General features: G+C 70.8%; 57 protein-coding genes and 1 tRNA gene (2 of these 58 running past the window's edge). 41 read left to right on the top strand and 17 right to left on the bottom strand.

Features of this window, described 5'->3' with window-relative positions:
• Together LHJ74_RS15495 and LHJ74_RS15490 are read left to right on the top strand one after the other, a co-directional pair.
• A protein-coding gene (locus LHJ74_RS15495; protein WP_260218604.1) for an NAD-dependent malic enzyme crosses the window boundary here: on the top strand, window positions 1–556 show its end. The gene continues 896 nt to the left of window position 1, outside the view; only the last 556 of its 1,452 coding nucleotides appear in the window; the start codon falls outside the window, past its left edge; it ends in the stop codon at window positions 554–556.
• Between the two features lie 360 nt (window positions 557–916).
• Window positions 917–1,198, top strand: coding sequence for an HU family DNA-binding protein (locus LHJ74_RS15490; RefSeq protein WP_045866949.1), 282 nt, complete (start codon window positions 917–919; stop codon window positions 1,196–1,198).
• 135 nt (window positions 1,199–1,333) lie between these two features.
• Here LHJ74_RS15490 and murA read toward each other — a convergent pair whose 3' ends face one another.
• Entirely contained in the window at window positions 1,334–2,659 is a 1,326-nt protein-coding gene (murA, locus tag LHJ74_RS15485; protein WP_260218603.1) for a UDP-N-acetylglucosamine 1-carboxyvinyltransferase, read from the bottom strand.
• Window positions 2,660–2,913: 254 nt separating this feature from the next.
• Here murA and LHJ74_RS15480 point away from each other — a divergent pair, with 254 nt between their 5' ends.
• From LHJ74_RS15480 to LHJ74_RS15435, 9 genes are all read left to right on the top strand, one after another.
• Window positions 2,914–3,489 carry a YqgE/AlgH family protein gene (locus tag LHJ74_RS15480; RefSeq protein ID WP_260218602.1) on the top strand — a complete coding sequence of 192 codons (576 nt, stop codon included), beginning with the start codon at window positions 2,914–2,916 and terminating at the stop codon, window positions 3,487–3,489.
• Window positions 3,490–3,522: 33 nt separating this feature from the next.
• Window positions 3,523–3,828 (top strand): DUF3039 domain-containing protein, encoded by a 306-nt coding sequence (locus LHJ74_RS15475; RefSeq protein WP_260218601.1) that lies wholly within the window; start codon window positions 3,523–3,525, stop codon window positions 3,826–3,828.
• Window positions 3,829–4,218: 390 nt separating this feature from the next.
• Window positions 4,219–5,517: an extracellular solute-binding protein gene (locus tag LHJ74_RS15470; RefSeq protein WP_260218600.1), complete on the top strand. Its 1,299-nt coding sequence runs from the start codon at window positions 4,219–4,221 to the stop codon at window positions 5,515–5,517.
• The gene (locus LHJ74_RS15465) at window positions 5,514–6,416 is read left to right on the top strand and encodes a carbohydrate ABC transporter permease (RefSeq protein ID WP_260218599.1); all 903 of its coding nucleotides are present in this window, start codon (window positions 5,514–5,516) and stop codon (window positions 6,414–6,416) included. Before LHJ74_RS15470 ends, LHJ74_RS15465 begins: the two co-directional genes overlap by 4 nt.
• Window positions 6,416–7,249 (top strand): carbohydrate ABC transporter permease, encoded by an 834-nt coding sequence (locus tag LHJ74_RS15460; RefSeq protein WP_260218598.1) that lies wholly within the window; start codon window positions 6,416–6,418, stop codon window positions 7,247–7,249. The genes LHJ74_RS15465 and LHJ74_RS15460 overlap by 1 nt, the downstream gene beginning before the upstream one ends.
• A gap of 119 nt (window positions 7,250–7,368) precedes the next feature.
• Window positions 7,369–9,099 carry a beta-N-acetylhexosaminidase gene (locus LHJ74_RS15455; protein ID WP_260218597.1) on the top strand — a complete coding sequence of 577 codons (1,731 nt, stop codon included), beginning with the start codon at window positions 7,369–7,371 and terminating at the stop codon, window positions 9,097–9,099.
• Between the two features lie 271 nt (window positions 9,100–9,370).
• Entirely contained in the window at window positions 9,371–10,288 is a 918-nt protein-coding gene (locus tag LHJ74_RS15450; RefSeq protein ID WP_260218596.1) for an FAD binding domain-containing protein, read from the top strand.
• Entirely contained in the window at window positions 10,285–12,810 is a 2,526-nt protein-coding gene (locus LHJ74_RS34205; RefSeq protein WP_311203300.1) for a 2Fe-2S iron-sulfur cluster-binding protein, read from the top strand. Before LHJ74_RS15450 ends, LHJ74_RS34205 begins: the two co-directional genes overlap by 4 nt.
• 67 nt (window positions 12,811–12,877) lie before the next feature.
• Window positions 12,878–15,232: a xanthine dehydrogenase family protein molybdopterin-binding subunit gene (locus LHJ74_RS15435; RefSeq protein WP_260218595.1), complete on the top strand. Its 2,355-nt coding sequence runs from the start codon at window positions 12,878–12,880 to the stop codon at window positions 15,230–15,232.
• A 4-nt stretch (window positions 15,233–15,236) separates the two neighbouring features.
• Here LHJ74_RS15435 and LHJ74_RS15430 read toward each other — a convergent pair whose 3' ends face one another.
• Together LHJ74_RS15430 and LHJ74_RS15425 are read right to left on the bottom strand one after the other, a co-directional pair.
• Window positions 15,237–15,383 carry a hypothetical protein gene (locus tag LHJ74_RS15430; protein ID WP_260218594.1) on the bottom strand — a complete coding sequence of 49 codons (147 nt, stop codon included), beginning with the start codon at window positions 15,381–15,383 and terminating at the stop codon, window positions 15,237–15,239.
• Window positions 15,380–15,736, bottom strand: coding sequence for a Uma2 family endonuclease (locus LHJ74_RS15425; RefSeq protein WP_260218593.1), 357 nt, complete (start codon window positions 15,734–15,736; stop codon window positions 15,380–15,382). The genes LHJ74_RS15430 and LHJ74_RS15425 overlap by 4 nt, the downstream gene beginning before the upstream one ends.
• 401 nt (window positions 15,737–16,137) lie before the next feature.
• Here LHJ74_RS15425 and LHJ74_RS15420 point away from each other — a divergent pair, with 401 nt between their 5' ends.
• From LHJ74_RS15420 to LHJ74_RS15410, 3 genes are all read left to right on the top strand, one after another.
• Entirely contained in the window at window positions 16,138–16,677 is a 540-nt protein-coding gene (locus LHJ74_RS15420; RefSeq protein ID WP_260218592.1) for a DUF2563 family protein, read from the top strand.
• A gap of 61 nt (window positions 16,678–16,738) precedes the next feature.
• A complete protein-coding gene (locus LHJ74_RS15415; RefSeq protein ID WP_260218591.1) occupies window positions 16,739–16,981 on the top strand; it encodes a hypothetical protein in 243 nt (80 codons plus the stop codon).
• 12 nt (window positions 16,982–16,993) lie between these two features.
• A complete protein-coding gene (locus LHJ74_RS15410) occupies window positions 16,994–17,182 on the top strand; it encodes a DUF397 domain-containing protein (protein ID WP_260218590.1) in 189 nt (62 codons plus the stop codon).
• Between the two features lie 97 nt (window positions 17,183–17,279).
• On the opposite strand, the gene LHJ74_RS15405 is transcribed toward LHJ74_RS15410, so the two are convergent.
• The 3 genes from LHJ74_RS15405 to LHJ74_RS15395 all read right to left on the bottom strand — a co-directional run bounded on the left by LHJ74_RS15405 (window position 17,280) and on the right by LHJ74_RS15395 (window position 19,304).
• The gene (locus LHJ74_RS15405) at window positions 17,280–17,600 is read right to left on the bottom strand and encodes a hypothetical protein (RefSeq protein WP_260218589.1); all 321 of its coding nucleotides are present in this window, start codon (window positions 17,598–17,600) and stop codon (window positions 17,280–17,282) included.
• A gap of 4 nt (window positions 17,601–17,604) precedes the next feature.
• Window positions 17,605–17,898, bottom strand: coding sequence for a hypothetical protein (locus LHJ74_RS15400; RefSeq protein WP_260218588.1), 294 nt, complete (start codon window positions 17,896–17,898; stop codon window positions 17,605–17,607).
• 110 nt (window positions 17,899–18,008) lie between these two features.
• Window positions 18,009–19,304, bottom strand: coding sequence for a PspA/IM30 family protein (locus LHJ74_RS15395; protein WP_260218587.1), 1,296 nt, complete (start codon window positions 19,302–19,304; stop codon window positions 18,009–18,011).
• 202 nt (window positions 19,305–19,506) lie between these two features.
• Here LHJ74_RS15395 and LHJ74_RS15390 point away from each other — a divergent pair, with 202 nt between their 5' ends.
• From LHJ74_RS15390 to LHJ74_RS15345, 10 genes are all read left to right on the top strand, one after another.
• Window positions 19,507–21,000, top strand: a complete 1,494-nt coding sequence (locus LHJ74_RS15390) for an MFS transporter (RefSeq protein ID WP_260218586.1) — start codon at window positions 19,507–19,509, stop codon at window positions 20,998–21,000.
• Window positions 21,001–21,043: 43 nt separating this feature from the next.
• Window positions 21,044–21,247, top strand: a complete 204-nt coding sequence (locus LHJ74_RS15385; protein WP_260218585.1) for an Arc family DNA-binding protein — start codon at window positions 21,044–21,046, stop codon at window positions 21,245–21,247.
• 5 nt (window positions 21,248–21,252) lie between these two features.
• Complete coding sequence (locus LHJ74_RS15380) at window positions 21,253–21,633, top strand: type II toxin-antitoxin system death-on-curing family toxin (RefSeq protein WP_260218584.1); 381 nt, start codon at window positions 21,253–21,255, stop codon at window positions 21,631–21,633.
• Between the two features lie 63 nt (window positions 21,634–21,696).
• The gene (locus LHJ74_RS15375) at window positions 21,697–22,602 is read left to right on the top strand and encodes a LysR family transcriptional regulator (RefSeq protein WP_260218583.1); all 906 of its coding nucleotides are present in this window, start codon (window positions 21,697–21,699) and stop codon (window positions 22,600–22,602) included.
• Window positions 22,603–22,712: 110 nt separating this feature from the next.
• Window positions 22,713–23,312, top strand: a complete 600-nt coding sequence (locus tag LHJ74_RS15370) for a cysteine dioxygenase family protein (RefSeq protein ID WP_260218582.1) — start codon at window positions 22,713–22,715, stop codon at window positions 23,310–23,312.
• Window positions 23,312–24,481 (top strand): YeiH family protein, encoded by a 1,170-nt coding sequence (locus LHJ74_RS15365; protein WP_260218581.1) that lies wholly within the window; start codon window positions 23,312–23,314, stop codon window positions 24,479–24,481. The genes LHJ74_RS15370 and LHJ74_RS15365 overlap by 1 nt, the downstream gene beginning before the upstream one ends.
• 97 nt (window positions 24,482–24,578) lie before the next feature.
• Window positions 24,579–25,496: an aminoglycoside phosphotransferase family protein gene (locus LHJ74_RS15360; protein ID WP_260218580.1), complete on the top strand. Its 918-nt coding sequence runs from the start codon at window positions 24,579–24,581 to the stop codon at window positions 25,494–25,496.
• Window positions 25,497–25,793: 297 nt separating this feature from the next.
• A complete protein-coding gene (locus LHJ74_RS15355; RefSeq protein ID WP_260218579.1) occupies window positions 25,794–27,575 on the top strand; it encodes a DEAD/DEAH box helicase in 1,782 nt (593 codons plus the stop codon).
• 345 nt (window positions 27,576–27,920) lie between these two features.
• Window positions 27,921–28,565: an IclR family transcriptional regulator gene (locus tag LHJ74_RS15350; RefSeq protein WP_260218578.1), complete on the top strand. Its 645-nt coding sequence runs from the start codon at window positions 27,921–27,923 to the stop codon at window positions 28,563–28,565.
• A 23-nt stretch (window positions 28,566–28,588) separates the two neighbouring features.
• On the top strand, window positions 28,589–29,419 hold the full coding sequence (locus LHJ74_RS15345; RefSeq protein WP_260218577.1) for a S16 family serine protease: 831 nt from the start codon (window positions 28,589–28,591) through the stop codon (window positions 29,417–29,419).
• 36 nt (window positions 29,420–29,455) lie between these two features.
• Here LHJ74_RS15345 and LHJ74_RS15340 read toward each other — a convergent pair whose 3' ends face one another.
• The 3 genes from LHJ74_RS15340 to hppD all read right to left on the bottom strand — a co-directional run bounded on the left by LHJ74_RS15340 (window position 29,456) and on the right by hppD (window position 32,821).
• Window positions 29,456–30,823: an FAD-binding oxidoreductase gene (locus LHJ74_RS15340; protein ID WP_260218576.1), complete on the bottom strand. Its 1,368-nt coding sequence runs from the start codon at window positions 30,821–30,823 to the stop codon at window positions 29,456–29,458.
• Between the two features lie 75 nt (window positions 30,824–30,898).
• A complete protein-coding gene (locus tag LHJ74_RS15335; RefSeq protein WP_260218575.1) occupies window positions 30,899–31,093 on the bottom strand; it encodes a TetR/AcrR family transcriptional regulator C-terminal domain-containing protein in 195 nt (64 codons plus the stop codon).
• A 582-nt stretch (window positions 31,094–31,675) separates the two neighbouring features.
• Window positions 31,676–32,821, bottom strand: a complete 1,146-nt coding sequence (gene hppD / locus LHJ74_RS15330) for a 4-hydroxyphenylpyruvate dioxygenase (protein ID WP_260218574.1) — start codon at window positions 32,819–32,821, stop codon at window positions 31,676–31,678.
• Window positions 32,822–32,954: 133 nt separating this feature from the next.
• On the opposite strand from hppD, the gene LHJ74_RS15325 reads away from it, so the two are divergent.
• Window positions 32,955–33,428 carry an Lrp/AsnC family transcriptional regulator gene (locus LHJ74_RS15325; protein WP_260218573.1) on the top strand — a complete coding sequence of 158 codons (474 nt, stop codon included), beginning with the start codon at window positions 32,955–32,957 and terminating at the stop codon, window positions 33,426–33,428.
• 61 nt (window positions 33,429–33,489) lie between these two features.
• On the opposite strand, the gene LHJ74_RS15320 is transcribed toward LHJ74_RS15325, so the two are convergent.
• Window positions 33,490–33,963 carry an SsgA family sporulation/cell division regulator gene (locus tag LHJ74_RS15320; RefSeq protein WP_260218572.1) on the bottom strand — a complete coding sequence of 158 codons (474 nt, stop codon included), beginning with the start codon at window positions 33,961–33,963 and terminating at the stop codon, window positions 33,490–33,492.
• A 543-nt stretch (window positions 33,964–34,506) separates the two neighbouring features.
• Between LHJ74_RS15320 and LHJ74_RS15315 the strand changes: the two genes are divergently transcribed.
• Together LHJ74_RS15315 and LHJ74_RS15310 are read left to right on the top strand one after the other, a co-directional pair.
• Window positions 34,507–36,186: an RDD family protein gene (locus LHJ74_RS15315; protein WP_446033485.1), complete on the top strand. Its 1,680-nt coding sequence runs from the start codon at window positions 34,507–34,509 to the stop codon at window positions 36,184–36,186.
• Between the two features lie 103 nt (window positions 36,187–36,289).
• On the top strand, window positions 36,290–36,955 hold the full coding sequence (locus LHJ74_RS15310) for an RDD family protein (RefSeq protein WP_260218570.1): 666 nt from the start codon (window positions 36,290–36,292) through the stop codon (window positions 36,953–36,955).
• 37 nt (window positions 36,956–36,992) lie between these two features.
• Here the strand turns inward: LHJ74_RS15310 and LHJ74_RS15305 are convergent, their stop codons facing one another.
• On the bottom strand, window positions 36,993–37,334 hold the full coding sequence (locus tag LHJ74_RS15305) for a hypothetical protein (RefSeq protein ID WP_260218569.1): 342 nt from the start codon (window positions 37,332–37,334) through the stop codon (window positions 36,993–36,995).
• 302 nt (window positions 37,335–37,636) lie between these two features.
• On the opposite strand from LHJ74_RS15305, the gene LHJ74_RS15300 reads away from it, so the two are divergent.
• Entirely contained in the window at window positions 37,637–40,006 is a 2,370-nt protein-coding gene (locus LHJ74_RS15300; RefSeq protein ID WP_260218568.1) for an immune inhibitor A domain-containing protein, read from the top strand.
• 449 nt (window positions 40,007–40,455) lie between these two features.
• Window positions 40,456–40,779 carry a hypothetical protein gene (locus LHJ74_RS15295; RefSeq protein WP_260218661.1) on the top strand — a complete coding sequence of 108 codons (324 nt, stop codon included), beginning with the start codon at window positions 40,456–40,458 and terminating at the stop codon, window positions 40,777–40,779.
• Between the two features lie 52 nt (window positions 40,780–40,831).
• Here LHJ74_RS15295 and LHJ74_RS15290 read toward each other — a convergent pair whose 3' ends face one another.
• Both LHJ74_RS15290 and LHJ74_RS15285 read right to left on the bottom strand, forming a co-directional pair.
• Window positions 40,832–41,428: an isochorismatase family protein gene (locus LHJ74_RS15290; protein ID WP_260218567.1), complete on the bottom strand. Its 597-nt coding sequence runs from the start codon at window positions 41,426–41,428 to the stop codon at window positions 40,832–40,834.
• Between the two features lie 138 nt (window positions 41,429–41,566).
• A complete protein-coding gene (locus LHJ74_RS15285; protein WP_260218566.1) occupies window positions 41,567–42,913 on the bottom strand; it encodes a nicotinate phosphoribosyltransferase in 1,347 nt (448 codons plus the stop codon).
• A 156-nt stretch (window positions 42,914–43,069) separates the two neighbouring features.
• On the opposite strand from LHJ74_RS15285, the gene clpS reads away from it, so the two are divergent.
• The 7 genes from clpS to LHJ74_RS15255 all read left to right on the top strand — a co-directional run bounded on the left by clpS (window position 43,070) and on the right by LHJ74_RS15255 (window position 48,152).
• On the top strand, window positions 43,070–43,372 hold the full coding sequence (clpS, locus tag LHJ74_RS15280) for an ATP-dependent Clp protease adapter ClpS (protein ID WP_260218565.1): 303 nt from the start codon (window positions 43,070–43,072) through the stop codon (window positions 43,370–43,372).
• Window positions 43,372–43,989 carry a DUF2017 domain-containing protein gene (locus tag LHJ74_RS15275; RefSeq protein WP_260218564.1) on the top strand — a complete coding sequence of 206 codons (618 nt, stop codon included), beginning with the start codon at window positions 43,372–43,374 and terminating at the stop codon, window positions 43,987–43,989. The genes clpS and LHJ74_RS15275 overlap by 1 nt, the downstream gene beginning before the upstream one ends.
• 446 nt (window positions 43,990–44,435) lie before the next feature.
• On the top strand, window positions 44,436–46,061 hold the full coding sequence (locus tag LHJ74_RS15270) for an alanine/glycine:cation symporter family protein (RefSeq protein ID WP_260218563.1): 1,626 nt from the start codon (window positions 44,436–44,438) through the stop codon (window positions 46,059–46,061).
• A gap of 139 nt (window positions 46,062–46,200) precedes the next feature.
• Window positions 46,201–46,632 carry a M67 family metallopeptidase gene (locus LHJ74_RS15265; protein ID WP_260218562.1) on the top strand — a complete coding sequence of 144 codons (432 nt, stop codon included), beginning with the start codon at window positions 46,201–46,203 and terminating at the stop codon, window positions 46,630–46,632.
• Window positions 46,633–46,698: 66 nt separating this feature from the next.
• Window positions 46,699–46,797 (top strand): putative leader peptide, encoded by a 99-nt coding sequence (locus tag LHJ74_RS34200; RefSeq protein ID WP_311203298.1) that lies wholly within the window; start codon window positions 46,699–46,701, stop codon window positions 46,795–46,797.
• A gap of 111 nt (window positions 46,798–46,908) precedes the next feature.
• On the top strand, window positions 46,909–47,202 hold the full coding sequence (locus LHJ74_RS15260) for a MoaD/ThiS family protein (protein WP_260218561.1): 294 nt from the start codon (window positions 46,909–46,911) through the stop codon (window positions 47,200–47,202).
• Window positions 47,202–48,152: a PLP-dependent cysteine synthase family protein gene (locus LHJ74_RS15255; RefSeq protein WP_260218560.1), complete on the top strand. Its 951-nt coding sequence runs from the start codon at window positions 47,202–47,204 to the stop codon at window positions 48,150–48,152. The genes LHJ74_RS15260 and LHJ74_RS15255 overlap by 1 nt, the downstream gene beginning before the upstream one ends.
• Window positions 48,153–48,605: 453 nt before the next feature.
• Here LHJ74_RS15255 and LHJ74_RS15250 read toward each other — a convergent pair whose 3' ends face one another.
• Window positions 48,606–49,091 carry a type II toxin-antitoxin system PemK/MazF family toxin gene (locus tag LHJ74_RS15250; protein ID WP_260218559.1) on the bottom strand — a complete coding sequence of 162 codons (486 nt, stop codon included), beginning with the start codon at window positions 49,089–49,091 and terminating at the stop codon, window positions 48,606–48,608.
• Between the two features lie 199 nt (window positions 49,092–49,290).
• Between LHJ74_RS15250 and LHJ74_RS15245 the strand changes: the two genes are divergently transcribed.
• Window positions 49,291–50,052: an MBL fold metallo-hydrolase gene (locus LHJ74_RS15245; protein ID WP_260218558.1), complete on the top strand. Its 762-nt coding sequence runs from the start codon at window positions 49,291–49,293 to the stop codon at window positions 50,050–50,052.
• Between the two features lie 114 nt (window positions 50,053–50,166).
• Here the strand turns inward: LHJ74_RS15245 and LHJ74_RS15240 are convergent, their stop codons facing one another.
• On the bottom strand, window positions 50,167–51,438 hold the full coding sequence (locus LHJ74_RS15240; RefSeq protein ID WP_260218557.1) for a PTS transporter subunit EIIC: 1,272 nt from the start codon (window positions 51,436–51,438) through the stop codon (window positions 50,167–50,169).
• 287 nt (window positions 51,439–51,725) lie between these two features.
• Here LHJ74_RS15240 and LHJ74_RS15235 point away from each other — a divergent pair, with 287 nt between their 5' ends.
• From LHJ74_RS15235 to rdgB, 4 genes are all read left to right on the top strand, one after another.
• The gene (locus tag LHJ74_RS15235) at window positions 51,726–51,959 is read left to right on the top strand and encodes a PTS sugar transporter subunit IIB (RefSeq protein WP_260218556.1); all 234 of its coding nucleotides are present in this window, start codon (window positions 51,726–51,728) and stop codon (window positions 51,957–51,959) included.
• A 78-nt stretch (window positions 51,960–52,037) separates the two neighbouring features.
• Window positions 52,038–52,781, top strand: a complete 744-nt coding sequence (gene rph, locus LHJ74_RS15230; protein WP_260218555.1) for a ribonuclease PH — start codon at window positions 52,038–52,040, stop codon at window positions 52,779–52,781.
• A 204-nt stretch (window positions 52,782–52,985) separates the two neighbouring features.
• Window positions 52,986–53,372, top strand: coding sequence for a hypothetical protein (locus tag LHJ74_RS15225; RefSeq protein ID WP_260218554.1), 387 nt, complete (start codon window positions 52,986–52,988; stop codon window positions 53,370–53,372).
• Window positions 53,373–53,447: 75 nt separating this feature from the next.
• A complete protein-coding gene (rdgB, locus tag LHJ74_RS15220; protein WP_260218553.1) occupies window positions 53,448–54,065 on the top strand; it encodes an RdgB/HAM1 family non-canonical purine NTP pyrophosphatase in 618 nt (205 codons plus the stop codon).
• 2 nt (window positions 54,066–54,067) lie between these two features.
• Here the strand turns inward: rdgB and LHJ74_RS15215 are convergent.
• Both LHJ74_RS15215 and LHJ74_RS15210 read right to left on the bottom strand, forming a co-directional pair.
• Window positions 54,068–54,152: transfer RNA gene (locus tag LHJ74_RS15215), tRNA-Leu, on the bottom strand.
• Window positions 54,143–55,042 carry the 3' portion of an HNH endonuclease signature motif containing protein gene (locus LHJ74_RS15210; protein WP_260218552.1) on the bottom strand. 177 nt of this gene lie beyond the right edge of the window, so only the last 900 of its 1,077 coding nucleotides appear in the window; its start codon lies off the right edge, out of view — the gene reads right to left on this strand; it ends in the stop codon at window positions 54,143–54,145. Before LHJ74_RS15210 ends, LHJ74_RS15215 begins: the two co-directional genes overlap by 10 nt.

Here is a 55,042-nt window from a genome sequence, read left to right as displayed (position 1 = left end):
CGCGGGCCGCGAGGACCTGGTCAGCGCCGAGGTGGACTCGCCACTGCGCTGGATCGCCACGAACACCAACCCCGAAGGGGTCACCGGCACTCTCAAGGACGCCGTGGCGGACTCGGACGTGTTCATCGGCGTCTCCGCGCCCAACGTGCTCGGGGCGGCGGACGTGGCGACGATGGCCGAGGGCGCCATCGTGTTCGCGCTCGCCAATCCCGACCCGGAGGTAGACCCCGCGGAGGCCCGTCGTACGGCCACCGTGGTCGCCACCGGGCGCTCCGACTTCCCCAACCAGATCAACAACGTGCTGGTCTTCCCCGGCGTCTTCCGCGGCCTGCTGGACGCCCAGTCGCGCACGGTCGACGACGAGATGATGCTGGCCGCCGCCCGCGCCCTCGCGGACGTCGTGCACGAGGACGAGCTGAACGCGAACTACATCATCCCCAGCGTCTTCAACGAGAAGGTCGCCGGCGCCGTCGCCGGGGCGGTGCGCGACGCGGCCAAGCCGCCGCGCAGCACCGAGCCGGGGTCGCTGGGCGAGCCCACCGAGCTGACGGACTGACCCCCGCGCGAGGTGGCGGCGACGGGCCCGTCCGGTGAGAGCTCGGTCACGAAGGGCCCGAGCCCGCCCCCGCCCGGCGCGTCGCGGGATGCAGCACCCGTACGGCCCCCTTAGGGTTGCGGAAGCCGCACCGGACAGAGCCTTGAGGCGTCAGCCGCGAGCCACTGGCACTTTTCGGGTGACGCAGCCGGGTACCGGTTTGCGAGCCGGATTGGATTTCCCGCCGCAGGTGGGGGCAGGATGCGTCACTGGGCGCGGGGGTCTGAACGAGACCCGGGTCCGGGGAGTGTCCGAGGCCCCTGGCAGCATCGGCTTCGAACTCACGCCTCATCGGCAAGAAGAACACGGGAGTAACAGACTATGAACCGCAGTGAGCTGGTGGCCGCTCTGTCCGAGCGCGCCGAGGTGACCCGTAAGGACGCCGACGCCGTTCTGGCCGCGCTCGCCGAGACCGTTGGCGAGGTTGTCTCCAAGGGAGACGAGAAGGTCACCATCCCCGGCTTTCTCACCTTCGAGCGTACGCACCGTGCCGCTCGTACGGCGCGTAACCCGCAGACCGGTGACCCGATCGAGATCCCGGCCGGATACAGCGTCAAGGTTTCGGCGGGCTCCAAGCTGAAGGAAGCCGCCAAGGGCAAGTGATCCGCTGACAGCTGGCGGGCAAGGAGAGGGGCGGGCCCCCCAGCGGGGGGGGGCCCCCCCACGGGGCGGGGGGGGGGTCCGGGGGGGGGGCGCCCCCCGGGGGGGGGGCCCGCCCCTCTCGGCGTCTGGCGGTGCTTACGGGCGTTCGACCTTCGCACCCAGTGCCGACAGCTTGTCCATGAAGTTCTCGTAGCCACGGTTGATCAGGTCGATGCCGTGCACCCGAGAGGTGCCCTGCGCGGCCAGCGCGGCGATCAGGTACGAGAACCCGCCCCGCAGGTCGGGGATGACCAGATCCGCGCCCTGGAGCTTGGTGGGCCCCGAAACGACGGCCGAGTGCAGGAAGTTCCGCTGCCCGAAGCGGCACGGGGTGCCGCCCAGGCACTCCCGGTAGACCTGGATGTGCGCGCCCATCTGGTTGAGCGCGGAGGTGAAGCCGAGCCGCGACTCGTACACCGTCTCGTGCACGATGGACAGGCCGGACGCCTGCGTCAGCGCCACCACCAGCGGCTGCTGCCAGTCGGTCTGGAAACCGGGGTGCACGTCCGTCTCCAGCGCGATGGCGTTCAGCGGGCCGCCGGGGTGCCAGAAGCGGATGCCCTCGTCGCCGACCTCGAACGCGCCGCCGACCCGGCGGAAGGTGTTGAGGAAGGTCATCATCTCCCGCTGCCGGGCGCCGTGCACGTACACGCTGCCCCCGGTCGCGAGCGCCGCGCTCGCCCAGGAGGCCGCCTCCAGGCGGTCCGGCAGGGCACGGTGCGTGTAGCCGCCGAGGCGGTCCACGCCGGTGATGCGGATGGTGCGGTCCGTGTCCATCGAGATGATCGCGCCCATCTTCTGCAGCACGCAGATGAGGTCCTCGATCTCCGGTTCGACGGCGGCGTTGGAGAGTTCGGTCACACCCTCCGCCAGCACGGCGGTGAGCAGCACCTGCTCGGTGGAGCCCACCGAGGGGTACGGCAGCTGGATCTTGCAGCCGCGCAGGCGCTGCGGCGCCTCCAGATACTGGCCGTCGGCCCGCTTCTCGATCGTCGCGCCGAACCGGCGGAGCACGTCGAAGTGGAAGTCGACGGGCCGTCCGCCGATGTCGCAGCCGCCCAGCCCGGGAATGAAGGCGTGGCCCAGACGGTGCAGCAGCGGGCCGCAGAAGAGGATCGGGATGCGCGAGGACCCCGCGTGCGCGTCGATGTCGGCGACGTTCGCGCTCTCCACGTGCGAGGGGTCGAGCACCAGCTCACCCGGCTCGTCACCGGCGCGCACGGTCACACCGTGCAGTTGCAGCAGGCCGCGTACGACCCGGACGTCGCGGATGTCGGGCACATTGCGCAGTCGGCTCGGCTCACTGCCGAGCAGCGCGGTCACCATGGCCTTGGGCACCAGGTTCTTCGCGCCACGGACTCGGATCTCCCCCTCGAGGGGGGTGCCGCCGTGGACTAGCAGGACATCATCGGTGCCGGTCATGGATCTCCGCGTTCCTGGAGATGGGCTGGGACAGTCAGCAAGCGTAATCGCCAAGCTGCCGGATTATGCACGGGTGTGCCAGTGCCCGGCCCGCACCGGCTCTCGGCGACCGGATGCCGTCCGTACGGACGGTCAGCGTGTGGCAGCCCAGGGTCACGGGCCGGCCCCGCCGAACGGGCGGCGCGCGGCCGGCGGGCGGCGCCGGATCGGGCGTTGACCTCCCGCGAACGCCGCCGGTGCGGGATCATTGCGGCATGACCGAGGTGTCTTCGCTCACCGGGCGGCTGCTGGTCGCGTCCCCGGTGCTGTCCGACCCGAACTTCGACCGCGCCGTCGTCCTCGTCCTCGACCACGACGACGAGGGTGCGCTGGGCGTGGTGCTGAACCGTCCGACACCCGTCGGAGTGGGCGACATCCTGGAGCCCTGGGCGGAGCTGGCGGGTGAGCCCGGTGTCGTCTTCCAGGGCGGCCCGGTCTCGCTGGACGCGGCGCTGGGCGTGGCCGTGGTGCCGTCCGCCCGCGGTCATTCCGGCAGCGGCCCGGCGGGCTGGCGCCGGGTGCACGGGGCGATCGGTCTGGTGGATCTGGAGGAGCCGCCCGAGCTGCTGGCCGGGGAGCTGGGCTCGCTGCGCATCTTCGCGGGTTACGCCGGCTGGGGCGCCGGGCAGCTGGACGTTGAGCTGTCCGAGGGGGCCTGGTATGTCGTGGAGTCCGAGCCGGGGGACGTCTCCTCGCCGGCTCCGGAGCGGCTGTGGCGTTCCGTGCTGCGGCGGCAGCGCAGCGAACTGGCGATGGTGGCCACCTATCCGGACGATCCGTCGCTGAACTGAGTCACGGTCGTGAGGCGGTTAAGCTTGGGTCACATGAGCACACTCGAGCCCGAGCGCGGGGCGGGCACCGGCACGCTGGTCGAGCCGACCCCGCAGACATCGCACGGCGACGGCGACCACGAGCGCTTCGCCCACTATGTCCAGAAGGACAAGATCATGGCGAGCGCGCTGGACGGGACTCCCGTCGTCGCGCTCTGCGGCAAGGTCTGGGTACCGGGGCGCGACCCGAAGAAGTACCCGGTCTGCCCCATGTGCAAGGAGATCTTCGAAACCATGGGCGCCGGTGGGGACAAGGGCGGAAAGGGAGGCAAGGACGGCAAGGGCGACGGCAAGAAGTAGCAGCCGCTGACCTGCTTTCCGTTCCGCCGGTCCCCGTGCCCGCCGCCCGCGTTCCGTACGCGGGCGGTGTGGGACGCGTGCAGCGCGCCCCGGCCCGCCTCTTCGAGTGAGAGGCGGGCCGGGGCGCGCTGTGCTGTCTGCCGCCCCTCCCCGCACGTGTCGCTCCCGTGCGTGCCCCTCCTCCCGTGCGTGCCACTCCCGTCCGGCCCCCAACCCTGTGCTCCCGTGGCGTGACGCCGCGGGGCGGGCCGTTGCACGGAGCGCTTCGGCGGATTACGGGTTGGTCGAGACCTCTTGTGGGCGGGTGCCTGCGCCCATAACCTCCTGCGAAGTTGTGCAGCACGAAACAGCCGTTGCGAATGTTGCAACTCACTGCTGGGGGTTCCGCTCATGAGAGTTTCCGCCCGCGTGGCCGCGTCGATAGCGGCCCTCACCCTCGCCGGACTGTCGGCCACGGCCTGCGCGCCGTCCTCGTCCGGCGACGGCGACCAGAAGGACGAGAAGAGCGGCACCCTGCGGGTGTGGCTCTTCCAGGAGGTCAACAACAAGCCGAAGAAGGCGATCGTCAACGACGTCGTCGCCGAGTTCGAGAAGGCGCACGACGGCGCCAAGGTGGATGTGCAGTACATCCCCGTCGACAGCCGCGCCGAGAAGATCAAGGGCGCCCTCAACGACCCCGACTCCGCCCCCGACGTGATCGAGTTCGGGAACACGGACACCGCCGGGTATGTGGCCGACGGCGGGCTCGCCGACGTCTCCAAGGAGTTCGCCGCCTGGGACGAGGCCAAGGACCAGGACCCCACCGCCAAGGAGTCGGTGACCGTCGACGGGAAGATCTACGGGGCGCCGCTCTTCGTGGGCGTGCGCGCGCTCTACTACCGCACCGATGTCTTCAAGGACCTGGATCTCACGGTACCCAAGACGCTCGGCGAGGTCGCCTCCACGGCGAAGAAGATCCGCAAGGAACGGCCCGAGATGTACGGGCTGATGGTCGGCGGCGCCTACACCTACGGCGCCCTGCCGTTCATCTGGGCCAACGGCGGCGAGATCGCCGAGAAGAAGGGCGACTCCTTCACCTCCACCATCCAGAGCGCGGAGGCCCAGAAGGGCATCAAGGCGTACACCGACCTGTTCGGCAAGCACAACTGCCCGCCCGCCAACTGCGCCCAGATGGGCGGCAACGACAACGTCGAGGCGTTCACCAGCGGCAAGGCCGGGATGGTGCTGGGCGGCGACTTCAACCGCCAGGCCATGGAGGAAGGCGAGGTCAAGGGCAAGTACAAGGTCGTACCGCTGCCGGGCGTGAAGGCGGGCGAGACCGCCCCCGGGTTCGCGGGCGGCAACAACGTCGGCGTCATGAAGAGCACCTCGCACCGCACGCTGGCCGTCGACCTGATGAAGCGGCTCGCGAGCAAGGAGACCCAGAAGCGCCTCTTCGACGGCATGGGCTTCCTGCCGACCTACTCCGACACCCGGGAGAAGATCGCGGCCCAGAAGCCGTGGGTCGCCCCGTTCGTGCAGACGCTGGAAAACGGTGCCAAGTTCGTGCCGTCGAGCCCCGCCTGGGGCCAGATCGACGCGGGGATGGTCCTGCCGACCATGTTCCAGCAGATCGTCAGCGGCAAGCAGAGCGTGGAAGACGCCGCCGACGACGCCGCGAAGAAGATGGATGAGGCATTCGCACAGTGAAGACCACCGCACCCGTCTCACGGCGCGGGGGCAGGTGGACACCCTGGCTCTACCTGACCCCCGCGCTGGTGGTACTGGCCGCCCTGCTGGCCTACCCCATCTACCAGTTGGGCCTGATATCCCTCCTGGAGTACACCCAGGCCCAGGTCAGCGGCGGCGAGACCGCCACCTTCGAGGGGTTCGCGAACTACACCGAGCTCTTCGGCGACCAGCAGTTCTGGAGTGTGCTGCTGGCCACGGTCGTCTTCGCGACCCTGTGCGTGACGGGCACCCTGACGGTGGGCTGCAGCCTCGCCGTGCTCCTCACCCGTATCCGGACGCTGCCCCGGCTGGCGCTGATGATGGCCGCGCTCGGCGCCTGGGCGACACCCGCGATCACCGGGTCCACCGTCTGGATGTTCCTCTTCGACGCCGACTTTGGGCCGGTCAACAAACTCCTCGGCCTGGACGACTACTCCTGGACGTACGGGCGCTACAGCGCCTTCTTCCTGGTGTTCCTCGAAATCGTCTGGTGCTCGTTCCCCTTCGTCATGGTGACGATGTACGCCGGGATCAGGGCGATTCCCGGCGAAGTACTGGAGGCCGCCTCACTGGACGGCGCCTCAGCGGTACGCACCTGGCGCAGCATCATGGCGCCGATGCTGCGGCCCATCCTCATCGTGGTGACGATCCAGTCCATCATCTGGGACTTCAAGGTGTTCACCCAGATCTATGTCATGACGGACGGCGGCGGCATCGCCGGACAGAATCTCGTACTGAATGTCTACGCGTACCAGAAGGCGTTCTCCTCCTCGCAGTACAGCCTCGGATCGGCAATCGGTGTCGTCATGCTGGTGATCCTGCTGGGCGTCACGCTCGTGTATCTGCGACTGCTCCGGCGGAGAGGTGAGGAACTGTGATGATGCGAGTCAAGAGGCCCTGGCGGCTCGCCGCGGAGACGGTGGCGGTGCTCATCGCCGTCGTCGTCGCCTTCCCGCTCTACTGGATGCTGCTGTCCGCCTTCAAACCGGCAGGTGAGGTGCAGTCGGACGAACCTCGGCCCTGGACGCTGAGCCCGTCTCTCGACTCTTTCCAGCGCGTCTTCGAACAGCAGGACTTCGGGCGGTACTTCCTCAACAGCCTGCTGGTCGCGAGCGCCGTGGTCGTCGCCTCCGCGCTCATCGCCTTTCTCGCGGCGACCGCGGTCACGCGTTTCCGGTTCAAATTCCGCACGACGCTGCTCATCATGTTTCTCACCGCGCAGATGGTGCCCATCGAGGCGCTGACCATCCCGATGTTCTTCCTCATGCGGGACTTCAACGCGCTCAACACGCTCGCCTCCCTGATCATTCCGCATATCGCCTTCTCGTTGCCCTTCGCCATCTGGATGCTGCGCGGGTTCGTGAAGGCGGTACCGGAGGCGCTGGAGGAACAGGCGTTCATCGACGGGGCCAGCCGCACCAGATTCCTGTGGCAGATACTCTTCCCGCTGGTATTCCCCGGACTGGTGGCGACGAGTGTCTTCTCGTTCATCACCACCTGGAACGACTTCCTGTTCGCCAAGTCCTTCATCATCAGCGCCACCGAGAACTCCACACTGCCGATGGCGCTGCTCGTCTTCTTCGACACCGAAACCCCGGACTGGGGCGGTGTCATGGCGGCATCGACCATCATGACGATCCCCGTCCTGATCTTCTTCATCGCCGTGCAGCGGCACCTGGTCTCCGGCCTCGGCGGAGCCATGAAGGACTGACGAACCCGCCCGTGACAGCGGCGTGGATCAGCGAACGCGCCCGAACGGCCCGCCCCGTACACCCCCGCCCCGTACACCCCCGCCCCGTCACGCACCCCCTCCTGAGCAGGAGCGACGACATGCCCGACGACCTGATCCCCGCACCCCGCACCCGCACCGCGGGCGACGGGGGACACTTCACCCTCACCCCCGCCACCACGCTGGACGCCGGACCCGGCACGGAAGAAACCGCCCGGTGGCTGCGCGCCGAACTCGGCGCGGCGACCGGGCTGCCGCTGGAACCGGCGGGCTCCGGCGCGGGCCCGGGCGGCCTGGTGCGGTTGCGCACCGAGGCCGACGTCACCGCCGAACTCGGCCCGGAGGGCTACCGGCTGGACGTCACCCCCGACGGCGTCCAGATCTCCGGCGGCGGCACCGCGGGCGTCTTCTGGGGTGCCCAGACGCTCCGCCAGCTGCTCGGTCCGCACGCCTTCCGCCGCTCCCGCACCGACCCCGGCCGCGCATGGCGGGTGGCAGCCCAGCACATCGAGGACGCCCCCCGCTTCGGCTGGCGCGGGCTGATGCTGGACGTGTCGCGGCACTTCCTGCCCAAGGACGGGGTGCTCCGCTACCTCGACCTGCTGGCCGCGCACAAACTCAACGTGCTCCACTTCCACCTCACCGACGACCAGGGCTGGCGCATCGAGATCGAGCGCTACCCCGAGCTGACCGGCACCGGCGCCTGGCGCCCGCGTACCAAGCGCGGACACCGCGCCTCCGAGCTCTGGGACGAGCGCCCGCACGGCGGTTACTACACCCAGGACGACATCCGCGAGATCGTCGCCTACGCAGCGGAGCGGCACATCACCGTCGTTCCCGAGATCGAGATGCCCGGCCACTCCCAGGCGGCCATCGCCGCCTACCCGGAGCTGGGCAACACCGACGCGGTCGACACCTCCGCGCTCGGCGTCTGGGACACCTGGGGCGTCAACCCCAACGTGCTCGCCCCCACCGACTACACCCTGCGGTTCTACGAAGCGGTGCTGGAGGAGGTGCTGGCGCTCTTCCCCTCACCTTTCGTACACCTGGGCGGCGACGAGTGCCCCAAGGAGCAGTGGCGTGCCTCCGAGACCGCCCAGCGGCGGATGCGCGAGGAGGGCCTGCGGGACGAGGACGAACTGCAGTCCTGGTTCCTCCGCCACTTCGCCCGCTGGCTCGCCGCACGCGGGCGGCGGCTCATCGGCTGGGACGAGATCCTGGAAGGCGGCAGCGCCGACGCACCCGACAGCGTGGCTGAGAGCCTGTCGGGTGACCTCGGACCGGACAGCGGCGGCGCCCTGACCCGGACCGGCCTGCCCCAGGGCGCGGCAATCTCCTCCTGGCGGGGCTACGCGGGCGGAATCGCCGCCGCCGAGGCCGGACATGACGTCGTGATGTGCCCGGAACAGCAGGTCTATCTCGACCACCGGCAGGACGGCGGCGCCGACGAGCCGGTGCCCATCGGATTCGTCCGCACCCTGAGCGACGTCTACCACTTCGAGCCCGTCCCGCCCCAGCTCGCGGGCACGGAGCGGGCCGCCCGAGTCCTCGGCACCCAGGCCAACATGTGGTCCGAAGTCACCGAGGACCGGCAGCGCGTCGACTACCAGTTGTTCCCGCGGCTCGTCGCCCTCGCCGAGGTCGCCTGGTCCCCGCTGCCCCCGCCGCGGGACCGCGACTTCGCCGGATTCGAGGAGCGGATGCTGCGCACCCACCTCGCACGTCTGGACGCGATGGGCGTCGGTTACCGCCCGCCCTCCGGACCGCGTCCATGGCAGCGTCGCCCCGGTGTTGTCGGACGCCCGATCGAGGGGCAGCCCCCGATCGTGTGAGCCGGGGCTGCGGAGCAAGCACTCGCCGGTCCGGGCTGGGAGCGTGGGGAACCCACAACAGAAACTCGTACAAGGTTCCTCAAGGGCGGCATTCGTCACTCTTCGGTGACGGCTCGCGATACCGGACCGGCACCCCGTCAACGGATGAATCAGCCCTTCGCGGACCCTCGGGTCGACAGCCGGGTGAGATGTGCCAGAGTTGCCACGTCCGGGTTGTGAGCACGTACCGTACGGCAGTGCAGCCGGGACAACCGGGGAAGGGGCAGCTGGATTGAGCACGCACGCACCGCATGCACCACAGGCGGCGCAGTCCGCTGCGCAGCCGGTCACGCTGCCGGGCACGCTCGACGAGGCCGTGGCGGCGCTGACCGCCATGCCCGCCGCGGTACCGGTGGCCGGTGGCACTGATCTGATGGCGAGTGTGAACGCCGGGCAGTTGCGCCCCACCGCGCTCGTCGGCCTGGGGCGCATCAGCGAGATCCGCGGCTGGGAATACCTGGACGGGCACGCCCTGCTCGGTGCCGGTCTCACCCTCGCCCGGATGGGGCGGCCCGACTTCGCGGCGCTGATCCCCGCCCTGGCGGCGAGCGCACGGGCGGCCGGGCCCCCGCAGATCCGGAACGCCGGGACGCTCGGCGGCAACATCGTCAGCGCCGCGCCCACGGGTGACACCCTCCCCGTACTGGCGGCGCTCGAAGCCACCCTGGTCGTCGCGGGCGCCGGCGGCGCACGGCGTGAAATGCCGGTGAGCCACCTGCTCACGGGCATGGAAATGCTGCGCGCCGGCGAGGTCGTGGGCTATGTGCGCGTGCCCCTGCTGCACGCCCCCCAGACCTTCCTGAAGGCGACCGGGCGTACGGGACCGGGCCGCGCCCTCGCCTCCGCCGCGGTGGTGCTGGACCCCGCGCGGCGGAACGTCCGGTGCGCGATCGGGGCGGTGGCGCCGATGCCGCTGCGCCCCCTGGAAGCAGAACGCTGGGTCGCCTCACTCGTCGACTGGGACGGCCGACGCACCCTGGTCCCGGAGGCATTGACCGCTTTCGGGGAGTATGTCGCCATGGCGTGCATTCCGGACCCGCAGCCTTCGGAGGAGGGCGGGGAGGCTCCCGCACTTCCGCCCGCGGCGCTGCATCTGCGGCGTACCGTGGCGGCGTTGGCCCGCCGCGGGCTCGGGAGGGCACTCGCATGAGCAACGACCAGCACGCCCCTCACGGCTCGCACCTGCCTGACGGTTCACGCCTCCCTGACGGCTCGCAGACACCTCAGGGGCCGCAGGACGCGCACGACCCGTTCGCCGCTCCCGAGCCGTACGGCGTGCCCGAGCCGCACGACGCCCGCGACGGGTACGGCGGGGCCGCCGGACAGCTTCAGGGGCACGGGCAGGTCCCGATGGCCCAGGCGCAGGCTCAGGGCCCCGGACCGGGCCCTGGCCCCGGACAGCCGTACGCCACCCCCGAGGGCTGGGGCGGCGAATACGACGCGGACGCCACCGCGTTCGTCCAGCTGCCGAGTGAACTGCTCGGCGGCGGTCCGGGCGCGCCGTTCACCGGGGAGAGCCCGCTCGCGGCACCCGGCACCGGCCAGGGCGGCTACACGCCGCCGCCGATGCAGCCGGGCGGGCTGGGCGGGCTGGGCGAGACTGCCGGCCCGGGCGCGGCCGATGTCCAGGACGTGCACGGTGTAGCGGCGATGCCGGGTGGGCTGGGTACCCCCGGCGCGCCGGGCATGCCGGATGCGGGTGTACCAGGTGCGGGCGTGCCGATGACGCCCTCCGCGACGACAGACCCCTCCGCGACCGGCCAGTGGACACTGCCCTTCGCCGCGCCGAGCGCGGACCCCGGCGGCTTCGGCACGACCGGCACGACCGGCGCGCCCGACTCGCTCGGCGCGCCGGACCTGCCCGCCGGTGAGACGCAGAGCGCGGCCGCGGCCATGGGCCAGGGAGCGGCGGCAGCCCTCGCCGGTTCCCACGAGGCCCGCGTCCGGCGCCCGCTCGGTGCCGGCGCCGGAGCACCGGGCGAGCCACACGGCGAACCACCAGGCCCCGGCGAGGCGTACGGAATGCCCGCCGCCCCGCAGGGTCCCGCACTGGAGGGACAGCTCGCCGACGCGCTGGCCCGGCGGCAGGTGCCGTTCACGGGTGCCGATCCCGCCGTGCAGAGCGGCGGCCTCCCGCCTGCCGCTGCCTCCGCTCCCGCTCCCGCACCCGACATCGGCGTCGCGTGGCCGGAACCTGGATCCGGCCACCCCGAGACCCAACGGCCCCCGGACTCCGGCCCGCTCCCGCCCGGCCCACTGCCGGGCCGTGTCGCGGCCCCACCCCCCAACGGTGCCGGTCCTGCGGACGGGCAGCCGGTGACCTCCGGTGCCACCTGGGGCGAGCTGCCGCCGGAGGCGGCGGCGGACCTCCACCCGGGTGCCGCCCCGTCCGGTGCGGTCCCCGGCGGCCTGCCGGACACCGGTCCGGTCGCGTACGGCACCGCGGCACCCCCGTCCGCACCCCAGCCCATGGCCCCGCCCGCGCCGGCGCCCGTGCCGGGCGACTCGGCGCAGGAGGCCCCCGCACCGGACCGCTCGGATGTTCCGGACGGCCTTCCGCCCGAGGCAGCCGCCGCCGCGCCCCCGGACTCGCTGGGCTCACCGCACTCACCGCACTCACCGCCCTCCGCGGACCTCACGGCCCCGCTGCCCGACACGGCGTCACCCCTGCCCCCGCACAGCTGGGAGGGCGCGTCCGGCGGCGCACGCTGGGACAGTGCGCCCGGCGCGCCCGCGGCGGCCGACGACTCCGGCGAGTACGACATGTCCGCACCGGACCTGACCCTGGATCCGGCCCGTACGCGCGGCGACTCCGCAGCCGAGGCCCACACCTTCGACCCTCCTCCGGACCAGGACCGCCTGGACCCGGAGGGCGTAGCGCCGGACGATCTCGGCACCGGCCCGGAAACACAGCCGGACACACAGCCGGACACACTGGACGAAGCGCCCGAGCCCGAAGTACCCGCCGTCCCCGCGGCACCGACCGTCAGCGAGCACCCGCACTGCTCCTACGTCCTTCATGTCAACGGCGCCGACCGGCCGGTCACCGACGCCTGGATCGGCGAGTCGCTGCTCTACGTCCTGCGCGAGCGGCTCGGTCTCGCGGGCGCCAAGGACGGCTGCTCGCAGGGCGAGTGCGGCGCCTGCTCCGTCCAGGTCGACGGACGGCTCGTCGCCTCCTGCCTGGTGCCCGCGGCGACGGCGGCGGGCAGCGACGTCCGTACGGTCGAGGGGCTGGCCGCCAACGGCACCCCGTCCGACGTGCAGCGTGCGCTCACCGAGTGCGGAGCGGTGCAGTGCGGGTTCTGCGTACCGGGCATGGCCATGGCCGTACACGACCTGCTCGCCGGGAACCACGCCCCCACCGAGCTGCAGACCCGTCAGGCGATCTGCGGCAACCTCTGCCGCTGCTCCGGCTATCGCGGGGTGCTCGACGCCGTACGCACCGTCGCGCAGGAGCGGGCCGCGCGGGCCGCCGCCGAGCACGGAGAGCACGCGGACCACGCGGACCACGCGGCGGCGCAGCCGGCCGCACCTTCCTCCACCGGCCTCCCGGGCCAGGCCGCCGGTGACGGCGCCGCCGCCCCGGGCCAGGCCCGCATCCCGCACCAGGCGTCCCCCGGCGCCGGTGGCGCCCAGCCCGCACAGCCCCCCGAGGGAGGCGGCGCATGAACCGCCCGCACCGCAGTCCCCAGAAGTGTGCCGGACAGGCCCTGGCACGATGCGGAAAGGCAACGGCATGACGGGCAGTGCCGACGGCCCCGGCGCCGTCACCACAGGGACGCCGGCCGCCGGTACGCCCCTCACCAGCCCGGCCGCCGAGCCCTCCTCGCAGGCATACGGGCTCGGTGCCTCGCTCACCCCGGTCGACGCACCGGCGAAGGCCGAGGGCGCCTTCGCGTACGCCGCCGACCTCTGGGCCGAGGGCCTGCTGTGGGCCGCGATCCTGCGCTCACCGCACCCGCACGCGCGCATCCTCTCCATCGACACCGCCCAGGCGGCGGCCATGCCCGGCGTCCGGGCCGTCATCACCCACCAGGACGTACCCGGCGACGCCGCACACGGCCGCCGGGTCGCCGACCGGCCCGCCTTCGCCCGCGAGCTGGTACGCCACCACGGCGAGCCCATCGCCGCCGTGGCCGCCGACCACCCGGACACCGCGCGGCTCGCGGCGGCGGCGATCGTCGTCGAGTTCGAGATCCTGGAGCCGCTGACCGACCCCGAGGAATCCTTCGAGGCCGAACCGCTGCACCCCGACGGCAACCTGATCCGCCACATCCCGCTGCGCTACGGCGACCCGGAGGTCACCGGCGAGGTCATCGTCGAGGGCCTCTACCGCATCGGCCGCCAGGACCCGGCGCCCATCGGCGCGGAGGCCGGACTCGCCGTACCCCGCCAGGACGGCGGCGTCGAGATCTACACCGCCTCCACCGACCCGCACACCGACCGCGACCTGGCCGCCGCCTGCTTCGGACTGCCGCCCGAACAGGTGAAGGTGGTCGTCACCGGAGTCCCCGGCGCCCTCGGCGACCGCGAGGACACCGGGATGCAGGTGCCGCTCGGACTGCTCGCGATGAAGACCGGCTGCCCGGTCAAACTCGCCGCCACCCGCGAGGAGTCCTTTCTGGGCCACGCCCACCGGCACCCCACCCTGCTGCGCTACCGCCACCACGCGGACCGTGAGGGCAGGCTGCTCAAGGTCGAGGCACAGATCCTGCTGGACGGCGGCGCCTACGCCGACACCTCCGCCGACGCCCTCGCCGCCGCCGTCTCCTTCGCCGCCGGGCCGTACGTCGTACCGCACGCGGTGATCGACGGCTGGGCCGTACGCACCAACAACCCGCCCTCCGGCCACGTACGCGGCGAGGGCGCCATGCAGGTGTGCGCGGCGTACGAGGGACAGATGGACAAGCTGGCGGCCGAACTCGGCCTGGAGCCCGTCGAGCTGCGGCTGCGCAACGTGATGGCCACCGGTGACCTGCTGCCCACCGGCCAGACGGTGACCTGCCCCGCGCCCGTCGCCGAACTGCTGCGCGCGGTCCGCGAAGCGCCGCTGCCCGCCCTGCCCAAGGAGAGCCCCGAGTCCGACTGGCTGCTCCCGGGCGGGCCCGGCGGCGCGGGCGAGCCCGGCGCGGTACGGCGCGGCGTCGGCTACGCGCTGGGCATGGTGCACATGCTGGGCACCGAAGGCGCCGACGAGGTTTCCACCGCCACGGTCAAGGTCAACGGCCCGGTCGCCACGGTGCTCTGCGCCGCCGTCGAGACCGGCCAGGGCTTCGCCACCCTCGCCCGGCAGATCGTGCAGGAGACCCTCGGCATCGAGGAGGTGCACGTCGCCTCGGTCGACACCGACCAGCCCCCGGCGGGCGCGGGCGCCCGCGGGCGGCACACCTGGGTCTCGGGCGGGGCGGTGGAGCGCGCGGCGAAGATGGTCCGCACGCAGCTGCTGCAGCCGCTGGCTGCGAAGTTCGGCATGTCCACGGAGCTGCTGTCGATCGCGGACGGCAAGATCACCTCGTACGACGGGGTGCTCTCCACGACCGTCGCCGAGACGCTGGAGGGCAAGGAACTCTGGGCCACCGCCCAGTGCCGACCCCACCCCACCGAGCCGCTGGACGCGACAGGGCAGGGCGACGCCTTCGTCGGGCTGGCCTTCGCCGCCGTACGCGCTGTCGTCGACGTGGACATCGAACTGGGCGCGATCCGCGTCGTGGAGATGGCCGTGGCGCAGGACGTGGGCCGCGTGCTCAATCCGCGCCAGCTGCGCACCCGCATCGAGGCCGGAGTCACCCAGGGCATCGGCGCCGCGCTCAGCGAACACCTCCGGGTCGCCAAGGGCGTCGTCCGCCGCCCCGACCTCACCGGATACGCCCTGCCGACGGCACTGGACGCCCCGGACATCCGGATCGTCAAGCTGATCGAAGAGCGGGACGTCGTCGCCCCGTTCGGCGCCAAGGCCGCCTCCTCGATCCCGGTCGTCGTCTCCCCGGCGGCGGTCGCCTCAGCCGTCCGCAACGCCACCGGCCGCCCGGTGATCCGCCTCCCCATCCGCCCCCAGGCGGCGGTGGGGCAGCCGCAGCCGCAGCAGCAGTAGGCGCTCAGGCGGCCGTACGATGCGGCGGCCACGCCGCCCGCTGCGCGGCGGGCGGTGCTACGGGAAGCCTGCCCGTGTCCACCCGCAACGAGCCCGAGGAGAGCGGCAGCTCGACCGGGATTTTGGCGGAGGCGTAAAGGGCGACCTTCATGCGGTAGTCGTTCTCGACGCTCGACGGTGAGGCGATCCCGCACGCGAGCTCGATGAGATGCGCGCCGCGCTGCGGATCCTCCGCGGAGACCAGAGCACGACATCGGGACTCTTGCCGGTGTCCCACTCGGGGTGTTGAACCTCGATCTCGCCGACGGCCTCCAGCCCTTGCCCGTCGTCGAGCTGGTCATCGAAGACGCCGGTCAGATACCGAAAGGTCCGGACGTGCTCCAGTGACACAGGGGACATCATCACGAAGCCGTCCCCGGGGACGACCTCAACGCCCTCGATCCCGGCAGCCTTCTCCATCAGGTCCTGGAGCGGCGTCATGTCCTGGTGGATCTTCTCTTCCATGTCCCGCTCCCTGCTCGCCCGTGAGACAAGCCCAAGGGCTGTCCCGTGATCCCTGGTGGGTCAGCGCGCGGCGTCAGATGCGGTGCTTCGCAAGGTGGAGGGGTGTCCTCATGCTGGGCGTGTCCGGGCGTTCCGACGACGCAGCGAGGTGCCGTAGCTGACGTCGTGCGCCCGCCAGGGATTACCGGACAGCCCTTAGCTCCCAGGTACAACTGAGTATCCGTACTCATGCGTTGCGTGATCGCACGACTACACAATGCAACCGGTTGTCAACTAGCGGCCTTGGGTGGCAGATCGTGTCCCCAATACTCCGGACTGTAGTGCGATTCCCGGGCGTTATTACTATCGTGATGCCCGGGGGCACGGAGAGTAGCGAGAATGCTGGAACGGGGCGGATCAACATGGCAGGTCAGCACATCGGGGACGAACAGTCGCTCCAGCTCGCGGGAGCGGCACCGCTGGGACCGGGGCTGCCGGCCCCGTCCCCCGGCCAGCTCCTCGCCGGACTCGAGTCGATGCGCGGCTTCAAGAAGCGCGTGGACGGACTCCTGGACGAACTCGACGGCTCCGACGCGCAGCCGGTCCGTATCGCCGACGACCGGATCACCCCCGCCGGCCTCGGCACCGGCTTCGGAGAAGCCAGCACCCTCCACCACTCCTACACCCTCATCCACGAGCAACTGACCGAGCTGTCCCGCATCCTCTCCGGCCAGATCTCCGCCCTGAGCACCGCCCTCACGGGCGCACGCTCTGGCTACGAGGGCGTGGATCTCGACACCCGCGACCAGATGTGGGCGATCCAGGCCGAGTCGGAGCGCCACTACGACCCGAAACACGACCCGTACGCGAAGGAACAGGGCACCGGCAAGGGCGGCGACGGATCCAACCCCGGGCGGAGCGAGGGCACAAAGGACAAGGGTGACTCCGAGGCAGGCCTGTGAGGCGACGGACAAGGGCGAGCGGGGCAGCGAGCGAGCGAGGGAAGGAAGGGGATCCGAACCGATGAGCAAGTCTCATGACGAGGGTGGGCGGTTCCTCGACAGTCTGAATCCGGAGCGGATCGCTTCGACGATGTTCGTGGCGACGGACTTCGAGTCCAAGTCGCATCCGGATATGGAGCGGATGATCGAGGCCGCTGACCCGGGGCGGACGGAGGCGCTGGGCGAGAAGCTGGTGCGGGCGGGGCCGCGGCACTCGGTGCCGAGGAGTCCCGTTGTTATCCGCGGCGTCGTGAACAGGCTCTGAAGGGGGCAGCAGGTGCCCACCTTCAAGTGGCAGAAGTCCTCCCGCAGCAGTGAGGCAAGCAACTGCGTCGAACTGGCGGCTGACGACGCCTCGGGACCCCTTCACATACGCGAGAGCGATGCCCCGGACGTCGTTCTGAGAGTCGACGCGGGAGCCCTCCGGGGGCTGCTCCGTGCAGTGAAGGGGGGCTTGCCGGTCTGATCGGGATCGGTCGACGGAATGGACACGGATCCGGGGTGGAGGTGGTCGTTGCGTCGACCGATCAGGGGGTGAGGGATGCGGTGAGCGGGGGGAGCCGCTACTTCGCCGCGCTGTCGGAGAGCAGGGTGGCGAGCGTGAAGCGGCAGTGGAAGTCCTGGGTCGCGCCCTCGACCACCAGCAGGAATCCGTCGGTGTTCTCGTACAGGAGGCGGCGGCGGGGCGAGGAGGGGTGCGTGGGCGTGTAGCGCTCGGCGCGGCCGCGCAGCGCCTTCATCGCTTCCTCGCGGGTGCCGTCCATGTGGCCGATGATCGTCGGAGACCAGACTCGGCGCTGGCCGCCGAAGCCTTCGTTCTCCTCGACGAGCAGTCCCCACATGGTGCTCGAACCTCCCGGGTCGGTTGCGGACGCGCTGGTCACCCTCTCATGCGTGCGAGGGTGGAGCGTCGGTGTCGTAGACCAGCTCGGACAGCGTGAAGCGGCAGTGGAAGTCCTGGGTCGCGCCTTCCAGCAGCATCAGGAAGCCGTCGGCATCCTGGAAGAGGCGGCGGCGGAGAACCGACTTGGGGTGTTTCGGTTTGAACTGCAGGGCTTCGGCGCGCAGCACCGTCATGGCCTCTTCGCGGGTGCCCTCGACCTGGCCGAGTACGCGCGAGGCCCAGAACCGCTCCCGGGAGCCACGGGTTTCCTCCACGAGCAGGGCCCATGTGCTGCTCATATCCCCTCCCGGGTGTCCCGTACGTGCGTCGACCCTCTCACGGGGGCCTCCGGGCCCGGTCAGGACGGGGGAGCCTGAGCGGCGGTGCTCAGGCTTCCGCCGCGCGGTGCTCAGTTGGTGACCGGCCCCGGCTCGGCCTGTGGCGGCAGGACCCAGGTGTGATGGGTGCTCGCGACGTGGGCGGTGATCTCCAGGCTGCCGCCGAGTGCCTCGAAGTAGGCGGCGAGGGTGAAGATGTCGGTGTTACCCGGGCTCGTACGCTCCACCTTGGCGACCTCCTCGTCCTGGACCTGGAGCTGGCGGGCGACCTGCTGCTGCGTCAGGCCTGCCTGCCGTCGCATCGAGGGCAGGTCCCAGCCGTGGTTCGCGGTGGCCAGCCGGGCGGCCCTGACCCGGATCGCCGAGGCGCTTTCGGGGAAGAACTCGGCGAGCAGCGCCTCTGTGCCGTATACGCGGCGCTGGGGGCGGGGGAGTTCGGATTCCGCGCCGGCGAGCTGGCGGCGGGCTCGGGGGAGTGCGCGCCAGTACCAGGCGCCCCAGTCGTTCTCACCGGCTGCGGCGGCCAGCAGGGCGAGCGTGCCGTCGGGCTCGACGGCGAAGAGGATCCGCCCCGAGCCGCGCCCCTGGAGCCGCAGTTCGCGGAAGGGGCTTTCCTGCTGCGGGTTGTACGCGGGCGGTGAGGGCGGAGAGGCGAAGGTCAGCAGAATGCGCGCCTCGTTCTCCAGTTCGGCGATGTGCGCGCCCAGCTCCGCCTCCTCGAGCTGGGCTTCGGCGAGTGCCGCCTCGATGGCGAAGGTGTCCGCACCGGGCGATTCCGGGACGCCGAGCTCGGCCAGTGCCTCGTTGACGCTCCGCAGGCCCTGCGCGACATTGCGGGTCGCTCCGCTGACCACCGCCCGGGCGGACAGCTCGTCCAGCCGGGCTGTGACCCGCTGGATTACCTGCCGCAGGTCTTCTTCCTGACCACGCGCGCGGGAGAGTCGCACGCGCACCCGTACGAGGTGCCGTTCGGCGGAACGGGCCTCTTCGCGCTCGCGGAGCGCGATGTCGGACTGGTCCTTCGCGAGGGCCTGTCTTATCCGGGAGTCGCGCTGCCGCTTTCCTTCCTCCAGCCGCTCGACCTCCTTCTCCAACTGCCTGCACGCGACGACCACGTCCGCGCAGGCCCGGCGCATCTGGTGGAGCAGTTCGAGCTGCCGCTGATGCGCGTCGGCGCCCGCCTCCTCCGTGGCCGACAGTGCGAGGGCGGGCGGAAGCTCCGCGACCAGCGGCGGGCCCATGGACGGGCCTTGCTCCAGCAGGGCGACCAGCGCTCCGCCCGCGTGCTGCGCCAGCGGTGACTCGGCGCCGATCAGCGCCCACAGCCAGTCCCGCACTTCACCGGTCATCCAGACCTGACGAGCCATACTGCTCAACCCCCCGTTGCTCAGCTTTTCCTCTCGGTCAACTGTGCCACGGCCCGCTGACAGCGCAGGGGCGCTTGTCGATGGGTGCATGGTGAAGCCGTACTGAGGGTCGTACCGGGGGCTTGCTGCCTAGGTCGAATTTCCGATGAATCAGGGACCTGAGACAGGGGCAGTGAGCGGTTTCGCACCTTACCGTTGCCGGATGGCGGCAATCGGCGACACGAGTAGCGACACAGACACCGGTACGCGTACGGACCGGAAAGAGGGGGAGCCCGTCCGCGACGGGACGGTGCTCAGCCCGGTGCACCGGGCGCTCACCCTCGGCATCATCTCGGTCGTGCTGCTCATCGCCTTCGAGGCGACCGCCGTCGGCACCGCGATGCCCGTGGCGGCCGATGAACTCGACGGCGTCTCGCTGTACGCGTTCGCCTTCTCCTCCTTCTTCACCACCAGTCTCCTCGGCATCAGCGTCTCCGGTCAGTGGTCCGACCGGCGTGGCCCGCTGCCACCGCTCGCCACCGGTATCGGCGCCTTCGCCGCCGGGCTGGTGCTGTCCGGGACCGCGGCCACCATGTGGATGTTCATACTCGGCCGGGCGGTGCAGGGCATAGGCGGCGGGCTGGTGATCGTGGCGCTGTACGTCACCGTCAGCCGCGCCTATCCGGAGCGGCTGCGCCCCACGGTGATGGCGGCGTTCGCCGCCTCCTGGGTGGTGCCCGCCGTCGTCGGGCCGCTGATCTCCGGCACCGTCACCGAGCAGCTCGGCTGGCGCTGGGTGTTCCTCGGCATCCCGGCGCTCGTGGTGGTGCCGCTCTTGGCGATGCTGCCGCCGCTGCGCCGGCGGGCGTCCGGTCCGACGGAGGGGGCCGGGGAGCTGCCCACGGACCGGCGCCGGCTGCGGCTGGCGCTCGCCGTGGCCGTCGGTGCGGGGCTGCTGCAGTACGCGGGCCAGGACCTGCGTCCCCTCTCGGCACTTCCGGCGGCCGTCGGCGTCGCGCTGCTCGTACCGGCCGCGCTGCGGCTGCTGCCACGCGGCACGTACCGGGCGGCGCGCGGGCTGCCCGCCGTGGTGCTGCTGCGGGGGATCGCGGCCGGGTCGTTCATCGTGGCGGAGAGCTTCGTGCCGCTGACCCTGGTCACCCAGCGCGGGCTGTCGGTGACGATGGCCGGGCTCGCCCTCGCGGCGGGCGGCGCCACCTGGGCGCTCGGTTCCTTCACGCAGTCGCGGCCCCGGATGGAGCAGTACCGGGAGCGGCTCGCACAGCTGGGCATGGTGCTGGTCACGGCCGGGATCGCGTACGCGCCCGCCGTGCTGGCCGAGAGCGTGCCGGTGTGGACGCTGGCGGCGATGATGGCCGTCGGCTGCTTCGGTATGGGGCTGGTGATCTCCGCGACCAGCGTGCTGCTGCTCAGCCTCTCCGCCCCGGAGGAGGCCGGTGCGAACTCGGCGGCGCTGCAGACCTCGGACGGGCTCTCCAACATCGTGCTGCTCGCCGTCTCCGGCGCGGCCTTCGCGGCGCTCGGCGGGGGGTCGGTGAGCGTGGGGCACGCTGCTGACGGCGCGGGGGAGGCGGCGGAGGCGGCGGGTGGCAGCTCGCAGCCGGGGGCGTTCATCGCGGTCTACGCGGTGTCGGCGGCCGTCGCGGCGGTGGGCATCGTGGTGGCGGGGCGGCTGCGGGCGTCGGAACGGCAATAGCACGATGGTGCCACCATGGGGCCGGAAATGATACCGTTGTGGTATGGCTATGAACTTGAGGTTGCCGGAGGAGATCCAGGACGCCCTGAAGCAGCGTGCGGAGAGTGAGGGCCGCAGTATGAATGCGGTCGCCGTGAGAGCGATAGAGCGTTACCTGGCCGACGAGGCGGACCGGGAGACCGTCCGCAAGCTCGGCGCCAAGTACGCGGTCAAGCACGCCGATCTGCTGCGGAAGCTGGGGGAGTAGGGCACGTGAAGTATCTGACGGTCCAGGAGGCCCTGGAGCTCGCCGAGTTCGCCTGTGCGGGCCAGGAAGTCGCGGTCCGGGACCTCGGCCTCCTAGGTTCGGCGCTGCACCGGCCCCAGTCGCAGATGTTCGGCGTCGAGGCATATCCGGACCTGTGGGAGAAGGCGGCGGCCCTGCTGCAGTCCCTCACAGCCAACCATCCGTTCGTGGACGGCAACAAGCGCACGGCGTGGATGTGCACGATGGTCTTTCTCGACGTCAACGGAGCGGAGATGGCCGATCTCGACCAGGAGCAGGCATATGGCTTGGTGATCGACATCGCTGCGGGTAAGGAGGAGGACGTGCCGCGCATCGCGGAGGTGCTGCGGAAGCTGCACGCGGGATGACCTGAACTCAAACTCCCGTGAGGGGATTGCTTGCGGTCCCCAAAATCTGCTTATGGTGCACCCATGTTCGACTCGCGGCACATCAGGACGTTCGACGAGGTCGTTCGCGCCGGTTCGTACTCGGCGGCGGCCCGGGAGCTGGGCTACACGCAGCCCGCGATCACGCAGCAGATGAAGGCCCTGGAGCGGGCGGTGGGCACCCCGCTGTTCATCCGGGTCGGGCGGCGGATGCGTCTGACCGAGGCGGGTGAGGCGCTGTCCCGGCACGCCGGGGTGATCCTGGGGAGCATCGAGGCCGCCCAGCAGCAGATGTCGGCGATCACGGGGTTGCGCTCGGGGCAGGTGCGTATCTGTGCGTTTCCCAGTGCCGGGGCCACGCTGGTGCCCGAGGCGCTGGCCCGGCTTGCCGTCGAGCATCCGGGCATACGGGTCGAGCTGCAGGAGAGCGAGCCGCCTGACTCGCTGGAGCGCCTGGTGCGCGGCGAGTGCGACATCAGTCTGGCCTTCACCTATCCCGGCCTGCGCGAGCAGGTCCCGGCGGAGCTGGTGGAGATCCCGCTGATGGAGGACCAGCTGACCGTGCTGCTGCCCGTCGGGCACCCGATGGCCTGGCGGCGGGCCGTCAAGCTGGACGAACTGGCCCAGGAGCGGTGGATCGCCGGGTGTCTGCGCTGCCGCAGCAACTTTCTGCACGAGTGCGCCGAACTGGGCTTCGCGCCGGACATCGTCTTCACCACGGACGACAACCTCGTCATCCAGAGCCTGGTCGCCGAGGGGCTGGGGATCGCCATGATTCCGGGGCTGGTGCTGTCCTTCCTGGCGCATGAGCGGGTCACGGGGCGGCCGCTGGACCCGGCGTCGCGCAGACAGGTCTCGGCGTACGTGCTGCGGGAGCACCTGGAGATCCCGGCCACCGCGCGGGTGGCGGACAGCCTCCGGGCGGTCGCCGCCAACCGCGTCGGCTGCTGAGCCGTCGCTGAGGCGGTAAGGCGCTGCCGAGCGAACCCATAAGCAGTTGTTGGGAAACGGCGAAGAAACCGTCGTTAGACGTGATGGGATGATCGCGGCACGCTGCGAGCATGGCTGCTCCCACCGACACGTCCACCGACACCCGCGCCCCTCGCCTCGCCCCGGGCGCCCCTGCCACCGAGCGGCTCGGCGCCCTTGTCGCCGAGGTGCGCGAGGTCGTGGGCCGTGGTCTGGCGCCGGACGTCACGGCGTATCTGGTCGGTGAGAAGCTCGCACCCCATCTGGGCGCGGACGACCTGCTGACCGCCGAGCAGTACGAGGGCGACCCGGCCACCTACCGTCAGCATCTGCTGCACGCCGAGCCGGGCGGCGCCTTCTCCCTCGTCGGGCTCGTCTGGCTGCCGGGTCAGCGGACACCCATCCACGACCACGTCTCCTGGTGCGTCACGGGTGTCCATCAGGGCGAGGAGCACGAGCGCCGCTACCGGCTGATACCCGCCGGGGCGGACGACGGCCCCGCGCGGCTGGTCGCGACCGAGGACGTGGTGAACCCAACGGGCTCGGTCTGCGGGTTCGCGCCTCCCGGCGACATCCACCGGGTGTGGAACGGCTGCGAGGAGAAGGCGGTCTCGCTGCATCTCTACGGCGCCGACATCTCACGGCTGGGCACCAGTGTCCGGCGGGTCTACGACCTGCCCGCCGACAGCTGATGTCGCTGCTCTCGGACCGTATCGGCCCGGACTCCACCGGAGCCTCCGGCACGGGCACCACCCGCCCCGCCCCAGCTCGCGCCGCTTCCGTACCCGCCGCTTCCGTACCCGCCGTACCCGCCGTACCCGCTGCACCCGCCGTATCTGGCGCACCTGCCGTCCGTCCGCCCCGCCCCAGCCCCCTCCCCGGGCTGGCGCTGGCCGCGGCCGGAGTCGGGCTGGCCGAGGCGGTGCATCTGCTGCTGCCCGCCGTGCCGATGCTGACCGCCGCCGTCGTACTGGGCATCGCCGCCGCCCATCTCCCCGGCGTCCGCCGGTGGGTGTGCGGCCCGGCGCGCCCCGGGCTGTCGCTGGCCGGAAAGCGGCTGATGCGGATCGGCGTCGTCCTGCTCGGGCTGGAGCTGAGCATGGGCGATGTGCTCGCCATCGGCTGGCCGACCGTGGTCATGGTGTGTGTGGTGGTGGCCGCGACCTTCGGCGGCACGCTGTGGATGGGTCGCAGGCTGGGGCTGACCGGCGACCAGCCACTGCTGATCGCCACCGGCTATTCGATCTGCGGTGCCTCGGCGATCGGGGCGGTCGGTGAGGTGCGGAAGAGTGACGAGCGCGATGTCGCCACCTCCGTCGCGCTGGTGACCCTGTGCGGGACGCTCGCCATCGCGGTGCTGCCGCTGCTGCACCACCCGCTGGGCCTCACCGACGCCGAGTTCGGGCGCTGGGTCGGGGCGGGCGTGCACGATGTGGGCCAGGTGGTGGCGGCGGCCGGGACGGCGGGCGACGGTGCGCTGGGCGAGGCCGTCCTCGTCAAGCTGATGCGCGTGATGCTGCTCGCGCCGCTGGTCGCCTGCGTGGTGCTGTCCGTTCGCCGCCGGGCCGCCGCCGTGGCGTCCGGTGCGCAGGGCGCCGCACGGCCACCGCTCGTTCCGCTGTTCGTCGCGGGTTTCGTCGCCTTCGTCGCGGTGCGCACCACCGGCCTGCTCCCGGAGGGTGCCCTCGAGATCGCCGGTGACGGGCGTGAACTGCTGCTGGCCGCCGCGCTGTTCGGGCTGGGCAGCGCGGTGCATCTGCCGACGCTCGCTCGTACGGGTAAGAAGGTCGCGGTGCTGGGCCTGGGTGCGTGGGTGGTGGTCGCCGGCCTCTCGTACGCGGGGGTGCTGGTCACCACCTGAGCTTGTCATTTACTCATTTCGCCAGATTCTCGCTCACCTTCTGGTGGCGGGACGGTACCGGGCAGGCCGCCGCCACCTCCCACTACCGTTGCTCCATATGACAGCCACCGGGACGGACATCACAGAGGAACTGATTCGGGACCTGCTGCGTGAGCAGCACCCCGACCTGACGGATCACCCTTTGAGGCTCGGAGCGCGTGGCTGGGACAATCAGCTGTGGCGGCTCGGCGACGACCTCGCCGTCCGGTTGCCCTGGGCCACGCAGTCTGCGGACGCGCTGCTGCGCAAGGAACACGCCTGGCTGCCCCTCCTCGCCCCGGACCTTCCTCTGCCGGTCCCCGTCCCGCAGCGCCTCGGTGAGCCCTCCGAACGGTTTCCGCGGCCCTGGATCGTCACCACCTGGGTGCCGGGCGAACCTGCCGACCGCGCCCCCGCGACGCGCGCCGCGGAGGCGGCCGTCACCTTGGCCGCGTTTCTGACAGCCCTTCACCGACCCGCCCCCGACGAGGCGCCGGCTGGCCGCGGCCGCGGCGGCCGGCTGGCCGACACCGCCGAACACTTCACCCGAGAGCTGGCCTCGGCCACCGAGCTGGGGCTGATCCCCGACCCGGACGCCGTCCGCGCGGTCTGGGAAGACGCCGCCGCCGCGCCCGAATGGGCGGGCCCGGCGCTGTGGCTCCACGGCGACCTGCATCCAGCCAACGTCCTGACCACGAACGGCACCTTCTCCGGCGTTATCGACTTCGGCGACCTGTTCGCCGGCGACCCGGCCTGCGACCTCGCCGCCGCTTGGATCCTGCTGCCGGACGGTGCCGCCGACCGCTTCCACGACGCTTACCAGCCGGGCCCGGACGCCGCGACCCTGCGCCGCGCGCGCGGCTGGGCGGTGCTGCGCGCCCTCAGCGGCATCCACATCGGAGACGCCGGCGTCCACGGCCGCCCGGGAGGAAAGCCCACCTGGGGCCCACCCGCCCACGCCGCACTGCGACGCCTCACCGCATCGGTCCACCAGTGATCAAGCATCTGGGCGGGGCGGTGAAGAGACAAGCTGAGGGCCGGTGCATGAGCACCGAAGGCCCGGACTCGTGGACCTCGGGCGCCCGGTGTGAGGTGGGTCGCACCCGCCGCCGGTCACCCGGAATCGCCCCGGACCGGTACCCCCGGCGCGGGTAGGCTGACGACCTTGCCGTACGAGGCGGGCCGGACGCGTCCGAGCCGGCCTGACCGCTTGCTGACCTGCTGACCTGACCTGCCTTGCCGACCTGATACCCGCTGCCCGCCCCTGCACGCGACCGCGACCGCGACGGAGACCGTGACTACCACCACCACCCATCTCTCCCCGGCCTTCCCCGGCCGTGCTCCCTGGGGCACCGCAGGCAAGCTGCGTGCCTGGCAGCAGGGGGCCATGGAGGAGTACCTCAAGGACCAGCCCCGGGACTTCCTCGCCGTCGCGACCCCCGGCGCGGGCAAGACGACCTTCGCGCTGACCCTGGCCTCCTGGCTGCTGCACCACCATGTCGTCCAGCAGGTGACCGTGGTCGCGCCCACCGAGCATCTGAAGATGCAGTGGGCCGAGGCCGCCGCGCGGATCGGGATCAAGCTCGACCCGGAGTACAGCGCGGGCCCCGTCGGCAAGGAGTACCACGGGGTGGCGGTCACCTACGCCGGTGTCGGCGTACGCCCCATGCTGCACCGCAACCGCTGCGAGCAGCGCAAGACGCTCGTCATTTTGGACGAGATCCACCACGCGGGCGACAGCCGCTCCTGGGGCGAGGCATGCCTGGAGGCGTTCGAGCCCGCGACCCGGCGGCTGTCCCTGACCGGCACGCCCTTCCGCTCCGACACGAACCCCATCCCGTTCGTCGACTACGCCGAGGGCAACGACGGGGTGCGGCGCTCCGTCGCCGACTACACCTACGGCTACGGCACCGCCCTCGACGACGGCGTCGTCCGTCCCGTCATCTTCCTCTCGTACAGCGGCAACATGCGCTGGCGCACCAAGGCCGGTGACGAGATCGAAGCCCGGCTCGGCGAGCCGATGACCAAGGACGCCGTCTCCCAGGCATGGCGCACCGCGCTGGACGCGCGCGGTGAGTGGATGCCCGCGGTGCTGCGCGCCGCAGACCGGCGCCTCGGCGAGGTGCGCAAGGCGATTCCGGACGCGGGCGGACTGGTGATCGCCACCGACCAGGATTCCGCGCGGGCGTACGCCAAGCTGCTGCGCGAGATCACCGGGCACGCCCCGACCGTGGTGCTCTCCGACGACGGCGGCGCCTCGCAGCGCATCGACGACTTCCGCCACGGGGAGGACCGGTGGATGGTCGCCGTCCGGATGGTGTCGGAGGGGGTGGACGTGCCCCGGCTGGCGGTCGGCGTGTACGCGACCACCATCTCGACGCCGCTCTTCTTCGCACAGGCGGTCGGCCGTTTCGTGCGGTCCCGGCGGCGCGGCGAGACCGCCTCCGTCTTCCTGCCGACGATCCCCTCGCTGCTGACCTTCGCGCACGAGATGGAGGTGGAGCGGGACCACGTCCTGGACAAGCCGAAGAAGGACGCGGAGGAGGACCCGTACGCCGAAGAGGACAAGCTGCTGGCGGAGGCCGAACGCGAGCAGGACGAGGACACCGGCGACGACGACCAGCTGCCTTTCGAGGCGCTGGAGTCCGATGCCGTCTTCGACCGGGTGATGTACGACGGTGCCGAGTTCGGCATGCAGGCGCACCCCGGCAGCGCGGAGGAGCAGGACTACCTCGGCATTCCCGGCTTGCTGGAGCCCGACCAGGTGCAGATGCTGCTCCAGAAGCGGCAGGCGCGGCAGATCTCGCACAGCCGGAAGAAGCCGGACGAGGAGGCGGATCTGCTGGAGATGCCCGCGGACCGGCGGCCGGTGGTCACGCACAAGGAACTGCTGGGGTTGCGCAAGGAACTGCACGGGCTGGTCGGCGCGTATGTCCACCAGAGCGGCAAGCCGCACGGGGTGATCCACACGGAGCTGCGCCGTACCTGCGGCGGGCCGCCCGCCGCCGAGGCCACCGCCGGGCAGCTGAGGCAGCGCATCGACAAGGTGCGGGAGTGGGCCACTCGGATGCGGTAGCCCGCCGGGCAGGACGCCGCGGAGTGCTGTGGCTGGTTACCGACTTTCGGTAAGGGGCGCGCCGACCACCGTACTCTCGGGTTTCAGGCTCACATTACGGAAAAATCGGGCCAGCATTGCCCGGATTCTGGACGGACCCTTCCGGTCAGCGGTATCGCTCGCTAAGTTTCCGCACACGCACACGCCCCGTGGCAGCGCCGCCTCGGAGCGCAGCCGGTGACGTATGGACGTACTGCCAGTGCCACTTCGGCCGGCGGCTCTCTGCGTGGAGGAGCACTGCTGCCGACGGACGGCAGCGCGCACCCCGCGTGGGGGCCGTCGCCACTCACCCGAGGAGGGGGCGTCGTGACCGCGGAGACTTCTCAGACGCTCGACCGGGGACTTCGGGTCCTCAAGCTGCTCGCCGACACCGACCACGGCCTCACGGTCACCGAGCTGTCCACCAGGCTCGGCGTGAACCGCACGGTCGTCTACCGGCTGCTCGCCACCCTGGAACAGCACTCGCTGGTCCGCCGCGACATCGGCGGGCGGGCGCGAGTCGGCCTCGGGGTGCTGCGGCTGGGCCGCCAAGTGCACCCGCTGGTACGGGAGGCGGCGCTGCCCGCCCTGCGGGCCCTGGCCGAGGAGGTCGGGGCGACCGCACATCTGACGCTCGCGGACGGGGCCGACGCCCTGGCCGTCGCGGTGGTCGAGCCCAGCTGGACCGACTACCACGTGGCCTACCGCACCGGCTTCCGCCATCCACTGGACCGAGGAGCCGCAGGCCGGGCGATCCTGGCCGGACGCGGCCGGGAACACGAGCTGGGGCCCGGATATGTGCTCACCCACAGCGAGCTGGAGGCCGGAGCCAGCGGCGCGGCTGCCCCGATGCTGGGGGTGCTCGGCATCGAGGGCAGCGTCGGCGTGGTGATGCTTGCCGACTCGGTGCCGCCGAAGGTCGGTGACCGTGTGGTGCACGCGGCCAAGGAGGTCGCCGACGCACTGAGGTGAGCCGGTGAATTAGATTTCCTCCCATGCCGCCCACGCTGACCAAGCCCCCCGCCGCCTCCCAGCCACCGCGCAGCACCCGCCACCGCACGCTCGCCGTGTGCGCGCTGCCCGTGGTCGCGCTGCTCACGGTCGCCGCCGCCGCGCCGCTGCCCTTCTCCGTCGCCCAGCCCGGACTCACCGCGGACGTCCTGGGCGAGCACGAGGGCGAGCAGGTGATCTCCATCTCGGGCAGCGAGCCGCGCGAGACTGAGGGCTCCCTGCTGATGACGACGATCGCGGCGACCCAGCCGGACGAGTCGGTGCGGCTGCCGGATCTGGTCCGGGACTGGTTCGCGACCGACCGGGCGGTGATGCCGCGCGACTCGGTCTACCCGGTGGGCGACACCCCCGAAGAGGTCTCCGAGCACAACACGGCCGAGATGGTGAAGTCGCAGAACGTCGCCGTCGAGGCGGCGCTGCGCGAGCTGAAACTCTCCTCGGACAAGGTGAAGGTCGAACTGAAGCTGGCAGACGTGGGCGGGCCCAGTGCCGGTCTGCTCTTCACTCTCGGCATCATCGACAAACTCGACGGCGACGGCCGCGGCGGCGACCTCACCGGCGGCCGTACGATCGCCGGCACGGGCACCATCGAGGCAAACGGCGAGGTGGGGCCGGTCGGCGGCGTGGCGCTGAAGACGCAGTCCGCCAAACGGGACGGTGCGTCCGTCTTCCTCGTGCCGGCGGACGAGTGCGCGGACGCGGAGGCGGAACTGCCTCAGGGGCTGCGGCTGATCCCGGTGAAGACCCTGGACGGGACGCTGGACGCGCTGAAGGCGCTGAAGGACGGCGACGGGGGCAAGGTGCCGTCCTGCTGACGCCGTCTGGCAGAGCGTGGTCCTGCCGGCAGTCCTTCAGAAGATCTTGCCCGGGTTGAGCAGGCCGTGCGGGTCGAAGACCTGCTTGATGCCGCGCTGCAGCTCCAGGGCGACCGGCCCCAGTTCGCGGGCGAGCCACTCCTTCTTGAGTACACCGACGCCGTGTTCGCCGGTGATCGTGCCGCCCAGCTCTATCCCGAGGGCCATGATCTCGTCGAAGGACTCGCGGGCGCGGCGCGCCTCGTCCTCGTCCTTCGGGTCGAAGCAGACGATGGGATGCGTGTTGCCGTCTCCCGCGTGGGCGCAGACGCCGACGGTGAGCCCGTACTTCTCGCCGATCGCGGCGGCGCCGTCGAGCATCGGAGCCAGCTGGCCCCTGGGCACGCAGACGTCGTCGATCAGCGTCGTGCCCGTCACCTTCTCCAGCGCCACCAGCGCCATCCGCCGTGCCTGGAGCAGCATTTCGGATTCGGCCCTGTCCTCGGCAGGCACCACCTCGGTGGCCCCGGCGGCGGTGCACAGGTCACCGACGGCCGCCAGGTCGGCAGCGGGCTCCGGAGTGTCGAAGGCGGCGAGCACGAGTGCCTCGGTGGACTCCGGAAGGCCCATTCGAGTCAGCTTGTTGACGGCGCGCAGCGTCGTGCGGTCCATGATCTCGAGCAGCGACGGGGTGTGCCCGCGCTCCATGATCCGGCAGACGGCGTCACCGGCCGCCGCCATCGAGGGGAACTCGGCGGCCAGCGCGAGCTGCGCCGGAGGCTCCGGGCGCAGAGCGAGCGTCGCCTGCACGACGATTCCCAGGCTGCCCTCGGAGCCGACCAGCAGCCGGGTCAGGTCGTAGCCCGCGACGCCCTTCGCCGTACGGCGGCCGGTGGACATCAGCCGCCCGTCGGCCAGCACGACCTCCAGGCCCAGCACGTACTCGGCGGTCACGCCGTACTTCACACAGCACAGGCCGCCGGAGGCGGTGCCGATGTTGCCCCCGATGGTGCACTCCTCCCAACTGGAAGGGTCCGGCGGGTAGAAGAGGCCGTGCTCGTTCGCGGCGCGTGAGAGCCGGGCGTTCACGACACCCGGCTCGACGACGGCGATCCGCTCGACCGGGTCGATCTCCAGTATCCGGTCCATCCTGAGCAGCGAGAGCACGATGCAGCCGTCACTCGCGTTCGCTCCTCCCGACAGCCCCGTACGGGCGCCCTGCGGGACGACGGGCACCCGCAGCGCCGTCGCCGTCCGCATGACGTGCTGGACCTGCTCGACGGTGCGCGGCAGCACGACGGCCGCCGAGTCGCCGGCCGGGCAGAACCCGGCCATGTCATGGGCGTACGCCGCCATGACGTCCGGATCGGTGACGACCGCCTCGGCGGGCAGTCCGTCCCGCAGTTGTGCGAGGAGCGTGCTCATGGCAGCAGCGTCGCACTGACCCGGGGGCAGGGCAACAGAGCGGGTGCCTCACCGCTTTCGGTGCCGGCTGGCGCGTCAGTCTGCCTCGCGGGTCGTGACCAGGGTGGCGACGCCGTCCAGGATCCGGTCCAGGCCGAAGCGGAAGTCATCGTCCGGGCCGTCCGCCGCGCTCAGGATTCCGGAGCGCAGCACGGCCGGGATCTCCGGGAAGCGGTCCGCGTCGGTGAGTCTGCCCAGCAGCCGGCCGTAGGCCGCCGTCGTCGGTTCCATGCTGGCACCGGCCGCGCGGGCGGCGGCGTCGCATCAGGGTGATCACGCCGAGCTTCTCGCCCGGGGAGAGGGCGGTGGCGCGCAGGCAGGCCATCCCCTTCTCCGTCCAGGCGACGGAGTGCGGAGTCGCGGGAGGGGTGCTGATCGGGACCCGCAATGACCACAGGTCCCGGTCGAACACGGCCCGCTGTGCGGAGGCCCAGAAGGCGAGCGCGGGCCGCCAGCCGTCCTCCGGGCGGCGGGCCCTCGGGCGGGGTCCCGGCCGCGCTGTCCACCATCAGGATCAGCAGCTCCTCCTTGGAGGCGACGTACCGGTACAAGGACATGGTGGAGACGCCCAGTTCGGCGGCGACCCGGCTCATCGAGACCGCCGACAGCCCCCTCCGCGGCGGCGAGGGCGATCGCGGTGTCGATGACGCGGGCGGCGCTGCCCGGTGCCGGTGTCGTCCCCCGTGCCCTCTTCCCTGTCCGTTCCGGCTGCGTACACGGTGAGCACCGGGGCCCGCGCTGGGGGCCCCGAGCCACGCGCCGCCCGCCCCGCCGCCCGCCCCGGTGCGCGAGGCGGGCGGCGGCGCGCGCAGGTCAGAGGTTGCCGCGCTTGTCCTGCTCCCGCTCGATCGCTTCGAAGAGCGCCTTGAAGTTGCCCTTCCCGAAGCCCATCGAGCCGTGCCGCTCGATCATCTCGAAGAACACCGTCGGCTTGTCCTGCACCGGCTTGGTGAAGATCTGCAGCAGGTAGCCGTCTTCGTCGCGGTCCGCCAGGATGCGGTTCTCGCGCAGCTCGTCGATCGGGACGCGGGTGTCGCCGACCCACTCGCCGAGGGTGTCGTAGTAGGAGTCGGGCACGTTGAGGAACTGGACTCCGGCCGCCCGCATGGCCTTCACGGTCGCGACGATGTCGTTCGTGGCCAGCGCGATGTGCTGCACGCCCGGCCCGCCGTAGAACTCCAGATACTCGTCGATCTGGGACTTCTTCTTCCCGATCGCGGGCTCGTTGATGGGGAACTTCACCTTCTTGGTGCCGTCCGCGACGACCTTCGACATGAGCGCGGAGTACTCGGTGGCGATGTCGTCGCCCACGAACTCCTTCATGTTGGTGAAGCCCATGACGTTGTTGTAGAAGGCCACCCAGTCGTTCATCCGGCCGAGTTCGACGTTTCCGACGCAGTGGTCGATCGCCTGGAAGGTGCGCCGCTCGGGGGGCGCGACCATCGGGGTGGCCTTGCTGAAGCCGGGCAGGTAGGGGCCGTCGTAGGCACCGCGCTCGACAAGCGTGTGCCGGGTCTCGCCGTAGGTGGCGATGGAGGCGAGGACGACGGTGCCGTGCTCGTCCTTGACCTCGTGCGGCTCCTGAAGGCTGGTGGCGCCGTGCTTCACCGCGTAGGCGTGCGCGGCGCGGGCGTCCGGCACCTCGACGGCGAGGTCGACGACGCCGTCGCCGTGCGCCGCCACATGACCGGCGAGGAAGCGGCCGTGCACGGTGGACGGCTTGATGACGGACGTGAAGACGAAGCGGGCGGAACCGGACTCGAGTACGTAACTGGCGGTCTCCCGGCTGCCGGTCTCCGGTCCGGAGTAGGCGACGAGCTGCATGCCGAAGGCGCTGGAGTAGTAGTGCGCGGCCTGCTTGGCGTTGCCTACGGCGAAGACGACCGCGTCCATCCCGTGCACCGGGAAGGGATCGGCCTGCCGGGCGGTCTCGGGGGTTGTGTGCGTGGTCTCAGTCATAGGCGAAGGCTCCCGCTCATCCACAAGATGCGCAATAGTTCCCGTTTGAGGTGGACAATATGCACAGGCAGGTCCCGTCTATGCCGGGCGATCTGCACAGGATGACCAACAGAACGCGAGAAAGAGGAGTGGCGTGTCGATCGATGAGCTGGACGGGCGGCTGCTGGAGCTGCTGGCAGGGGAACCCCGGATAGGCGTGCTGGAGGCGTCCCGCCGCCTCGGCGTCGCGCGCGGCACCGTGCAGGCGCGCCTGGACCGCCTGCAGTCGACGGGCGTCATCCGGGGGTTCGGGCCGGACGTCGACACCGGTGCGCTCGGCTATCCGGTGACGGCCTTCGCCACCCTGGAGATCAAGCAGGGCCAGGGGGCCGACGTACGGGCGCACTTGGCCACCGTCCCGGAGGTGCTGGAGCTGCACACCACCACCGGGCACGGCGACATGCTCTGCCGGTTGGTCGCCCGCTCGAACGCCGACCTCCAGCGGGTGATCGACCGGGTGGTGGGCTTCGACGGCATCGTGCGGGCCTCGACGGCCATCGTGATGGAGAACCCCGTGCCGCTGCGCATCGTGCCGCTGGTGCGTCAGGCCGCCCGCGAGAGCGGGTGAGGCGGGGGCGCCGGGGCACGATGCGCAGCGGCACCGGGGGAGTGGGGGTCCGGGGCGGGGATCAGGGAGTGATCCCCGCGTCCCCCGGCTCTCCGGAGTCGTCCGAGGGCCACGCCTCGCGCGCAGTGGGGCTGAGCAGCTCTCTCAGCCCGTCGTCGATCCCCAGCCGCTCGTGTTCCCTGCTCGGCGGCACCGCACGCAGCGTGCTCTCCAGCCATGCCGAGAGCGCCGGGACGGGGACCTCCAACAGCGCGTCACCGTCCGGCGAGGACAGCGCCAGACACAGGACTCCGTGCGACTCCACCCGCGTCGGCCACACCCGGACGTCCCCCTGCCCGCACGGCCGGAACACGCCCTCGACGAGCAACTCGCGGGCGAACGTCCACAGGACGGGGCTGCCCGAACCGATGTGGAAGGCGACGTGGACCGCGTACGGATCGCACGTGTGGTAGATGAACCGGGACGGGACGGCGATGCTCCGCTCCGGCGACAGCACCAGCCTGAGTTCCAGCTCGCTTTCGATGACGGTCCGCATGTCGTTGCCTTCCCCTCGTGCCGTGCCCGCCCGGTGCGGACGGTCGCGCACGGGAGAGAGCAGCCCGCGCCGTCACTCTTACACGACTTCGGGGGACTTTCCGGGGGAACTCCTCCGCTGTGACGAGCATGACCTCCGGGGCCGCGTCAGGCAGGGTCGGCCCGGTAGCGAGGCGTCCTGGTGCGGTCAGCGGCAAGGCGCCCGATCGGCCTCGTAGCGGGCCTGCTCGGCCAGCCGGGCAGCGCGGCCGATGGCCGTGCCAGGACGGCGAGCGGGGCGAACCCTGCCTGACGCGGGCCTGGCAGCGGCACCCGTCGGGACGTCCTGGGGCTGGTCCTCTTCTCCCTCTCCCTCCGTTCTTCGTTAATGTCCTCCTTGGAGAGGCGGAGGTACGCGCCCGGTCGCTGCGGTACGTACGACGCGCAGCCCCTCGTCAGGCAGGGGTGGCGGGCTCGTCCGCGCTCGCGGAGGCGGGCGAGGGCGGGGGTGCCGACTCCTGGCAGGGCGGACAGGTCAAGTGTGTTGCGATGGGAGTTGACGGCATTGGTGCCCCCTGGGAGCAGCGAGAACGTACCCCGTTCAGGGTATTACCCGGATCCGTCCATTCCGGGGTATATCCGGTACTGGAGCGGTACGGCCTGGGTGCCCGGCACCAGCCGCCCCGAGCCACGCGAGGGCGAGCCGATGCCGCAGCCCCCCGACGCGGACGCGGGCACCGGCACCGGCAGCACCGCACCGGAGGCGGCGGGCGCGGCCCAAGTCCCGGCCGCGCGTACGGCGGGACCGCCGGAGGAGGCACCGCAGGCGGAGCAGCCGGAGGCGCACCGGCCGCCGCCCGTGGAGGAGACCGGCCCCGTCTTCCTCGACGATCTGCCTCCGGCGGATGCGATGCCCCCGGCAGGCGCGGCGCCCCCGGCGGAAGAAGTACCCAGGGCGGGCGCGGCCGACGGCGGTGCCTCACTCCCGGAGGCGCGCCCGAGCGGCGAGTTCGGCTCTCAGGAGCCCGTCGTCGACTGGGACGACCCTCGCAGACTGCACGGCAACCGCCCCGAGGCGGCCACGGCTTGGCAGCCGGAGTCCTCGGACCAGCCCGGCTCGGGGGCGGCCGACCCGCGCGGTAACTGGCGGCGTACGGAGCAGGACGGCCCCGGCTCCGCTTCCCGCCCGGGCCGGCCGGACGCACCGGCATCCGCGCCTGCGTCTCCACCGGCGTCCGCGACGTCTGCCCCGCAGAGCGAGTCGACGGACACGGTCGGCATCCGCATCCCGCGCCCGGCCGACGGCGACCGCGCGAGAGGTTCCCAGCAGCCCGAGCGCACCGTGGGCCTGCGCCGTTCGGATGTCCTGGGCATGGGGGGTGCCGGAAGCGCCGCGCGCAGCTCCGGGGCGCCCGCGAGCGGAGCACAGACGCACCCGCCGACCGAGCCCGCCCAGGAACCGGTCCAGGGGCCCGTGCAGAGCCCCAGCCAGGCCGCCGCCGCAGCAGCTGCGGCCATGGCTCCCGCACCAGCGCCCGCTCCCGCACCGGCGCCCGCCGCGCCGGACGCGGCACGGCCGCCCTGGGCGCAGCAGGTGCACGACTTCGCGCAGCAGCCTCAGCAGCCTCAGCAGCCCGCGCAGACTCCGCAGCCGATGCCGGGCGGCGGACTGCCCGCGCAGCCGCAGGGCGGCGGCCCGGACGCCGTCGCGCCCTGGCGGCCCCCGGTCTCCGACCCCTTCCTGCTGGCCGCCCAGCAGCAGGCGCGGCCCGCCGGGCTCGGCAGGCGCTTCGCCGCCCGACTGCTGGACGGGCTGATCGTCTTCGGGGTGGCGGGCGCCGTCGCCTTTCCGTTCGTGGGCAAGGCGACCGACCATATCGACGCCAAGATCGACGCGGCCGAACAGGCGGGCGTCACGCGTGAGGTCTGGCTGGTGGACGGCACGACGGGCGGCTACCTCGCGCTCGTCCTCGGCGCCTTCCTCGTCTTCGGGCTGCTCTACGAGGCGCTGCCGACCGCCCGTTGGGGCCGCACCCTGGGCAAGAAGCTGTTCGGTATCAAGGTCCTCGGCGTCGAGAGCCAGGAACGGCCGGGGTTCCCAGCCGCGCTGCTGCGCTGGCTGACCTACAGCCTGCTGGCGGTGCTCGTGCTCGGTGTCGTCAACGTGCTGTGGTGCTTGTTCGACCGCCCCTGGCGCCAGTGCTGGCACGACAAGGCGGCACGGACCTTCGTGGCGGGCGGCTGAGCGGCTGCCGAGTGTGCGGCTGAGCGTGTGGCTGAGCGGCGGGGCGTCCCCCTAACGGACGGCGCCGGATGCGGGGCCGCCGGGAGCGCGGTCCACTCGGGACATGAGCACCGAGCAACCGGAAGACCCGTTCCGGAAACGGCCCCCGTCCGAGCCGTCGTCCGAGCCGCCCTCGCAGTCGTCGTCCGGCGAGGGACGGCCGTCCGGTTCGCCGTACGGCCAACCGGGTGGAGCGGGCTCCCCGTACGGCGGCGCGCCCCCGCCGCCCGGGTACGGCGACCCCTACGGCACCGGCCCGTACGGGGACGCGGGCGGGGCCACCGACCCGCTGGCGGGGATGCCGCCGCTGGGGTCGCGCGGCAGGCGACTGGTGGCCCGGATCATCGACGCACTGCTCATCGGCATTCCGGTGGGCATCATCCTCGGCGTCATCGGTGGCTTCGACTACGACGACACCGATACCGGCCTCTGGCAGGGCAGTGCGTACACCCTCGTGTATTTCGTCTATGAGGGACTGATGCTGTCGAAGTCGGGCCAGACGGTGGGCAAGAGGCTGATGAAGATCCGGGTGGCCATACTCCAGGACGGCGCGGTGCCCGCCGGACCCCCTGCGTGGATCCGGGCGGTGATCTACCAGTTGCCCTCGCTCGTGCCGTGTCTCGGGACGCTCTTCTGGCTGCTGAACGTGCTCTTCTGCACCTGGGACAAGCCCTACCGGCAGTGTCTGCACGACAAGGGCGCCAAGACGGTTGTCGTCGCGGTCACCTGACCGGGCGCGGCGGTCCGGTCAGGTGAGGAGCGGCCGGTCAGCGGCGCAGGGACGCCTGCGGGACGCGGGTCCGGTGCTCCGTGGCTGCGGGGCTGGTGCCGGCGGCTGCCGTGCTGGTGGCGGCCGTGCCGGTGACCGCGGAAGCCGGTGCGGTGGCCGGTGCGGTGAGCCCCGCTCCGGCTTCGGTGGCAGCGTCCTCGCGGCGGGAGCGGACCAGCGGTGCCGTGAGGGCGACGAGCAGCCCCAGTGCCAGCGCCACGACGGCGATCAGCATGACCGCCATGCCCGAAGTGGCGTCGGAGAGCAGCAGCATGGCGAGAGTGGAGCAGACAACGGTGACCAGACCGTAGGCGAGCTGTGCGGGAGCAGGACGCGGCATGGCGGGGATCCGTCCTCGGGGGGCTGTCGGGGGTGGTGGAGCCATACGATCCGGTACGAATGGCGCGCCGTCGAACGACTCTACGATGCGAAATGCCCACCTGCCAGCCCGGTAAGCGTTACCTCACCCATGGCGCTGCGGCATGGGGGGCGCACGGGCGCACGGCACTCCTGACGTCCCGACAAGTGGACGGAGCAACCTACTGCCCTGCTCCGGATTGAATCAAGGTCTGTCTTTTCCGGCGCTACTCCGGTCGAATACGTTCGTCAAGTCACTGCGTTTGCAGGGAGGACACCGAACAAGTGAACAGCAGACAGAGGTCCATAAGATCGAGGTCGGCTGCGCTGGCCACCGCCGTCGCGGCGTTGGGGGCGACCGTGCTGCTGCCCGTCTCGGCAGCGGAGGCGCAGCCGCGTCCCCAGCCGGAGCCGCAGACCGCTCCGGCCGGCGACAAGGCCGGGGAGCAGCAGCCCAACCACAATCTGGACGGGCCGTTCAGCAAGCAGCAGCGCAACGAGCGCCAGGCCGCGCTGCAGAAGCTCGCCACCGGCGACGGCGACAAGGGTGAGGCGAAGACCCTCACCCGCAACGACTCCAAGGTGATGAAGCTCGGCGACGGCAAGTACGTCGAGCTGGAGCGGGAGAAGACCGACAAGATCTTCACCATCCTGGTGGAGTTCGGCGACAAGGTCGACCCTCAGTACGGCGGTGACCCCGGCCCGCTGCACAACAAGATCGCGAAGCCCGACCGTGCGGACAACAACTCCACGCTCTGGCAGGAGGACTTCGACCGCGAGCACTTCAGGGAGATCTACTTCGGTGACACCGAGGACTCCCTGAAGAACTACTACGAGAAGCAGTCCTCGGGCCGCTACTCGGTGGACGGCACCGTCTCCGACTGGGTCAAGGTCGACTACAACGAGGCCCGGTACGGCTCCAACTACTGCGGCGACACCACCTGCCCGACCGTGTGGGACGCGATCCGCGACGGCGTCACGTCCTGGACCGAGGACCAGAAGGCCCAGGGCAAGACGGACGAGGAGATAGCCGCCCAGCTCGCCGAGTACGACGAGTGGGACCGCTACGACTACGACGGCGACGGCGACTTCAACGAGTCCGACGGCTACATCGACCACTTCCAGTTCATCCACGCGGGCGAGGACGAGTCCGCGGGCGGCGGCGCGCAGGGCACTGACGCGATCTGGGCGCACCGCTGGTACGCGTACGGCACCGAGGCGGGCCACACCGGTCCGGAGTACAACAAGTCCGGAGGCACCGAGATCGGTGACACCGGCATCTGGGTCGGTGACTACACCGCCCAGCCGGAGAACGGCGGCATCGGCGTCTTCGCCCACGAGTACGGTCACGACCTGGGCCTGCCGGACCACTACGACACCACCGGGACCGGCGAGAACTCCGTCGGCTTCTGGTCGCTGATGTCGTCGGGTTCCTGGCTCAACAAGGGCAAGGACGCAATCGGCGACTCGGCCGGTGACCTGAACGCCTGGGACAAGTTCCAGCTGGGCTGGCTGGACTACGAGACCGCCAAGGCGGCCACGAAGTCCACGCACAAGCTGGGCTATCAGAGCTATCAGACGAAGAATCCGCAGGCGCTCATCGTGGAGCTGCCGAAGAAGGAAGTCACCACCACCATCACCAAGCCCGCCGAGGGCGAGCAGCAGTGGTGGAGCGGCAGCGGCGACGACCTGCGGAACACCCTCACCCGTTCCGTCGACCTCACCGGCAAGACCGGTGCCACGCTGGATCTCCAGGGGTGGTGGGACATCGAGGAGAACTACGACTACCTCTACACCGAGGTCTCGACCGACGGCGGCTCCAACTGGACTCCGCTGGACGGCACGGTGGACGGCGAGCCACTGCCGAGGGACGGCGGCGACCGCCCGGCGCTGCACGGTGTGTCGGAGTCCTACCGGGACCTCTCCTACCCGCTGGACGAGTACGCGGGTAAGAAGTTCGACATTCGCTTCCGTTATCTGACGGATGGTGGAGTGGCGCAGCAGGGCTTCACCGCCGACGCGATCTCGATCACCGCCGACGGTGAGAAGGTGCTGGAGGACGGCGCCGAGGGAGACAGCGACAACGGCTGGACGAAGGACGGTTTCTCGCGCATCGCCGAGTCCTTCACCAAGAGCTACGAGCAGTTCTACATCGCGGAGAACCGCCAGCACGTGGGGTACGACAAGTCGCTCGCCCACGGCCCGTACAACTTCGGGTGGGCCTCCACGCGACCGGACTGGGTGGAGCGCTACGGCTACCAGACCGGACTGCTCGTATGGCTCTGGGACACCTCGCAGAAGGACAACAATGTCGGCGTCCATCCTGGTGAGGGCCTCATCCTGCCGGTGGACGCGCACGCGAAGCCCGAGAAGTGGAAGGACGGCAGCCTGATGCGGGCCCGCGTCCAGGCGTACGACTCGACCTTCAGCTGGTACCCGTCGAGCGGCATGAAGCTGCACGACGACGGTGAGAAGAAGTACGTGATGCCGAAGTGGGGCAAGCCGGTATTCGACGACCACAAGGGTACGTACTGGTATGAGTCCAACCCGCAGGCCGGAGTGAAGGTGCCGGACACCAACACCCGGATCTCGATCCTCCAGCAGCCGTTCAGCGGCAAGACGATCACCGTGCGAGTGGGACCCTCCACACACTGATTTGCATCGTTGCAGGTCAAAACATGATCGGCCGTTGCCCCCTAGCGGGCAGCGGCCGATCGCGTTTAGATGCCCCCGTGAGTTCTTCTGACGGCGGGTCTGCGGGGGAGATGTTGATCATGACTGGAGGCGGGTTCGCCCGGCTGCCCGACGGCAGCGTGATCGTCGCGCTGTCCCTTCCACGTCCGTTCGCGGACGGGGCGGGAGCGGACGGCGCGGGCGTGGGCGGCGCGACGGTGAAACGCGACGGGCGGCGGGCACGGGACGTGCCGGACGCACGCGAGGTCTACGAGGCGCGGGAGGTGCGGAGCGTGTACGAGGCGGGGGACGTGCGCATCGGTGCCGCGCCGTACTGGCCATGGCGGGCCAGATCCGCCGCAGACGCCGTCGGCGCTCCGCACGAGCCCCGGCGTCGCCGCTGGTCCGCACACGCGGACGAGGCGCATACAGTGCGCGCCGCCGCCCCGGCACCGCCCGGCCTCACCGAGGAACCCCGGGTGCGGGTGCTGGTGCATGCCGGAAACCGTGCCCGTGCCCTGACCCGGCTGCGGAACCTCGGCCTGCGCGCCGTCTATCTGCGGGGCAACACGGAGCCGCCCACTCCGGACGAGATCACCGCCGTCCTGCACCACCCGGACGGTCTGGTCTGGCGGGCGAACCCGGGTGACGACACCGAAGCCTGGCACCCCATAGCCGCCCTGCTGCGCCACCCGCACCGCCCCCGTAAGGCATGGGAGGTGCCGTCCGGAAGCCTCTGGCCCCGCGAGGCGTGACCCCTCCAGGGCCCGCCCGAGGCGCCGGACCGGACGCAGGCGCCTCGCCGGGTCAGCCTGCGGGGCGTACCACCGGCCGGCCGGTCAGTCCCACGCCCGCCTCGCGCAGCTCGTCCAGCGCCCGCGCGGTGGTGCCGGGCGCGACGCCTGCCGTGAGGTCCAGCAGCACCTTGGTGTCGAAGCCTTCCCGCGCCGCGTCCTGCGCGGTGGCGCGCACGCAGTGGTCGGCGGCGATGCCGACCACGTCGACCTCCGTCACCTCGTGGTCCCGCAGCCACTCCGCCAGCGACTGCCCGTTCTCGTCGGCACCCTCGAAACCGCTGTAGGCGGCGGCGAAGGCGCCCTTGTCGAAGACGGCGTCGATCGCGCCCGAGGCCACTGCCGGTGCGAAGTTGGGGTGGAAGCCGATTCCCTCCGTGCCCGCGACGCAGTGCGGGGGCCAGCTGTGCTCGAAGTCCGGGTTCGCCGCGAAGTGGTCGCCCGGCTCGATATGGCAGTCCCTGGTCGCCACGACATGGCGGTAACCGGCGGACGCGTTGCCGACGAGGTCGGTGATCGCGGCGGCGACGTCGGCGCCGCCCGCGACCGCGAGGCTGCCGCCCTCGCAGAAGTCGTTCTGCACGTCCACGATGATCAGTGCCCGGTGCATGGCGCACACCTTTCGGCCGGAGATGGCGGTTCGGTCAGCCAGCGGGACCGAGCCTATGGGGTGTCTTCAACGTAGCGCCGCCCCTCCCCCCTGGACCGCCAAGGCCGCAGGGGCGAGGGACGGGGCCGGCGGGTGGCCTCAGCGGTACTCGGTCGCCAGTACGGGCTCACCCTTCGACAGCTGGGTCGCGGACAGCGGGAGGCTCGCCAGCGCCTCGCGGTGCCGGTCACGGGCCGCGTCCAGCGGCTCCTTGCCCACCGTACGGCCGCCCCGCACCAGCGGCACCTGGAGCAGCGTGTCCGCCAGCTCCGGCGGCACCGGGCCGGTGCCGACCACCTCCGCCTCGGCGACACCGTCCGCGTCCCGTGGGCGGGCCGCCCATTTCGTGCCGCCCAGGCTGAGCTTGCCGCCCAGCGACTTCTTCGCCACCGCCCGCATCGGCGTCTGGGCCGGGTCGTGGCCCGGCTGCGCTTCGGTGTCGGCGCGGGAGACCAGCTTGTAGACCATGGAGCAGGTCGGATGCCCGCTGCCGGTCACCAGCTGCGTCCCGACCCCGTACGCGTCCACCGGGGCCGCGGCGAGCGAGGCGATCGCGTACTCGTCCAGGTCGCTGGTGACCACGATCCGCGTCCCGTGCGCGCCCAGCTCGTCCAGCTGCTGCCGCACCCGGTGGGCGACCAGCAGCAGGTCCCCGGAGTCGATCCGTACGGCGCCCAGCTTCGGCCCGGCGACCTCCACCGCCGTACGGACCGCGGCCGTCACGTCGTAGGTGTCCACGAGCAGTGTGGTGCCGCTGCCGAGGGAGTCGACCTGGGCGGTGAAGGCGTCCCGCTCGGTGTCGTGCAGCAGGGTGAAGGCGTGGGCGCTGGTGCCCGCGGTCGGGATGTCGTAGCGGAATCCGGCCGCCAGGTCGGAGGTGGCGGAGAAGCCGCCGACGTACGCCGCCCGCGAGGCGGCAACGGCCGACAGCTCGTGAGTGCGGCGCGCGCCCATCTCGACGAGCCTGCGGCCGCCCGCCGCCACGGCCATCCGGGAGGCGGCGGCGGCGACGGCCGAATCGTGGTTGAGGATCGACAGGATCACCGTCTCCAGCACCACGCACTCGGCGAAGCTGCCCTCGACCCGCAGCAGCGGGGAGCCGGGGAAGTAGACCTCGCCCTCGGGGTAGCCGTGGATGTCGCCCGTGAAGCGGTAGCCGGCCAGCCGCTGGAGAGTGGCTTCGTCGACGATGCCGTGCGAGCGCAGGAAATCCAGCACCGGGCCGTCGAAGCGGAAGTTCTCCACCGCGTCCAGCACCCGGCCGGTGCCCGCCACCACGCCGTACCGGCGGCCCTCGGGAAGGCGGCGGGTGAAGACCTCGAAGACCGACCTGCGCTCCGCCGTACCGGCGCGCAGCGCGGCCTGCAGCATGGTCAGCTCGTACTGGTCGGTGAACAGCGCCGTGGAGGGCACGGACACCGGGAGTTCCAGATCCGGAGTGTTCATGGTCCGATACTACCTCGGATCTCGTCAGTTTGACGATTATTCTGGTGACGGTTGCCGCGTGCCCGTGCGTCGGGCATGTGCCGGATACGTACCGTGATGCCCTGTATGCGGCAGCCGTTTTGCGCGACCGGGCCCCATGGGTGGCAGCATGGACCTGTGAGTGTTGCCCCCGTGGAGATCGAGCGTCCGGAGTCGAGCGAGCAGCCCATCGAGGTTCCGGAGCCGGACGTCCCCTGGGCGACCGTCGTGCACAACGACCCGGTCAACCTCATGAGCTACGTGACCTATGTGTTCCAGAGCTACTTCGGCTATCCGAAGGACAAGGCCAAGAAGCTGATGATGGACGTCCACCACAAGGGCCGCGCGGTCGTCTCCACAGGCAGCCGCGAGGAGATGGAGCGCGATGTGCAGGCGATGCACGGCTACGGCCTGTGGGCGACCCTCACCCAGGACCGCTGATGGCGGGCAGCTTCGAGGCCACCGGTGACGGCGGCGCGGCAATCGCGCTCGACGAGGTGGAGATCTCGATCCTGCGCAGCCTCGCGGTGCAGCTGCTGGAACTGATCGGCCCGGGCGAGGAGCCTGCCGAGGGCGAGGACCCGCTCGCCGCCCTTTTCGCCGAGGGGCCCAGCGAACCGCCCTCCGACCCGGCACTGGCCCGCCTCTTCCCGGACGCCTACCGGGGCCCGGACGCCGAGGCGGGCGGCCCCGGCGACGAGGCTGTTCCCAACGAGGATCTGCGCACCGCCTCCGCGGACTTCCGGCGCTTCACGGAGAACGACCTGCGCGCCCGTAAGCGTGAGGACGCCCTCGCGGTCGTTCGGGCGCTGGACGCCCTCACGGCGCACGGAGAGGGCGGCGCGGTGCTCACTCTCACCCGGGCCCAGTCGCAGCAGTGGCTCGGCACGCTCAACGACCTGCGGCTGGCCATCGGCACCCGGCTCGAAGTGAGCGATGACGACGACGGCGGCGGGCTCTACTCGCTGCCGGACGAGGATCCGCGCAAGCCGATGGTGATGGCCTATCTCTGGCTCGGGGCACTCCAGGAGACGCTCGTCGAGACCCTGCTGGACTGAAGCGCCGCTGGCCGAGGCGCTGTTGGCCTGAAACGGGGCTGGCCTGAAACGGGGCTGGACTGGAACGGGGGTGGGCTGAAATCCTCCTGGGCCGGGCCCTGTTGGTTAGAGTCCTGGCCGGTGGCTCCCTGACCCGGCCGGACTCCGCCGAGGCCCGCCGGAGCCGATGGGCCGGCTCGGCCGACTTGATCCTCATTACTCTCCGTCGATGCGGCGCGACCGATAATCGTGCATCGGTAGCGAATGATCGATCAGACTGACCGAATTGCCACACTATTTCTTCACGTTACCTGTCCGTGATGCGAACGTGCGAGTCCTGACACCTGTTCCCCGTAGCTCTCTGTGATAAGAAATTCCGAACCGAAAGCAACGGGGCCGCCCCGTGAGCACCGGGAAAGCGTCGACTGCTCATTCCGTCCCCAGCAGCCGCAGAGGCAGAGGTATCCATGGCAAGTGAATCCTGGACCGATAAGGTCGATGAGGCCGTCAATGACGTCTTCGAACCGGTATCGACTTTTATGAACGACATCGTCTTCTATGATGTCCCGTTGGGCGACGCAGACTTCCCGCTGATCGTGGGCTGGCTGGTCGTCGCCGGCGTCGTCTTCTCGGTGTACTTCGGCTTTGCCCAGTTCCGGTACCTCAAGACCGCGCTCAAGCTGGTGCGCGGCAAGTACGACCAGAAGGACGCGCCGGGTGAAATCAGTCATTTCCAGGCGCTCACTTCCGCCGTCTCCGGCACGGTCGGACTCGGCAACATCGCCGGTGTCGCCATTGCGGTCTCCATCGGCGGACCGGGCGCCACATTCTGGATGATTCTCTGCGGCCTGCTGGGAATGGCCGCGAAGTTCGTGGAGTGCACTCTCGGTGTGAAGTACCGGGAGATTCACGCGGACGGCACCGTTTCCGGCGGCCCCATGTACTACCTGCGCAAGGGCCTCAAGGAGCGCGGCCTCCCGAACCTGGGCAAGGTGCTCGCCTTCGGCGCCTGCTTCATGATCCTCTTCTTCACCTTCTTCGGCGGCAACCTCTTCCAGGTCAACCAGTCCCTGGAGCAGCTCACCCAGGTGACGGGCAAGGACGACAGCTTCTTCAGCGGTTCCGGCGGCGCGCTGCTGTACGGCGTGGTCATCGCCGGATTCGTCGCCCTGGTGCTGCTCGGCGGCATCCGCTCCATCGGCGCCGTCACCAGCCGCCTGGTCCCCTCCATGGCGGTCCTCTACGTCATAGCGTGTCTGCTGGTCATCAGCTTCAACGTGAGCGACGTGCCCGACGCGGTCGGCACGATCATCAGTGAGGCGTTCAACCCCGAAGGAGTCACCGGCGGACTGATCGGCGCACTGATCATCGGCTTCCAGCGGGCCGCGTTCTCCAACGAGGCGGGCGTCGGCTCGGCACCCACCGCGCACTCCGCCGTGAAGACCAAGCACCCCGCCACCGAGGGCCTGGTCGCGATGATCGAGCCGTTCATCGACACCGTTGTCATCTGCACGATGACCGCGCTGACCATCGTCATCGCCGGCGGACCGATGTACGAGAAGCTCCGCGACGACGCGGCGGCCGGCAAGGCCGTCGACGGCAGCACCAGCGCCGGTATCTCCGTCACCTCGGACGCCTTCGACACCGCGCTGCCGTGGTTCCCGTGGCTGCTGACGATCGCCGTCATCCTCTTCGCCTTCTCCACGCTGATCACCTGGAGCTACTACGGGCTGAAGAGCTGGACCTACCTCTTCGGGGCGAGCCGCACCTCGGAGCTGATCTACAACATCTGCTTCTGCCTCATCGTCATCATGGGCGCGCTGCTCTCGCTCGGCACCCTGGTGTCCCTCGCGGACGCCACCCTCTTCATGGCGGCGCTGTTCAACATCACCGGCCTCTACTTCCTGATGCCCATCGTCAAGAAGGAGCTCAAGAAGGTCCTCGAATACACCCGGCGCCGGGACGCCGGTGAGACCGAGGAGCAGATAGAGGCGGACTGGGCGGCGCGCGGCGAGGCCGTCGAGCCCGTCGAAGCAGCCGCGGCGGCCAAGGGCCCGGACGACCCCGAGGCTCCGGCGACGAAGACCCTGTGACCCGTCGCCCGTCACCACCACCCGTCGCACGCTGACAGGTGCCACGCGGCAGCACCGCGTGGCAGGCGGCCCCGTCCGCGCCCTCCGAGGCGCGGCCGGGGCCGTTTGCGCGTAGCCCCCGCTGTCTATGCTGCTGGGCATGCTGACCCTTACCCAGGACCTGTACGAGCAGATTGTCGCGCACGCCCGCCGGGACCACCCCGACGAGGCATGCGGAGTGATCGCCGGGCCCGAAGGCTCCGACCGGCCCGAGCGCTTCATCCCGATGCTGAACGCGGCCCGCTCGCCCACGTTCTACGAGTTCGACTCGATGGACCTGCTCGCGCTCCACAACGGGATGGACGACCGCGACGAGGAGCCGGTCGTCATCTACCACTCGCACACAGCCACCGAGGCGTATCCCTCCCGCAGGGACATCGACCTGGCGATGGAACCGAACGCGCACTATGTCCTGGTATCGACCGCCGAGTCCGGGGCGGACGAAGGGCCGGTCTCCTTCCGGTCGTTCCGCATCCTGGACGGCGAAGTGACGGAAGAAGAGGTCGTTTTCGTCGCCTCCTACGAGATGTGAGACGAAGCCGTCCGCATGATGGTACGGACATCGGGTTGCGACCCCGGGAATCGTTACGATGAGCGCATGGTTGTCCACGACGTGAGCGCACTCAGCTATGCCACGGGCCCGCTGCTCACGGCGCGCCTGCATGTCGACCTCTGCCGCCTCGCCAGCGCCGCGTAGGTGCCGCGCCTGGCCGCGCCGCGCCGCTGTCCGCCCCGGGCGCCGCGCCGCGACGCCGTGGCCGTACGGTCCCCAGCCCCGCCCGCCTTCCTCTTCCACAGGAGCACACCCATGGCCATCGAGGTCCGCATCCCGACAATCCTGCGCACCTACACCGACGGTGCGAAGTCCGTCAACGGAGAGGGTGCCACCGTCGCCGACCTCTTCAAGGACCTCGAATCCCGGTTCACCGGGATCGAGCAGCGCCTGGTTGAGGACGACAAGCTGCGCCGCTTCGTGAACGTCTACCTCAACGACGAGGACGTCCGCTTCCTGGAGGGCATCTCCACCCCGCTCAAGGACGGCGACAGCGTCACCATCCTCCCGGCGGTGGCCGGAGGAGCGGTCGCCGGAGGAATGCGCTGATGCGCTACGACTCTCCGCTGGAGGTCGTCGGGAACACCCCGCTGGTTCGCCTGCCCCGCCTCTCACCCTCGGCGGAGGTGCGGATCTGGGCGAAACTCGAGGACCGCAACCCGACCGGTTCGATCAAGGACCGCCCGGCCCTGCACATGATCGAGCAGGCTGAGAAAGACGGGCGGCTCACCCCCGGCTGCACCATTCTCGAACCGACCTCCGGCAACACCGGCATCTCGCTCGCCATGGCCGCCCGGCTCAAGGGCTACCGCATCGTGTGCGTGATGCCGGAGAACACCAGCGAGGAACGCCGCCAGCTGCTCGCCATGTGGGGCGCCGAGATCATCCCGTCCCCCGCCGCGGGCGGCTCCAACACGGCCGTCCGGGTCGCAAAGGAGATGTCCGCCGAACACCCGGAATGGGTGATGCTCTACCAGTACGGAAACCCGGACAACTCCGGCGCCCACTACACCGGCACCGGCCCCGAGATCCTGGCCGACCTCCCCTCGGTCACCCACTTCGTCGCCGGCCTGGGCACCACCGGCACACTGATGGGCGCGGGCCGCTACCTGCGGGAGCACCGCCCGGACATCCACATCGTGGCCGCCGAGCCCCGCTACGACGACCTCGTCTACGGACTCCGCAACCTCGACGAGGGCTTCGTCCCCGAGCTGTACGACGAATCCGTCCTCACCACCCGCTTCTCCGTGGGCTCCGAAGACGCGGTCACCCGTACGCGCGAGCTGCTCTCCCAGGAAGGGATCTTCGCGGGCGTCTCCACGGGGGCGGCGCTGCACGCCGCACTCGGCGTCGGCAAGCGCGCACAGCAGGCCGGTGAAGCGGCGGACATCGTCTTCATCGTCGCCGACGGGGGCTGGAAGTACCTCTCGACGGGGATCTACACCGCGGCCTCCACGGAGGCGGCGGTGGCGGCGCTCCACGGCCAACTCTGGGCGTAGCCGCCCGTGGCTCCGGCGGGCGGGGCCGGGCCCGCCCCAACACGGCCCGCGCCCCGCCCGCCGGACCTCTCCCCTGGCCCGCCCCTTCCCCGAACCGGGGCTCTGCCCCGGGGCTCCGTCGGTCGGGGATCGGCCGGGTGCTGTGCGGGCTGTCGCCCGTCGGCCCCCGCCGCACGCCGGGCGGCTGCGAGCCACGCCCGGGCCCCAGGTTCGGGAAGGGCGGTCAGGGGAAAGCCCGACCACTCAAGGTTCCGCCGGGCGGCCAGGCGGGACACGGCCCGCGCTGTACCCCGCCCCGTTTCCGGGAGCCCGGCACAACCCAGCACGGAGCGCCCTGGTCCGGAAAGAGGGACCCCCGCCCCAGAGGGCCCGGGGCGGAGCCCCGGTCTCGGGAAGGGGCGGGTCAGGGGAAGGACCTGGCGGCCGATGGTGAGCCGGTGGGGAACTGCGGCATCAGCCGCCCAGGTGGCGGAGGTGAGCCCACTGGTCCGGGGGCAGTTCCGCGATGCGTCGGCGGAGGGTGGAGCGGGGTACGTGGCGGGATGTCGCCTCCAGCCGGTACGGCCCCTCGCCGAGGGGGCCCGGGGGCAGCCGCAGCGGCGCCGTGGCCGGGTCCGACGGCGGGCCGTGCGCTTCCGCCGCGTCGGTGATCGGGGCGACCCTGACGGAGTCGGAGTCGGAGTCCCCGGATACCGCCAAGACGAGACAGAGCCACACCGCGCCCCGGCTCCATTCGCCGGGACCGGCCGTGTCGCTGGGCGGCGGAGCGGCCCACCAGATCTCGCCGGGCAACGGACGCGGAAGCGGCGCCCCGGTGCGCACACCGCCCGCACGGACGGATCCGCGGGACCGGCCGAGCCGACCCGTGCCGTCCACCAGCGTCGCCGCCAGCGCGAGCACCGCCACCGCGCCGAGTGCGAGCCACGACCAGGTCTCCAAGCCACTCCCTCCGGCCGCCCGGTTCACCCGGGCCGCCGAGCCGACCGTATGAATTTCCGGCTCCGAAGGTACCCCGCGCTGGTGATTCCGCCCACACCACAGCCCTGCGGAGGAGTCAGCGGGCCGCTCGCGGCTTACGCTCGGAAAATCCCCATCCACCCCCAGGGGCCCACCGGCTGCCCACGGAGGTTCCCGCTCCATGAAGCTCACCGTCGTCGGCTGCTCCGGCTCGTTCCCGTCCGCGGACTCGGCCTGTTCGAGCTATCTCGTCGAGGCCGACGGATACCGGCTGCTTCTCGACATGGGCAACGGCGCACTCGGCGAACTCCAGCGCCACTGCGGCCTGTACGACCTCGACGCCGTCGTGCTCAGTCATCTGCACGCCGACCACTGCATCGACATGTGCGGATACTTCGTCGCGCGCTACTACCGCTTCGAGGGCGGCCGCTGCGCGCCGATCCCGGTGTACGGCCCCGAGGGCACCGAGAAGCGACTGACCACCGCGTACGACGACACGCCCTCAGAGTCCTCCATGAGCGAGGTGTTCGACTTCCGCCCGCTGAGCCCGGAAGGCTCCTTCGAACTGGGCCCGTTCGTCGTCCGTACGGACATGGTGCGCCATCCGGTGGAGGCGTACGGCTTCCGTATCGAACAGCGTGGCACCGGCCGTACGCTCACCTACTCCGGTGACACGGGCCCCTGCGCCGAGCTGGCCGGGCTCGCCGAGGGCGCGGACCTCTTCCTGTGCGAGTCCTCCTTCACCCATGGCAAGGAGGACATCCCGGAACTTCACCTGAACGGCCGACAGGCCGGGGAGTTCGCCAGCCGTGCGGGCGCCGGTCGGCTGGTCCTCACGCACATCCCGCCGTGGACCGATCCGCAGGTCAACCTGCGCGACGCGAAGTCCGTCTTCGACGGTCCGGTGGATCTGGCCCGGCCCGGAGCGGTGTACGAGGTGTGACCGGCGCGGCGTAGTGCCGACGACGCGGCCCCGGAATCCGCAGTGGGTTCCGGGGCCGCGTCGTGGCGCTCCGAGGTCAGACCAGGCCGGTCGGATCAGGAGGGGTACGGCTGATCACGCCTTGTACTGGGCCTTCTCCTCCTCCTCGATCTGCTCGTCCGTCTCCCGGCCGGGGGTCGGGAGGTTGAACTTGGTGATCGCGAAGCGGAAGACCACGTAGTAGACCGCCGCGAAGCCAAGCCCCACGAGGGCCAGCAGCCAGGGTTTCGTGGCGATGCCCAGGTTCAGCAGGAAGTCGATCGCGCCCGCCGAGAAGCCGAAGCCGTCCTTCATGCCGAGTGCCCAGGTGAGAGCCATGGAGACGCCGGTGAGCACGGCGTGGATCGCGTACAGCACCGGTGCGATGAACATGAAGGTGAACTCGATCGGCTCCGTGACGCCGGTGACGAACGCGGTGAGCGCGATGGAGAACATCATGCCGCCGACGACCTTGCGGCGCTCGGGGCGGGCGCAGTGGTACATCGCGAGGCAGGCCGCCGGGAGGGCGAACATCATGATCGGGAAGAAGCCCGTCATGAACTGCCCGGCCTCCGGGTCACCCGCCAGGAAGCGGGCGATGTCGCCGTGCGCGCCGTCGTACTCCCCGGCCTGGAACCACGGGAAGGAGTTGAGCAGGTGGTGCATGCCGACGGGGATCAGCGCGCGGTTGGCGACGCCGTAGATACCCGCTCCGGTGGCGCCCGAGCCGACCAGCCACTCGCCGAAGTTGTGCAGCCCGGTGCCGAGAACCGGCCAGATGTAGCCGATGGCGATGCCGATGAACAGACCTGCGAAGGACGACAGAATCGGCACCAGGCGACGGCCGCCGAAGAAGCCCAGCCAGTCCGGCAGCTTCTTGCGGTGGTAGCGCTGGTAGAGCAGGGCCACCACGATGCCCATGATCACGCCGCCGAGCACGCCCGCGTCGACCGCGGGCGCCACTTCGACGATGTTCCCGTCGACAACCTCCTGCTCCTTGGGCAGGTTGCTGTCGGTGAAGACGCCCAGCACGTTCTTGAAGACCAGGTAGCCGACGACGGCGGCCAGGCCGGTCGAACCGTCCGACTTCTTCGCGAAGCCCACGGCGATGCCGACGGCGAAGAGCAGCGGCATGTTGTCGAGCAGGGCGCTGCCGCCCGCGCCCAGGAACTCGGCGATACGGTTGAGGAACGCGGGGAAGTTCTCCCGCCCGAGCATGTCCGGCTGGCCGAGCCGGACCATCAGCGCGGCGGCGGGGAGAGTGGCGATCGGCAGCATGAGGCTGCGGCCGATCCGCTGAGCGACCGCCATCGCACCCGCGCCGCGGCCCTTCTTGTCGGCGCCGGCCGAAGCACTAGCCGTGGACATAACATCCTCCTGGTACGCGCGAGGGGACGGCCGGATTGAGGCACGGCCCGCGCCAATGGTCTAATCCACTCAGTGGTTTAGACCATTCTTAACACGGGCATGGCGGGCTAGGGAATGCACCCGCTGGAGTGGCGTGACCCACATCGGCCACATCCGGGAACCATTCCGGTCGCCGTCATCATCTGCCGAGCAGGTGGAGCACGCCCGTGAGGATGGACTGAACGTGGCTTACCGTGAACACACCGCCTCATGAGCCTCCACCAGGGCCGAGAAACCAGGAGAACCAGATGGCCAGCAAGGCTGAGAAGATCGTCGCCGGACTCGGCGGGCTCGAGAACATCGAGGAGATCGAAGGCTGCATCACCCGCCTCCGCACCGAGGTCAGCGACTCGGCGCTCGTCGACGAGGCGGCACTCAAGGCCGCCGGTGCCCACGGCGTCGTCAAGATGGGCACGGCGATCCAGGTCGTCATCGGCACCGACGCGGACCCCATCGCGGCCGAGATCGAAGACATGATGTGACCAGCGGGTGCCGCGTCAGGGCGGGGCAGACCCGGCGAGCGGGTGGACCCTGCCCGGCGCGGCACTAGGCTCGACCCCATGTCTCAAACCGACGTCCCCCGCATCGACGGGAGGACACCAGACCAGTTGCGTCCCGTGTCATTCGAGCGTGGCTGGAGCAAGCACGCCGAGGGATCCGTCCTCGTCTCCTTCGGCGACACCAAAGTCTTCTGCACCGCGAGCTTCACCGAAGGCGTACCGCGCTGGCGCAAGGGCAGCGGCCAGGGCTGGGTCACCGCCGAATACTCGATGCTGCCCCGCTCCACCAACACCCGCGGCGACCGTGAGGCCGTACGCGGCCGGATCGGCGGCCGTACGCATGAGATCTCCCGCCTCATCGGCCGCTCACTGCGCGCGGTCGTGGACCTCAAGGCACTCGGCGAGAACACCATCGTGCTCGACTGCGACGTCCTCCAGGCGGACGGCGGCACCCGCACCGCAGCCGTCACCGGCGCCTACACCGCACTGGCCGACGCCGTCGCGTGGGCCCAGGAACGCAAGCTGATCAAGGGCAGGACGCAACCGCTCACAGGCGGGGTGTCCGCCGTCAGCGTCGGCATCATCGACGGCGTCCCGATGCTCGACCTCTGCTACGAGGAGGACGTGCGCGCGGAGACCGACATGAACGTCGTCTGCACCGACGACGGACGCTTCGTCGAAGTCCAGGGCACCGCCGAAGGCGTCCCCTTCACGCGCGCCGAACTCGACGGCCTGCTCGACCTGGCGGTCAAGGGCTGCGCCCAGCTCGACGGCGCACAGCGCCTGGCACTGGCGGGGGAGTAGCCCGAGTAGTTCCGAGTGGCGGCTCAGAATCGCAACTTTACGAGTGCTTTACGCGTCAGAGAAGGTACGGGCCGTACGGGTCATACCGTGCGGTCCGTCCGGCTGCACCCCGGCCCGGCCGCGACCAGTCGGTTGGCGGCAGCCGGGCGGAGACGACGGACGGGCCACGGACGGACCGTCCGTCCACACAGGAGGGGAACACTCGTGCGTCGCACTCTGGGCACCACCGCCGCCACCGCTGTCACCGTCGCGCTCACCGCATCCCTGGCAGTGGGCTGCGGAGCCCTGGACAAGGCACTCGACTGCGCCAACACCGCGGTCACCATCGCCGGCACCGTCGACGACCTGCAACAGGCCGTGTCCGGTGCCACGGAGGACCCGCAGGCCGCCCGCGAGGCGCTGACCAGCATCGACAAGAACCTCGACAAGCTTCAGGACGAGACGGACGACGGCGACGTCAGCAAGGCCGTCAAGGACATGGCCACGGCGGTGGACGACGCCCGCACGGACATCGAGCAGGGCCGCTCCCCGGACGTGGGCCCGGTCGGCGACGCCGCCGACGACCTCACGAACGTCTGCTCACCGGGCTGAGCGTCGCAAGGGTGCGGCCTGCGGCCTGCGGGCCGCTGGCCTGTCGGGTGCGACAGGCTCTGAGACAATCCGGCAATGAGCCAGCGCCTGATCCTCGCCACCCGCAACGCACACAAAGTCGCCGAACTGCGGGCGATCCTCACCGCCTCCGGCCGCGCCGGCGGCACCGCCCTCGAACTGGTGGGGGCCGACGCCTACCCGACAACGCCGGACGTCAAGGAGACCGGTCTCACCTTCGCCGAGAACGCCCTGCTGAAGGCCCACGCCCTCGCCTCGGCTACCGGCCATCCCGCCGTCGCCGACGACTCCGGCCTCTGCGTGGACGTACTCGGCGGGGCCCCGGGCATCTTCTCCGCCCGCTGGGCGGGCACCCACGGCGACGACCGGGCCAACCTCGACCTGCTGCTGGCCCAGCTCTCAGACATCGAAGACCCGCACCGTGGTGCCCACTTCGCCTGCGCCGCCGCGCTCGCCCTCCCGGACGGCACCGAACGCGTGGTCGAGGGCCGCCTCACAGGCAGCCTCCGGCACACCCCGGCGGGCACCGGCGGCTTCGGCTACGACCCGATCCTCCAGCCCGAAGGCGAAACCCGCACCTGCGCCGAACTGACGCCTGACGAAAAGAACGCCATCAGCCACCGCGGCCGCGCCTTCCGCGCCCTGACCCCACTCATCCACGAACTGGTGGGGTGAAGTGCGGCCGGAGGGATTCGAACCCTCACGGGGGTTACCCCACTGGGACCTAAACCCAGCATGTCTCGCCAATTCCATCACGGCCGCTCGTCGTCGACCATCGTAGCGGCCGGGCGGTGGGCGGGGGTATCTGGTTCCGTGCTCCGGGACGGAGACGGCCCGCGGCGACGACCGCCACGGCCACGGCCACACCAGGTGTCCGTGATCGCGTGGCAGTTCGGGCAGAGATAGCGCAGGTTCTGGCGGCGGTTGTCACGCCAGTCGCCGTTGATGTGGTCGATCTGCAGCGTCATGGAGACGCCCTGCCACTCGCCAGGATTTCCGCAGCCGGTGCAGAGATAGCCGATTCCGATTTCCTCGAGGGCCCGGCGCAGTCTCGTGTGGTTCGTGCGGACCGATCCGGGCGGTTGAACGCGAAGTACTTCACCGGCGACCGACTGAGCCCCGACAGGCTGCGGCCGCCTGCGCGCTGTCCGCGTGAAGTGGGAGCGGTCGAAACCGAGTTGAACGGTACGGCGCTGAAGGTGCCGGTGGTTCGCGTCATTGACCGCCAGCTCCAGCCTCCTCATGACCTCGGCATAACTGCTGGACTGGGCGACGGCGGACCGCAAATCGTCCGGGGCGATGTACTTGCGGAAATGGGTGAAGTGGGAGAGATCCACCCCGTGTTCCGTCAGCATCCGGCGAAGCGTCGACCGCGAACGGCTGTCATCGGCGATGCCCAGCAGCTCTGCCGTCGACCGGATGCTGGACGACGCGGCGGCTGCGGTGGCGAGTTCCTCACGGGTGAACGGGAGATCGAGCGGCGAGTAGTTCAGAGCGGGAAAGTGGGAGGTGTCGAAACCGGCCACCAGAATGCGGCGACGAATATGGGAAAGGGTGCCCGTCGCGGGACGCGCCCCCAGTTTTCCGGCAACTTCCCGCAGTGTCGTCGACGAAGCCACTGCTTCCCTGATGGCTTCGTCCGAATATTTCCG

The organism is Streptomyces gossypii (assembly GCF_025165795.1).
Classification (GTDB): domain Bacteria; phylum Actinomycetota; class Actinomycetes; order Streptomycetales; family Streptomycetaceae; genus Streptomyces; species Streptomyces gossypii.
Note: the sequence above shows the minus strand (reverse complement) of the source record. Positions and strands in the feature narration are given on the sequence as shown.

Excerpts from the sequence above, each read along its gene's own strand:
- LHJ74_RS34200 (WP_311203298.1), top strand. The coding sequence starts at position 46,699 with ATGGTTGTCCACGACGTGAGCGCACTCAGCTATGCCACGGGCCCGCTG.
- LHJ74_RS15345 (WP_260218577.1), top strand. The coding sequence starts at position 28,589 with ATGCCGCCCACGCTGACCAAGCCCCCCGCCGCCTCCCAGCCACCGCGC.
- LHJ74_RS15340 (WP_260218576.1), bottom strand. The coding sequence starts at position 30,823 with ATGAGCACGCTCCTCGCACAACTGCGGGACGGACTGCCCGCCGAGGCG.
- LHJ74_RS15310 (WP_260218570.1), top strand. The coding sequence starts at position 36,290 with ATGAGCACCGAGCAACCGGAAGACCCGTTCCGGAAACGGCCCCCGTCC.
- LHJ74_RS15260 (WP_260218561.1), top strand. The coding sequence starts at position 46,909 with ATGGCCATCGAGGTCCGCATCCCGACAATCCTGCGCACCTACACCGAC.
- LHJ74_RS15435 (WP_260218595.1), top strand. The coding sequence starts at position 12,878 with ATGACGGGCAGTGCCGACGGCCCCGGCGCCGTCACCACAGGGACGCCG.
- LHJ74_RS15245 (WP_260218558.1), top strand. The coding sequence starts at position 49,291 with ATGAAGCTCACCGTCGTCGGCTGCTCCGGCTCGTTCCCGTCCGCGGAC.
- LHJ74_RS15490 (WP_045866949.1), top strand. The coding sequence starts at position 917 with ATGAACCGCAGTGAGCTGGTGGCCGCTCTGTCCGAGCGCGCCGAGGTG.
- LHJ74_RS15320 (WP_260218572.1), bottom strand. The coding sequence starts at position 33,963 with ATGCGGACCGTCATCGAAAGCGAGCTGGAACTCAGGCTGGTGCTGTCG.
- LHJ74_RS15400 (WP_260218588.1), bottom strand. The coding sequence starts at position 17,898 with ATGAGCAGCACATGGGCCCTGCTCGTGGAGGAAACCCGTGGCTCCCGG.
- rdgB (WP_260218553.1), top strand. The coding sequence starts at position 53,448 with ATGAGCCAGCGCCTGATCCTCGCCACCCGCAACGCACACAAAGTCGCC.
- LHJ74_RS15430 (WP_260218594.1), bottom strand. The coding sequence starts at position 15,383 with ATGAAGGTCGCCCTTTACGCCTCCGCCAAAATCCCGGTCGAGCTGCCG.
- LHJ74_RS15375 (WP_260218583.1), top strand. The coding sequence starts at position 21,697 with ATGTTCGACTCGCGGCACATCAGGACGTTCGACGAGGTCGTTCGCGCC.
- rph (WP_260218555.1), top strand. The coding sequence starts at position 52,038 with ATGTCTCAAACCGACGTCCCCCGCATCGACGGGAGGACACCAGACCAG.
- LHJ74_RS15385 (WP_260218585.1), top strand. The coding sequence starts at position 21,044 with ATGGCTATGAACTTGAGGTTGCCGGAGGAGATCCAGGACGCCCTGAAG.
- LHJ74_RS34205 (WP_311203300.1), top strand. The coding sequence starts at position 10,285 with ATGAGCAACGACCAGCACGCCCCTCACGGCTCGCACCTGCCTGACGGT.
- LHJ74_RS15455 (WP_260218597.1), top strand. The coding sequence starts at position 7,369 with ATGCCCGACGACCTGATCCCCGCACCCCGCACCCGCACCGCGGGCGAC.
- LHJ74_RS15415 (WP_260218591.1), top strand. The coding sequence starts at position 16,739 with ATGAGCAAGTCTCATGACGAGGGTGGGCGGTTCCTCGACAGTCTGAAT.
- LHJ74_RS15460 (WP_260218598.1), top strand. The coding sequence starts at position 6,416 with ATGATGCGAGTCAAGAGGCCCTGGCGGCTCGCCGCGGAGACGGTGGCG.
- LHJ74_RS15475 (WP_260218601.1), top strand. The coding sequence starts at position 3,523 with ATGAGCACACTCGAGCCCGAGCGCGGGGCGGGCACCGGCACGCTGGTC.
- LHJ74_RS15255 (WP_260218560.1), top strand. The coding sequence starts at position 47,202 with ATGCGCTACGACTCTCCGCTGGAGGTCGTCGGGAACACCCCGCTGGTT.
- LHJ74_RS15270 (WP_260218563.1), top strand. The coding sequence starts at position 44,436 with ATGGCAAGTGAATCCTGGACCGATAAGGTCGATGAGGCCGTCAATGAC.
- LHJ74_RS15265 (WP_260218562.1), top strand. The coding sequence starts at position 46,201 with ATGCTGACCCTTACCCAGGACCTGTACGAGCAGATTGTCGCGCACGCC.
- murA (WP_260218603.1), bottom strand. The coding sequence starts at position 2,659 with ATGACCGGCACCGATGATGTCCTGCTAGTCCACGGCGGCACCCCCCTC.
- LHJ74_RS15285 (WP_260218566.1), bottom strand. The coding sequence starts at position 42,913 with ATGAACACTCCGGATCTGGAACTCCCGGTGTCCGTGCCCTCCACGGCG.
- LHJ74_RS15470 (WP_260218600.1), top strand. The coding sequence starts at position 4,219 with ATGAGAGTTTCCGCCCGCGTGGCCGCGTCGATAGCGGCCCTCACCCTC.
- LHJ74_RS15390 (WP_260218586.1), top strand. The coding sequence starts at position 19,507 with ATGGCGGCAATCGGCGACACGAGTAGCGACACAGACACCGGTACGCGT.
- LHJ74_RS15420 (WP_260218592.1), top strand. The coding sequence starts at position 16,138 with ATGGCAGGTCAGCACATCGGGGACGAACAGTCGCTCCAGCTCGCGGGA.
- LHJ74_RS15240 (WP_260218557.1), bottom strand. The coding sequence starts at position 51,438 with ATGTCCACGGCTAGTGCTTCGGCCGGCGCCGACAAGAAGGGCCGCGGC.
- LHJ74_RS15425 (WP_260218593.1), bottom strand. The coding sequence starts at position 15,736 with ATGGAAGAGAAGATCCACCAGGACATGACGCCGCTCCAGGACCTGATG.
- LHJ74_RS15365 (WP_260218581.1), top strand. The coding sequence starts at position 23,312 with ATGTCGCTGCTCTCGGACCGTATCGGCCCGGACTCCACCGGAGCCTCC.
- LHJ74_RS15480 (WP_260218602.1), top strand. The coding sequence starts at position 2,914 with ATGACCGAGGTGTCTTCGCTCACCGGGCGGCTGCTGGTCGCGTCCCCG.
- LHJ74_RS15360 (WP_260218580.1), top strand. The coding sequence starts at position 24,579 with ATGACAGCCACCGGGACGGACATCACAGAGGAACTGATTCGGGACCTG.
- LHJ74_RS15290 (WP_260218567.1), bottom strand. The coding sequence starts at position 41,428 with ATGCACCGGGCACTGATCATCGTGGACGTGCAGAACGACTTCTGCGAG.
- LHJ74_RS15335 (WP_260218575.1), bottom strand. The coding sequence starts at position 31,093 with ATGGAACCGACGACGGCGGCCTACGGCCGGCTGCTGGGCAGACTCACC.
- LHJ74_RS15275 (WP_260218564.1), top strand. The coding sequence starts at position 43,372 with ATGGCGGGCAGCTTCGAGGCCACCGGTGACGGCGGCGCGGCAATCGCG.
- LHJ74_RS15305 (WP_260218569.1), bottom strand. The coding sequence starts at position 37,334 with ATGCCGCGTCCTGCTCCCGCACAGCTCGCCTACGGTCTGGTCACCGTT.
- LHJ74_RS15235 (WP_260218556.1), top strand. The coding sequence starts at position 51,726 with ATGGCCAGCAAGGCTGAGAAGATCGTCGCCGGACTCGGCGGGCTCGAG.
- hppD (WP_260218574.1), bottom strand. The coding sequence starts at position 32,821 with ATGACTGAGACCACGCACACAACCCCCGAGACCGCCCGGCAGGCCGAT.
- LHJ74_RS15395 (WP_260218587.1), bottom strand. The coding sequence starts at position 19,304 with ATGGCTCGTCAGGTCTGGATGACCGGTGAAGTGCGGGACTGGCTGTGG.
- LHJ74_RS15370 (WP_260218582.1), top strand. The coding sequence starts at position 22,713 with ATGGCTGCTCCCACCGACACGTCCACCGACACCCGCGCCCCTCGCCTC.